This window comes from Thermosporothrix hazakensis (genome assembly GCF_003253565.1).
Lineage (GTDB): Bacteria > Chloroflexota > Ktedonobacteria > Ktedonobacterales > Ktedonobacteraceae > Thermosporothrix > Thermosporothrix hazakensis.
The window spans coordinates 173,014-230,684 of sequence record NZ_QKUF01000003.1; the positions used below are offsets into that span (position 1 = coordinate 173,014).

General features: G+C 51.4%; 47 protein-coding genes and 5 tRNA genes (2 of these 52 only partly in view). 26 read left to right on the forward strand and 26 right to left on the reverse strand.

Annotated features, from left to right (window positions below):
- A protein-coding gene (locus EI42_RS07465) for a tyrosine-type recombinase/integrase (RefSeq protein WP_111320457.1) crosses the window boundary here: on the forward strand, window positions 1-412 show its end. Its footprint begins 599 nt before the window's first position; 412 of the gene's 1,011 nt are visible here — the last part of the coding sequence; its start codon lies off the left edge, out of view; the stop codon is at window positions 410-412.
- Between the two features lie 46 nt (window positions 413-458).
- Here EI42_RS07465 and EI42_RS07470 read toward each other — a convergent pair whose 3' ends face one another.
- The 3 genes from EI42_RS07470 to EI42_RS07480 all read right to left on the reverse strand — a co-directional run bounded on the left by EI42_RS07470 (window position 459) and on the right by EI42_RS07480 (window position 4,280).
- Window positions 459-866: a hypothetical protein gene (locus EI42_RS07470; protein WP_111320459.1), complete on the reverse strand. Its 408-nt coding sequence runs from the start codon at window positions 864-866 to the stop codon at window positions 459-461.
- 174 nt (window positions 867-1,040) lie between these two features.
- Window positions 1,041-3,482, reverse strand: a complete 2,442-nt coding sequence (locus tag EI42_RS07475; protein WP_111320461.1) for a ComEC/Rec2 family competence protein — start codon at window positions 3,480-3,482, stop codon at window positions 1,041-1,043.
- Window positions 3,483-3,494: 12 nt separating this feature from the next.
- Window positions 3,495-4,280 carry a ComEA family DNA-binding protein gene (locus EI42_RS07480; RefSeq protein ID WP_111320463.1) on the reverse strand — a complete coding sequence of 262 codons (786 nt, stop codon included), beginning with the start codon at window positions 4,278-4,280 and terminating at the stop codon, window positions 3,495-3,497.
- A gap of 292 nt (window positions 4,281-4,572) precedes the next feature.
- On the opposite strand from EI42_RS07480, the gene EI42_RS07485 reads away from it, so the two are divergent.
- Window positions 4,573-4,644 (forward strand) — tRNA-Arg (locus EI42_RS07485).
- Window positions 4,645-5,140: 496 nt separating this feature from the next.
- Here the strand turns inward: EI42_RS07485 and EI42_RS07490 are convergent.
- The 3 genes from EI42_RS07490 to EI42_RS07500 form a co-directional block, all read right to left on the reverse strand.
- Window positions 5,141-5,602, reverse strand: a complete 462-nt coding sequence (locus EI42_RS07490) for a Fur family transcriptional regulator (RefSeq protein ID WP_111320465.1) — start codon at window positions 5,600-5,602, stop codon at window positions 5,141-5,143.
- A gap of 375 nt (window positions 5,603-5,977) precedes the next feature.
- Complete coding sequence (locus EI42_RS07495) at window positions 5,978-6,697, reverse strand: TRADD-N-associated membrane domain-containing protein (RefSeq protein ID WP_111320467.1); 720 nt, start codon at window positions 6,695-6,697, stop codon at window positions 5,978-5,980.
- A gap of 165 nt (window positions 6,698-6,862) precedes the next feature.
- Window positions 6,863-7,771: a metal ABC transporter solute-binding protein, Zn/Mn family gene (locus EI42_RS07500; protein WP_111320469.1), complete on the reverse strand. Its 909-nt coding sequence runs from the start codon at window positions 7,769-7,771 to the stop codon at window positions 6,863-6,865.
- Window positions 7,772-7,998: 227 nt separating this feature from the next.
- Between EI42_RS07500 and EI42_RS07505 the strand changes: the two genes are divergently transcribed.
- The 6 genes from EI42_RS07505 to EI42_RS07530 all read left to right on the forward strand — a co-directional run bounded on the left by EI42_RS07505 (window position 7,999) and on the right by EI42_RS07530 (window position 14,147).
- A complete protein-coding gene (locus EI42_RS07505) occupies window positions 7,999-8,973 on the forward strand; it encodes an ATP-binding protein (protein WP_111320471.1) in 975 nt (324 codons plus the stop codon).
- A gap of 130 nt (window positions 8,974-9,103) precedes the next feature.
- Window positions 9,104-9,493 (forward strand): SCO5389 family protein, encoded by a 390-nt coding sequence (locus EI42_RS07510; protein WP_111320473.1) that lies wholly within the window; start codon window positions 9,104-9,106, stop codon window positions 9,491-9,493.
- Between the two features lie 325 nt (window positions 9,494-9,818).
- Window positions 9,819-10,526, forward strand: a complete 708-nt coding sequence (locus EI42_RS07515; RefSeq protein ID WP_111320475.1) for a hypothetical protein — start codon at window positions 9,819-9,821, stop codon at window positions 10,524-10,526.
- 131 nt (window positions 10,527-10,657) lie between these two features.
- A complete protein-coding gene (locus EI42_RS07520) occupies window positions 10,658-12,484 on the forward strand; it encodes a copper resistance CopC/CopD family protein (protein ID WP_137686204.1) in 1,827 nt (608 codons plus the stop codon).
- A gap of 254 nt (window positions 12,485-12,738) precedes the next feature.
- Window positions 12,739-13,479, forward strand: a complete 741-nt coding sequence (locus EI42_RS07525) for a DUF2182 domain-containing protein (protein ID WP_111320479.1) — start codon at window positions 12,739-12,741, stop codon at window positions 13,477-13,479.
- A gap of 170 nt (window positions 13,480-13,649) precedes the next feature.
- Window positions 13,650-14,147: a vitamin K epoxide reductase family protein gene (locus EI42_RS07530; protein ID WP_111320481.1), complete on the forward strand. Its 498-nt coding sequence runs from the start codon at window positions 13,650-13,652 to the stop codon at window positions 14,145-14,147.
- Between the two features lie 60 nt (window positions 14,148-14,207).
- Here EI42_RS07530 and EI42_RS07535 read toward each other — a convergent pair whose 3' ends face one another.
- Both EI42_RS07535 and EI42_RS07540 read right to left on the reverse strand, forming a co-directional pair.
- On the reverse strand, window positions 14,208-14,978 hold the full coding sequence (locus EI42_RS07535; RefSeq protein WP_111320483.1) for an ABC transporter permease: 771 nt from the start codon (window positions 14,976-14,978) through the stop codon (window positions 14,208-14,210).
- Window positions 14,979-15,959 (reverse strand): ABC transporter ATP-binding protein, encoded by a 981-nt coding sequence (locus tag EI42_RS07540; protein ID WP_111320485.1) that lies wholly within the window; start codon window positions 15,957-15,959, stop codon window positions 14,979-14,981.
- Between the two features lie 664 nt (window positions 15,960-16,623).
- Between EI42_RS07540 and guaB the strand changes: the two genes are divergently transcribed.
- The gene (gene guaB / locus EI42_RS07545; RefSeq protein WP_111320487.1) at window positions 16,624-18,120 is read left to right on the forward strand and encodes an IMP dehydrogenase; all 1,497 of its coding nucleotides are present in this window, start codon (window positions 16,624-16,626) and stop codon (window positions 18,118-18,120) included.
- A 29-nt stretch (window positions 18,121-18,149) separates the two neighbouring features.
- Here the strand turns inward: guaB and EI42_RS07550 are convergent, their stop codons facing one another.
- Window positions 18,150-18,596: an N-acetylmuramoyl-L-alanine amidase gene (locus tag EI42_RS07550; RefSeq protein ID WP_170142434.1), complete on the reverse strand. Its 447-nt coding sequence runs from the start codon at window positions 18,594-18,596 to the stop codon at window positions 18,150-18,152.
- A gap of 400 nt (window positions 18,597-18,996) precedes the next feature.
- Here EI42_RS07550 and EI42_RS07555 point away from each other — a divergent pair, with 400 nt between their 5' ends.
- The 3 genes from EI42_RS07555 (at window position 18,997) to EI42_RS07565 (ending at window position 20,519) form a co-directional block, all read left to right on the forward strand.
- Window positions 18,997-19,362, forward strand: a complete 366-nt coding sequence (locus EI42_RS07555) for a roadblock/LC7 domain-containing protein (RefSeq protein WP_111320491.1) — start codon at window positions 18,997-18,999, stop codon at window positions 19,360-19,362.
- A gap of 71 nt (window positions 19,363-19,433) precedes the next feature.
- Entirely contained in the window at window positions 19,434-19,928 is a 495-nt protein-coding gene (locus EI42_RS07560) for a roadblock/LC7 domain-containing protein (RefSeq protein ID WP_111320701.1), read from the forward strand.
- A gap of 15 nt (window positions 19,929-19,943) precedes the next feature.
- Complete coding sequence (locus tag EI42_RS07565; protein ID WP_111320493.1) at window positions 19,944-20,519, forward strand: GTP-binding protein; 576 nt, start codon at window positions 19,944-19,946, stop codon at window positions 20,517-20,519.
- Window positions 20,520-20,695: 176 nt separating this feature from the next.
- Here the strand turns inward: EI42_RS07565 and EI42_RS07570 are convergent, their stop codons facing one another.
- Window positions 20,696-21,157, reverse strand: coding sequence for an HAD hydrolase family protein (locus EI42_RS07570; protein ID WP_111320495.1), 462 nt, complete (start codon window positions 21,155-21,157; stop codon window positions 20,696-20,698).
- Between the two features lie 264 nt (window positions 21,158-21,421).
- Window positions 21,422-21,889, reverse strand: a complete 468-nt coding sequence (locus EI42_RS07575) for a ribonuclease FAU-1 family protein (protein WP_170142435.1) — start codon at window positions 21,887-21,889, stop codon at window positions 21,422-21,424.
- A gap of 297 nt (window positions 21,890-22,186) precedes the next feature.
- Here EI42_RS07575 and serS point away from each other — a divergent pair, with 297 nt between their 5' ends.
- From serS to EI42_RS07595, 4 genes are all read left to right on the forward strand, one after another.
- Window positions 22,187-23,455, forward strand: a complete 1,269-nt coding sequence (serS, locus tag EI42_RS07580; RefSeq protein WP_111320499.1) for a serine--tRNA ligase — start codon at window positions 22,187-22,189, stop codon at window positions 23,453-23,455.
- Window positions 23,456-23,580: 125 nt separating this feature from the next.
- Window positions 23,581-23,664, forward strand: a tRNA-Ser gene (locus EI42_RS07585).
- A 279-nt stretch (window positions 23,665-23,943) separates the two neighbouring features.
- Entirely contained in the window at window positions 23,944-25,404 is a 1,461-nt protein-coding gene (locus EI42_RS07590) for a DUF4388 domain-containing protein (RefSeq protein WP_111320501.1), read from the forward strand.
- 88 nt (window positions 25,405-25,492) lie between these two features.
- On the forward strand, window positions 25,493-26,533 hold the full coding sequence (locus EI42_RS07595; protein ID WP_111320503.1) for a sigma-54 interaction domain-containing protein: 1,041 nt from the start codon (window positions 25,493-25,495) through the stop codon (window positions 26,531-26,533).
- A gap of 157 nt (window positions 26,534-26,690) precedes the next feature.
- Here EI42_RS07595 and EI42_RS07600 read toward each other — a convergent pair whose 3' ends face one another.
- Both EI42_RS07600 and EI42_RS07605 read right to left on the reverse strand, forming a co-directional pair.
- The gene (locus EI42_RS07600) at window positions 26,691-27,905 is read right to left on the reverse strand and encodes a molybdopterin molybdotransferase MoeA (RefSeq protein ID WP_170142437.1); all 1,215 of its coding nucleotides are present in this window, start codon (window positions 27,903-27,905) and stop codon (window positions 26,691-26,693) included.
- 138 nt (window positions 27,906-28,043) lie between these two features.
- Window positions 28,044-28,120 (reverse strand) — tRNA-Glu (locus EI42_RS07605).
- A 210-nt stretch (window positions 28,121-28,330) separates the two neighbouring features.
- Between EI42_RS07605 and EI42_RS07610 the strand changes: the two genes are divergently transcribed.
- From EI42_RS07610 to EI42_RS07630, 5 genes are all read left to right on the forward strand, one after another.
- Window positions 28,331-29,290, forward strand: coding sequence for a DUF929 family protein (locus EI42_RS07610; RefSeq protein WP_111320507.1), 960 nt, complete (start codon window positions 28,331-28,333; stop codon window positions 29,288-29,290).
- 204 nt (window positions 29,291-29,494) lie between these two features.
- A complete protein-coding gene (locus EI42_RS07615; RefSeq protein ID WP_170142438.1) occupies window positions 29,495-30,328 on the forward strand; it encodes a histidine phosphatase family protein in 834 nt (277 codons plus the stop codon).
- A 34-nt stretch (window positions 30,329-30,362) separates the two neighbouring features.
- Window positions 30,363-31,202 carry a hypothetical protein gene (locus tag EI42_RS07620; RefSeq protein ID WP_111320511.1) on the forward strand — a complete coding sequence of 280 codons (840 nt, stop codon included), beginning with the start codon at window positions 30,363-30,365 and terminating at the stop codon, window positions 31,200-31,202.
- 254 nt (window positions 31,203-31,456) lie between these two features.
- A complete protein-coding gene (locus EI42_RS07625; RefSeq protein WP_111320513.1) occupies window positions 31,457-32,683 on the forward strand; it encodes a glycosyltransferase in 1,227 nt (408 codons plus the stop codon).
- An 873-nt stretch (window positions 32,684-33,556) separates the two neighbouring features.
- Window positions 33,557-33,838, forward strand: coding sequence for a hypothetical protein (locus EI42_RS07630; protein ID WP_111320515.1), 282 nt, complete (start codon window positions 33,557-33,559; stop codon window positions 33,836-33,838).
- Window positions 33,839-34,012: 174 nt separating this feature from the next.
- Here the strand turns inward: EI42_RS07630 and EI42_RS07635 are convergent, their stop codons facing one another.
- Complete coding sequence (locus EI42_RS07635) at window positions 34,013-34,393, reverse strand: hypothetical protein (protein ID WP_111320517.1); 381 nt, start codon at window positions 34,391-34,393, stop codon at window positions 34,013-34,015.
- 560 nt (window positions 34,394-34,953) lie between these two features.
- Between EI42_RS07635 and EI42_RS07640 the strand changes: the two genes are divergently transcribed.
- The 3 genes from EI42_RS07640 (at window position 34,954) to lepA (ending at window position 39,999) form a co-directional block, all read left to right on the forward strand.
- Window positions 34,954-36,717, forward strand: coding sequence for a peptide ABC transporter substrate-binding protein (locus EI42_RS07640; protein ID WP_111320519.1), 1,764 nt, complete (start codon window positions 34,954-34,956; stop codon window positions 36,715-36,717).
- A gap of 325 nt (window positions 36,718-37,042) precedes the next feature.
- Window positions 37,043-38,182: a tRNA 2-thiouridine(34) synthase MnmA gene (mnmA, locus tag EI42_RS07650; RefSeq protein WP_111320523.1), complete on the forward strand. Its 1,140-nt coding sequence runs from the start codon at window positions 37,043-37,045 to the stop codon at window positions 38,180-38,182.
- On the forward strand, window positions 38,179-39,999 hold the full coding sequence (gene lepA, locus EI42_RS07655) for a translation elongation factor 4 (RefSeq protein WP_111320525.1): 1,821 nt from the start codon (window positions 38,179-38,181) through the stop codon (window positions 39,997-39,999). Before mnmA ends, lepA begins: the two co-directional genes overlap by 4 nt.
- A 69-nt stretch (window positions 40,000-40,068) precedes the next feature.
- On the opposite strand, the gene EI42_RS07660 is transcribed toward lepA, so the two are convergent.
- From EI42_RS07660 to EI42_RS07670, 3 genes are all read right to left on the reverse strand, one after another.
- Entirely contained in the window at window positions 40,069-40,635 is a 567-nt protein-coding gene (locus EI42_RS07660; protein WP_170142439.1) for an NADPH-dependent FMN reductase, read from the reverse strand.
- Between the two features lie 167 nt (window positions 40,636-40,802).
- Complete coding sequence (locus EI42_RS07665) at window positions 40,803-42,722, reverse strand: bifunctional homocysteine S-methyltransferase/methylenetetrahydrofolate reductase (RefSeq protein ID WP_111320529.1); 1,920 nt, start codon at window positions 42,720-42,722, stop codon at window positions 40,803-40,805.
- 717 nt (window positions 42,723-43,439) lie between these two features.
- Entirely contained in the window at window positions 43,440-44,057 is a 618-nt protein-coding gene (locus EI42_RS07670) for an SRPBCC family protein (RefSeq protein ID WP_111320531.1), read from the reverse strand.
- 623 nt (window positions 44,058-44,680) lie between these two features.
- Here EI42_RS07670 and EI42_RS07675 point away from each other — a divergent pair.
- Window positions 44,681-44,878, forward strand: a complete 198-nt coding sequence (locus tag EI42_RS07675) for a hypothetical protein (RefSeq protein WP_111320533.1) — start codon at window positions 44,681-44,683, stop codon at window positions 44,876-44,878.
- A gap of 397 nt (window positions 44,879-45,275) precedes the next feature.
- Here EI42_RS07675 and EI42_RS07680 read toward each other — a convergent pair whose 3' ends face one another.
- The 9 genes from EI42_RS07680 to EI42_RS07720 form a co-directional block, all read right to left on the reverse strand.
- Window positions 45,276-46,496 (reverse strand): tRNA dihydrouridine synthase, encoded by a 1,221-nt coding sequence (locus EI42_RS07680; RefSeq protein WP_111320535.1) that lies wholly within the window; start codon window positions 46,494-46,496, stop codon window positions 45,276-45,278.
- 197 nt (window positions 46,497-46,693) lie between these two features.
- Window positions 46,694-49,168: an ATP-dependent Clp protease ATP-binding subunit gene (locus EI42_RS07685; RefSeq protein ID WP_111320537.1), complete on the reverse strand. Its 2,475-nt coding sequence runs from the start codon at window positions 49,166-49,168 to the stop codon at window positions 46,694-46,696.
- Window positions 49,169-49,346: 178 nt separating this feature from the next.
- On the reverse strand, window positions 49,347-50,204 hold the full coding sequence (locus EI42_RS07690) for an ROK family protein (RefSeq protein ID WP_170142440.1): 858 nt from the start codon (window positions 50,202-50,204) through the stop codon (window positions 49,347-49,349).
- Between the two features lie 27 nt (window positions 50,205-50,231).
- Window positions 50,232-50,642 carry a DUF983 domain-containing protein gene (locus EI42_RS07695; RefSeq protein ID WP_111320541.1) on the reverse strand — a complete coding sequence of 137 codons (411 nt, stop codon included), beginning with the start codon at window positions 50,640-50,642 and terminating at the stop codon, window positions 50,232-50,234.
- Window positions 50,643-50,781: 139 nt separating this feature from the next.
- Window positions 50,782-50,854, reverse strand: a tRNA-Arg gene (locus EI42_RS07700).
- Between the two features lie 38 nt (window positions 50,855-50,892).
- A tRNA-Arg gene (locus EI42_RS07705) sits at window positions 50,893-50,968 on the reverse strand.
- 217 nt (window positions 50,969-51,185) lie between these two features.
- The gene (locus tag EI42_RS07710; RefSeq protein ID WP_211326070.1) at window positions 51,186-51,602 is read right to left on the reverse strand and encodes an ArsR/SmtB family transcription factor; all 417 of its coding nucleotides are present in this window, start codon (window positions 51,600-51,602) and stop codon (window positions 51,186-51,188) included.
- A gap of 501 nt (window positions 51,603-52,103) precedes the next feature.
- Entirely contained in the window at window positions 52,104-53,897 is a 1,794-nt protein-coding gene (gene aspS, locus EI42_RS07715; RefSeq protein ID WP_111320543.1) for an aspartate--tRNA ligase, read from the reverse strand.
- Between the two features lie 131 nt (window positions 53,898-54,028).
- Window positions 54,029-56,452, reverse strand: coding sequence for a Stp1/IreP family PP2C-type Ser/Thr phosphatase (locus EI42_RS07720; RefSeq protein WP_111320545.1), 2,424 nt, complete (start codon window positions 56,450-56,452; stop codon window positions 54,029-54,031).
- Between the two features lie 249 nt (window positions 56,453-56,701).
- Here EI42_RS07720 and EI42_RS07725 point away from each other — a divergent pair, with 249 nt between their 5' ends.
- On the forward strand, window positions 56,702-57,671 hold the 5' portion of the coding sequence (locus tag EI42_RS07725) for a peptidase dimerization domain-containing protein (protein ID WP_211326071.1). Its footprint extends 266 nt past the window's final position; only the first 970 of its 1,236 coding nucleotides appear in the window; its start codon is at window positions 56,702-56,704; its stop codon lies beyond the right edge, outside the window.

Here is a 57,671-nt window from a genome sequence, read left to right on the forward strand (position 1 = left end):
GAAGAAAGAAGAGGTAATGCGCTTAAAAGTCAACCACGTTGATCTGACTGACCCGCTTCACCCCTTGATCACGATCCAGTTCCCTTCATCCAGTGGTAAACAACATCGAGAACGTCGCCTGGTCCTTCCCGCCGAATTTACTCGCATTTTCCATCGTTATCGGGAAGAATACCATATTGTCGAAGATGTTTTTAAGTGCACTGATCGAAATCTCAACTATATTCTGGCGCGAGCAGTGAAGGACGCAGGTATTCAAAAACGCGTCACGCTTCAGTTGCTGCGTGATACCTTTGCGGTGGAACAATTGCGAGCCGGTGTTCCTCCCGAAGCGCTCCGTGAGAAACTGGGGTTATCAGAGGAAGCATGGCTTGAGTCTCGCGAGAAATACCGCCGTCTGGCATTCCCGAAATAGGAGGTAAGCAGAGTGCAGGGCGTTTTTTATTGTCCTGCACTCTCTGCTACATGGGAAACCGGGGATAGCGCTGATAGTAGCGCTTGCGCAGCACCCTGCTGAGGAGCAGCGCATTGAGTAGAATAGCCGCCATTGCCAGTGGTCCCAGGCAGATCAGCCCGATACCAAAGGTAAAAATAGTCCCTAAGATCATGATCGGCCAGTACAGGAAAATGCTACCAAGCAATAAAAGGATGCCGGGAAGGGGTCTTCTGGCAAGGAGCCAGCCAATACCAAAGATACCAAGAAACGATAGAACTAATTCGAGGATGAGAGGATTAACCCCTCTGGGAGCAGTGGTGGAAACTGGTGGGATATACGCTGCTGTGTGAGATGCAGTGTAATAAGTGCTCTCGTTGTAGGTTGTGTCACCCTGTGGCCCCTGATAATGTTGTTCTATTGTGTCGTTTCTCATGCTGGCTTGCTGATAGTGAGTATACCCTGTTGCGACGGCCGTTGGTTTGCCACAGGACGGACAAATAGCGGCGTGTTCTGATAGGTGCCTTCCGCAATACGTACACTGCATGGTGGGCCTTTGTCCTTTTGCTACACGTTTGATGTACTGTTTTTGTTCCTCAATGGAGAAATCTTATCCTGGATTGCAACTCCAACCCTGAGCACTGCTATGGATTTCTACTGTTCCACTCTGGATAGTTTGTAAAGTATACCACGGTCCCGCCGGTGGGTGCTGAATAAGCGGGACGTCCTTTTCTCTGGCGCTTTGGGCTGCCGGAGTGATGATCAGATAGGATGGATGGGCTATCTGTAGCACGCTCTGAAGAGCTGATGGGAAGGCTTTCGTTGCGCTTCCCACGATTTGTACGATATCCGCCCGTAATGAATCTCTGATTTCCTCAATCTGGTTCAACGCATAACTACTCATGGCAGTTGCACCTAGAAAGAGCATACTGAACTGCGGCGTGACCAGTCTGAATATCAGGCTGTTATCTCGAACCTCGTTGCTCCCCTGGTGTAATTCCTGCAAGGGCCAGAGTATGTGTAGTTCGCATAAGCTTCCCAGGGGAAGAATTGTTCCCCTGCTCACAGGTTGATAGTGCAGATTTCTCTCGTCTATAGTACGTCTCCATAAAGCGTAGGTTGCATCAGGATGAAGCATTCCTGCGTCTATTACTGTATTGATATGGTATCTCTCCACAATAGTTTGTAAACCTGCAATGTGCTCTCGTCGCGGAGTAGTGAGCAGTAACATATCGAGTGTATGTCGCCAGAAAGGAAGGCGGCTATCTAGTTCGCGGGAAAGGAGAACCGGGTCAGCTCCCCCATCAATCAGCGCAAGTTTGTTGTCTTGCGTCTGAATCAAGATTGCTTGCCCTTGATGTGTGGTCTCAGTGACGGGGAGAAACGTTACGGTGAGTTCGCCGCGGGCTGGAGGAAATGCTGCCAGCAAGCCGATACAGGGGAGCATTCCCGCGACAAGGACAAGACGCAGGAGCTTCCAGAGCGGTTGCTGCATGGGCTGCTGTGGTTGTTCTGCCGTAGTGGTAAGTGGGCGTAGCGCGATAATACCAGCCAGAAGTAGCATATAATAGGGGATCGCGAGCCCGGCGGGAAGCTCTCCGAGTGTGAGGCTGGCATAGGGGAGTTGAGCGCACCAGCGAATAACGGTGTCTGTATACCAGAGGAGAGGCCAGGCAAGCCAGGCACAGATCTGTGCGAATGGCAGGAACACAAGACCCAGACCGCTGATTAGCAGGCCGAGCAACATCAAGGTCCCCATTGGCGGCCCTGCCAGGACGTTCGCGAGAGGCGAGATCAGGGAAAATTGATGGAACGGAATCACCTGAATTGGAAGCGTTGCAAGTTGAGCGGCGAATGTGGTTGCCAGTGGTTCTTGCAACAAGGTACAGAGTGGAAGCTTGCGAAGTGGCCGCAAGAGCCAGAGCAGCACCGGGGTAAGCACGACCAGCCCCAGTGTTCCCGCAAAAGAGAGCAGAAACCCGATATCCCAGAGTAGAAAGGGATCAAAGAGAGTAAGGAGTAGCGCCGCAAAGGCCAGTGCAGTGTATACGTTGTAGATGCGACCCATGCGCGATGCCAGCACAACCAGAGCACCCATCAGTGCCGCCCGCAATACGGCAGGACCAGCCCCACAGAGTATACTATAGAGGGCTATGCAGCTCAAACTGAGGAGACCGGTAAGCCATTGTCGCCAATCACGGAGCCGCTGCGCTGGCAGTGGTGACTTTCCCTTTCTGGGCTGAAGATAGCGAAAGCCTCTAGTCAGTAATCCGGTAAGCAGGGTAATCTGAAAGCCCGAGGGGGAAATCAGGTGCGTGGTATTGGTCAGACGAAGCGCTTCTTCAAGAGGTTGAAGCTCGGGTAGGCGCACATTGAGCAGAAGAGCAACGAGAAGCGATGCCTCTGGCTGCGGGAGTGTTTGTAACAGTATATGGACAAGGTGCATTCGCCACTGATAGAGCGTTTTGAGCAGTATATTGCTTTCCTCATCCCGCACCATGATACGCGGAAATGACATACTCGCTTGAATGTCAGGTGAATGGGTGAACGGTAATTGAAGTTTGCCCCGAAGCTCAAGGCTGTCGCCATAGCTGGCTATGTAGGGATCATTCAGGGCAATTGCCCGAAGCTGAATAATGATCTTTCCCCGGGTTTCGTGCCACGTCTGTCCATCGTCTTCACTGAGCTGGTTCACAGTCACAATCAGGGTGCGACTTCGTTCATGAAGCCTCGGTTCATCTACGACGATGCCCCGAAGGCTGACCGACTGTTTCAGATAGTTGGTGAGCGCATAGGGATTATCGTGCTGTATCGCTGTTGTATAGCGCCACATACCCAGAAACAGGCAGAAACAACAGGCGAATAAGAGCCGATACAGGGGGAAGCGCCAGCAGAGGACGATGCTGGCGAACAAAACCCCCGAGGCAAGAAGAAACAGGGGAGCAGGCAAGCCAACAAAAGATGCGGCAAAAAGGCCGATATGCCATGCTCCCGCCAGAAGAACCAGTGTTAGTCCGCGCAGGTGTTCAAGAAGCCGCTGCTGATTGATCATGGTTTTCACTCGCTAGACCGTAACCTGCTTTTTGATTCGGTCATAAATGCTCTGGCTGATAACCTGCAACAGATCTTCAACGGCGGTATAAGGGCCATTACGAGTGCGGTAATCGACGATTGCCTGAGCCGTCTTGCTGCTCACATGCAAGATCTCTCGTAGCTCATCGACGGTTGCCTGATTGATGTTGACCTGCTCTGTGTTGCTGTCCGATTGGGTATCATCCTTGATGCCCGGAACGCCACCCACATATGTTGGGGGAACTTCTCCCAGTTTGGTGACGTAGACCTCCTGCCCATCCTTCAGCTTGGCAGCAAGATTCAGGGCAACAAGGTTGGCATCTGGTAGGGGACCGCCGGCGGCTTTGAGCAGGTGATAGACGCGTGAGCCAGCGTCCAGCGAATAGATGCCCGGATGTTGGACTGCACCGATAATATAAGCCTCGATTTTAGCCGTTGTTTTTGGCGGGTCGGGTTCCTCGCTCCGAGCAGGCATTGTTGCTTTGACCGATGGCGTCACTACTACCTGATGTGTTGACGACGGTAAGGGAGCAGTCCAGGCGAAATAGAGCGCTACGCCAAGCAGGCTGCTCAGCACCAATGCCACAATCAAGGTACCGTACTGAGGTTTGGGGCTTTTTGATGGTTCAGGTTCAGCCTCGATTTCATCGATGTCGTGGATTGGTTTGTCCTCATCATCGATGGATGTAGAAGCTGAGATTGCATGATGGCGAAATGTGGGTATGTCATCAATAAAGATCGGACGGATGTCGTGGTCCTGGTTTGAAGAATGATCCATACAACCAGCCTCCCCATTTATTTAATGATGGAACTCTAGCATAGAGTGCGATATATGTCAATAGATAAATGTGAAGTACTTCTATTTATTTCTCTGAAAACAATTTTCTTGTGTAAAAAGATGTTTTTATAAAAAGGAGGGAAAGAAATTCAATCCGGAAGTATGATTGTCCAAAAAAAGGAAGAGAAAGCGGCCTCCTTTCGGCAGGAAAAATGATTTCTCAGAATCTCTAAAAAAAGTCCCGAAAACGGCTTGAGAGATGTGGCAGTTTATGGTATATTGTTGGGTGTAAGTTCCCGTAGCTCAGTGGATAGAGCAGTGGTCTCCGGAACCACGTGCGCAGGTTCGATTCCTGTCGGGAACACTCAATATGGGAAGTGGCTCTAAAAGCCACTTTTCTTTTTTTGGACTTTTCCAAAATTGGACATAACCTGGGCGCATCTCCTCAAAAACCTGGTGTATAGTTTCTCCTGGAATAGTTTTCACTATGCTCTCGGATGTTTATCCTCAAAAGTTTCTTCTGTATCAATGCTCTTGTTCTTACTAAGGTGTATCTTATAGATAGAGAAAATTCGATGTGTATCCTTTGCGGGTGACTATACCCAAAAAAGTGGGATAAAAAGAACGAAGTGCTGATTACTCAAGCAAATCAGTACTTCTTTTTTTTGGGTATGCTAGAAAAAGGCAAGTCGAAAAAGGGACAGGTCGCTGTACTTATATGGTGCCTGTTTGCTTATTATGTGGCTGGTCCTAGAAGGCGGAAAAGGAGAAATCCTGTGTCAGGGAATACCTTTACAGGCAGACCAAAAAGGCCGCGTTATGGATGCAAGGCGGCCTGAGGTTGGAGGGCCGAGCGTGGTTTACTGCTTGCTGTCATTGGTTGTCTGGCAGTCTTTGCAGCGACCAAAGAGTGAGAGTGTGTGTCCTTCAATCTTAAAGTTGGTCTGATCTCTGATGGCAGCGAACTGCTCTTCAGGCAAGCAGATATCTACTTCAACAACTCGTCGGCATTGGGTGCAGGTTAGATGGTGGTGATGGGAGTCGCCACAGACGCGATAATGGTGTGTGCCATCTGCGAATTCAACTCGATCCAGCAGTCCTAGATTGACCAGTTTTTCAATTGAGCGATACACTGTTGCGCGTCCCAGTTTTGGTTCTTCCTGGCGCATTTCCTGCCAGAGATCGTCAATCGTGAAATCGGTTTCGCTGGCAGCAAGTTCTACCAGGCGTTGCTCAATAAGCCGCCGGGGACGGGTATGACGCTGACTGACTTCGTCAAATGCGGCTCGGATCTTTTCCGCAAGTGATTTGACCTCTGCCACGGTTTTACTCTCTTTCTAATGATGGTAGTCTTGCATGAATATTCTATAGAAGGACGGCAGAAACGTCCAGCGAATACAGGAGTATAGGCTTTTAGGCACCGGAAGTCGCGTGTGTCATAGACGAATACTCGTTGCAGAAAGCGGGGATAGCCTCACTTCAGCGTATGTGAAAAAAAGATGGCTTATGCATTGGTTTATCTCTGGTGTTGTTCAGTGAAACATAGATGGACCAATCTGTTCAATAATAGTTATTGAGACATTATACCATAAAGGCTGGCAAGCAGGAAAGGGTTCTACGAGAGCCGGTTCCAGGTCAATCAGAAGAATGGTGATGTCTCTGTCCATGATGGATGCAGTATTCCAGGAATACTGAAACTACGATGGAGATGTCTGCTGCTCATCGCTCTCAATACTGCGTTCAAGGAGCGCTGCAATAATTTTCGTTTTCTGCTCTTCCTGTTTCTCGGGAGTGCTCAGGCTCTGGGCAATCTCGATTGCCAGCAAGGTATCTTGCATCCGGGTCAGTTGATTGAAGTAGCGGCTCATCTCTTTGATGCTGTTGCGATAGAGCAGGAACTGTGATCCGCCAACAAATTGAAGCAGGATACCGGCAACGCTGGTCAGAATGGTGATGGTCAGGTTCTGAGCCAGATTGAAGTAGAGTATACCGATGCCCGCGATGAGTACCAGAAAGCCGACGCTAACCGAGATCACGCAGAAAGTGAAGCTGCTGGTTGCCTGTCCTCTATTGATCGTGTAATAGATCTCAATCTGATTGAGCTGGAGCTGAATGCGGGTGAGCACATTTTCTTTGTCCTTTTCCAGCACCATTACATAGATGTCATTGATGCGCTGCTTGAGCTGGTCGATGTCATTTTTGTCGTTCAGTACCTGCTCCTGTAAGGTTTCCAGAAGCTGTTCTTTCTGGCCAATTTTGTTCTGTATCTTGACGTTGAGATCACTTCTCTCCTGCGTCAGGTTGTTGAGCACTTTTTCGTGCTTTCTTGAGGTGAGTGTGGGTGGAATGATAAAGCCCACTAAAGTGATGAGAAGTGCGGAGATAGATACCAGTATTGCCAACCAGGGCTGATCCATTGTTGTAGTGCCTCCAAAGAGATGGAATGCAGGAGCGAGGTTGAAATGACAGCTCTCTAGTTGTAATGACGTGAAAGAGGACGGTTTTTCAAAAAAGAGACTTACCAGGAAAGAAAAAAGGGTAGAGACGCGCGCTCTACCCCAATCAGAAAAGAGAGGTGTGTATTACTTGCCAGTCGCTGTCTTTAAGGCACTTTCCAGCGCGTTGAGTTGGTCAAGCATCCAGTTCTGATAGTCTTTATCTTTAGGCATCGTCTCTGTGACTGAGACGAGCGGAATAGCATTGGCTTTTGCCTCGTTTTGTAGTTTTGTTGTGAGCGGGGTCACGGTTTGCTCGTTATAGACCAGTACCTTGATCTCTTTATTTGTCACCTGCTTGTTGGTGGTTGCCACAACGCTTGCAGGAGGATCATTGCCCTCTGCGACCGCTTCCTGAAACTGTTCAGGGGTGATCACCTTCAAATTCATAGGGTTGCTCTGGTAGGAGAAGATGCTTTCCGTCTGGCCTATAGGTGTTCCCGCATAGGTCGCCTTAATCGAGTTCATCTTTTGCTCGATCTGTCCAAGCGCTGTGTTGACTGCCTTGAGGTTAGTGTCATAGGCGCTGGCATTGGTGCTGTCGAGCTTTTTCAATGCCTCGGCAATAGAGTTTGCCACGGCCTTCATATTAGCGGGGCTATACCAGACATGTTCGTTCTCTTCCAATTTGGTGGGAGCGACATCATAAGCTGTCACCACAGTGCGGTTTTCGTTGGGAGAAGCCGAGAGCAACTTATCCATCCACTCGTCATAGCCGCCACCATTTTTGAGAACGAGCTGTGCTTGAGCGACCAGTTTACCGGTTGTGACATTTGACTCATATTCATGTGGGTCGACTTCAGGATCAGTAATAATACTGGTGACAGTCACATGTTTGCCGCCAATTTGTTCCGCTATATTTCCATAAAAATTGGTAGTCGCAACAACATTTATGGTATTTGAACCTGTCGTATTTTCCCCACTACATGCGCTTACTAAAAGCGCGAAAATAAATGTCAGTGTGAGTGCACCCACCACTTTTTTAAGAGAGGTCATTCCATTTCCCCTTACTTATAATTAATGATACTGCGTATCTGTTTTACTCAGTATAGTACAGGTTCAGGGGAATGTCAATGAGATAATGTATCATTAATTCTTGATATTTTGTCTCAGTAGTCTTGATTTTTGGGGTTGGACGTGTCATACTTGAAATTGCGCTTAACATTGTATATGTTAGATAGAGAGATTCGAAAAGCGAAAACGTGTGTGGAGGTGAGTTGTACGTGAGAGTTGCTTTTGTGGGAAAAGGTGGAAGTGGCAAGACAACATTTTCGTCATTATTTAGTCGCTATCTGGCATTGCAGCGGGTGCCTGTAGTGGCGATAGATGCTGATATTAACCAACATCTGGGCGTTGCCCTGGGCTTATCAGCGGGCGAAGCGGCAGCGATTCCGCCTTTAGGATTAGAGATTGAGCGTGTGAAGGAGTTTCTGCGTGGAACCAATCCGCGCATCTCTTCAGAGCATGCGATGATCAAAACAACGCCACCGGGGCATGGATCGCGCCTGTTGCGCCTCGTCGAGGAAAACCCGATATACCGTTATTTTGAGCGCGAGATCAATGGAGTGCGCCTGATGGTAACTGGACCCTTCGGTCAGGAAGATCTGGGACAGCGCTGCTATCATTCCAAAGTAGGAGCGGTTGAGCTGCTCTTGAATCATCTGCTGGATGGGAAAAATGAGTATCTTGTGGTGGATATGACCGCTGGCGCTGACTCATTCGCTTCCGGGATGTTTACAAAATTTGACCTCACATTTCTGGTTGTTGAGCCCACTATGCGCTCGCTTAGCGTGTATGAGCAGTATAAAGGGTATTGCCGTGACTACGATGTCAGGCTATGCGTGGTCGGGAACAAAGTTGAGGGTGAAGAGGATCTGGCCTTTTTACGGGAGCATGTCGGTGCTGACCTGCTGACCTGGTTCGAGCGTTCGGCCTTTGTGCGAGCGCTTGAAAAGGGACGCCCGCTCCCCCTTGAGCAGCTTGAAGTTGTGCATATGCAGGCTCTAGGGGAGATGAAGCGTATGGTTGATGGCTGTCAGAAGGATTGGGAGAAACTCTATCGTCAGGCTCTTGAGTTTCATCGTTTAAATGCTCTCTCCTGGGCGAATGCTGCGGTTGGTGAAGATTTGCTTGCCCAGATTGACCCTGAATTCTCACTGGCCGAGCATATATCCGGTGGAATGGCAACTCATGCATGATGTATTCCTGTCTCAAGATCGTCCATACGCATGTGTGGATGAGCTTGCTACAGAATACATAGATGAACCGTTTGGTGTGGCCTTCTGGCCTATTTACGGGGTATTATGCCCTGAATGAAAGGAGTACAGGATGTCTCTGAACGTACCGCCAGCATTAATCGAGCAGGCAGAGAAGGGCGAGGTTCGGCTAAGCGACTTTTTGCAGTGTATTAAAGAGTCCTTGCCGTATGCCTGGAATCTTGTTGAAGGGCTTGCTACCCGCCTTCAGACCAGCACAGATACTTTTGTTGATAATCAGGTTCCTCCCCCAAGCGAGAAGGAGCGCGGGCAATTGCTCAGAATGCTGGCAAGTGATTCTATGCGGAACGCCATTGAGCAGCATTTCGGGGTAAAATTGGCCTTCCAGAATTGCCATCGTGTTGCCCTTTTCCGCAAGGATCAACTCGGGAAGGACTACGAGGAATTTATTACACCGCGCAGTCAGATCTTAAACCAGACTCCTGAACTGCGTGATTGTTAGCCGACGCACGTTTATTCCAGCCTAAACGTGCGCTGAGAACAGGGCTCCACTCTCCCCATGTGGAAGGGTGGAGTGCCTGTTTTTTCGTCTGAGGTGACTACCTTAGTGAGTTCTGACACAGAAATTAGGTAGATGTCCTAATGGCAAGATTCAGCACTCTCGTTTATGCTACTGACAATGATATTGTCAGAGGAAAGCGTTGAGCGCTAACAGGAGACGTGCATGTTCCATTTGCATGGTGGATAAGCGCAACTTCCTCTGAGTCATTATCAGGATGATAGAAAGGCATTTTTCAGGTTGGTTGTTTGAAGGAGAACTGTAAAGAATGAAACGGAAGTTGTTTTTCGGCATTGTGGCCGCGCTTCTGGCTGTGACGCTTATGACGTTCGCTTCTCGGCCTGCTTCCGCGCACGGTGGCCGTGAAGTAGGGAAGTATTATTTTACTGTTGGCTTCCTGGATGAGCCTGCATATGCTGGACTCAAAAACGGACTCGATCTGACGATCTGCGATGGCGAGTGTAAATATACCATGAAAGAGGGTTCCCGGGTGATCTCTAATCCGGTCGAGGGGCTTGAGAAATCGCTGAAGGCTGAAGTGTCTATGGGGGGATCGGCTCCACTGGCGCTGACGCTTGAACCCAGATATATGAACCCGGGCAAATATGCCGCCTACTTTATCCCATCAAAGGCGGGCGCATATACTTTCCATATTTTCGGGGCAATCAACGGACAGAAGGTTGACGAGAAGTTTACCAGCGGTATCGATCATTTTAGCGAAGTTGAAGAAATTGCCCACTATCCTCAGACGACGACAGCAGGGCAGCCCCAACAGAGCGCTTCCACCGATGTAGACGCGCTGCGCACTCAGGTAAACGACGCGACCAACAGGGCGAACACCGCGACCACTATTGGCATTATCGGCATTGTTGCCGGTGTGGTTGGGCTTGCTGCCGCTGGCCTGGCACTTGCACGGAAATCGTCGAAGGGGGGCGCACCGACTCAAAAAGAGACTATTGATAGCCTGCGTGGCTAAGAGATTTCGACAGGATATTCTGTGGCTTCCTCCGTTTTATGAGGGTAGATCGCCCGATGATCTACCCTTACCCTCGTTTCTTCTGTATATTTTATTGAGAAGTCTATTTTTGAGTGATTGAGAAAGGCATTATGCATTACCGGAATAGTGGAGCTCTGGGACGCTTGCAGAAGGTGTTCTGGGTGGTGAGTCTGGCTGTGCTGTTGACGTTCTTTCTGCCTCAACGGGCCTCGGCTCATGCTCAGTATGTGCGTAGCAATCCGCCCAAAGATGCAACATTACAGAGTGGAAAAGCTCCGGCTTCTGTTCAGGTCTGGTTTTCCGAAGAGGTGGAACCGGATTTCAGCAAACTGGAAGTCTATAATCAGCAGCGTCAGCAGATTGACCTGAAGGATAGCCATGTGACGTATGGCGACCCGAAGTCAATGCAAATCTCTTTGCCTCCTGACCTGCCCGATGGTCCTTATACTGTCGTTTTTCGCAATGTTTCACGAGAAGACGGACACTCCAATGTTGGCAGTTTTAGTTTTCTAGTTGGGAAAGGGACGCTGCCGACCGATACCAGTGCGCTGATCAGCAAGCTTCAGCCAGTTGAGAACTTTAATGGCTGGAGTATCTCTATTCGCTGGCTCAATTATCTGGGGGTAGCTGGCCTGGTTGGCTCGTTGGCGTTCTTGTTGCTGGTCTGGCGACCGGTTGCTGCACAGTTGTTTGCAAGAGAAGCGATCAGTTCCGGGCTCAACGATATTGGCGCGGGTATTGAGAAATATGTCTATCGCGTCATCCTGGGAAGTCTTGGCGTGCTGATTCTTGGCTGGCTGATGTTCCTGTTCTATCAGACCTATGTCGTCGGTGGTGGTGATTTCTTTCAGCAGTTAAGCAGTGGATCGTGGCGCAGTCTTCTCCTCAGCAGCCGCTTTGGAAGTATCTGGCTGTTGCGGCTTGGTCTGATTGTACTGGCTCTCTTTCTGGGGCTGTCGCTGCGCTATACCGGGCGGAAGATCAGCGATTCTCTGCTTTCCTGGATCTTACTGCTTGCCGGTCTGGGTATCGTGATTACGACCTCGCTGAACTCCCATTCATCGGGGACCGCGATGCCGTGGCTATCGCTGCCCTCGGATATGCTGCACTTTGGCGCTACCAGCTTCTGGATTGGTGGCCTGCTGGTGCTGCTGCTGACGATCCTTGTTGCCTGGCGGGTGCTCAAGCCGGGTACTGGCGATCGAACGCGCTTCCTTGCCATTTTGATTCCGCGTTTCTCAGTCATTGCCGGTATCTGTGTGGCTGTGCTGGTGACCACCGGTTCGGTTCAGGCCTATTTTCTGCTTGGTTCGTTTGCTGCATTTCTGAACAACGCATACGGTGTGACACTGACAATCAAGCTGGCTGTATTTGTTGGCATTCTGGTGCTGGCAGCGTTCCATCTCTTGCGCATCAGCCCGCTGATGAAGCGCTTTGCACAGAGTAATGATGAGGAGCAGGGAGCGTCCTCCCTGGTTGCAGGGAGGACACAGCGGGCATTCCGTCGCTCTTTGCGGGGTGAACTGCTGTTTGCTGTGGCCTTGCTTGGTGTGGTTGGTGTCCTGACCAGCCTGAGTCCTCCGCCACAGGGAGGAAGTGGTAGCGGCTCAATTGAGCATACAGGGACCGCTGGCGATATCAGCTATAAGATGGTGATTACTCCTGGCATGGTTGGGAGCAATACCTTTGGTCTGTATCTGAAGGATGCCAGCGGCAAGCCTGTAGAGAAGGCAGAAAATGTTATTGCCCGCTTTACCATGCTTGATATGGATATGGGTGTACTTGATGTGAAGCTGGAACCTGTCGCGGAGACACCGGGTCTGTATCGGGCAACCGATAACGTTATCAGCATGTCTGGTGACTGGCAGGCGACGCTGATCATTATGCGTCCTGATGTTGACGACGTGCGGGCTTCGTTCAAATTTGTGGTGAAATAGCGCCGAAAATTTCTGCGCACATAGATATGCGGGAATACTGCAAGATGCAGGTTCCCGCTTTTTTTATAAGGGCAAGTAAGCGGCTTCTGTAGTGTTGATATGTAATATGGATAGGTGAATATAAATGGATTACCAGACTACTCTATGGTACTATTTGTAACAGATGTATGTGCTGACGGCGTTTTGTGTGAGTATTTTGAGGGGTATTTTTGAAATTGGCAAACTCCCATCCTTCTATAAGTGCAGGGCGAAGCATGTTTCCCCTGCGTGCCATTCTCCTACCGTGGCTTCTCCTTGTGCTTGCCTGGGGGCTGCTACTTGGCGCCTCTCTGACGGGGCAGCTTGTCTGGCTGGATCATGACTATCTGCTCAAAGAGAGCGGGCTGTCCTGGTACCTTGTACTGCCTGTTTTTCTGGTCGCCTGGCTGATAATGCTTGGCGCTATGATGTTTCCTGTTATTTTGCCGATTCTGGGTAATAGCTTCCCAGATACATTATGTTTGCGTATGCTCTGGAAGAGGCAGACAGGCTTTCTTGTTGGTTATAGCGCGAGCTGGACGCTCTTTGCCTGTATTGCTCTGGTGGGTGATTTTGGGGTGCATCAACTGGTTGAGCGCTGGTGGTGGTTGTATACTCATTCCTGGCTGATACTGGTCTGTTTGCTGTTGCTTGCGGGGCTCTATCAGCTCAGTACATGGAAAAGGCGTTTCCTCTCTGGCTGTTGTCGCTTTCAAGAAGTACAGGGCCACTCACTACGTGCTGGTCTGAGCTATGGCTATGTCTGTGTTGCGTCCTGCTGGCCGCTGATGCTGCTGCTTTTTGCCACAGGAATGCAACAGTTGCTTGTGATGGGACTTTTTACCGTACTGATGTTATGCGAGCGTGAACTGCAACAGCGTCATCTTGTCTGTCTGGTGAGTGGTGGGGTGTTGTTGGCGCTTGCTGTAGGCCTGGGGATCTATCTGGGGATCTATAATGCTCTGGCCTCCGTGTAGGAGAGCGAGAAGCGATGCAGGTCAGAAAGGGGCAAGCAGCGATCACTATCCTTTCGTGTGCTTGCTTTTCCTTAGTAAGTTAGCTATACTTTACACAGTTGAGCAGTGATGAAACAGACTGCTTTTCTTGTAAGATACAGAGATTCTTTGTGATAAGGGAACCGATACACATGAAGCGTTCAATCGGACAATTATTACTTTTCGTGCTTTCGATTGCGGGGCTCGCCATTTCAGCTTATCTGGTGTATGTGCACTTTGATAGCAAGGCGCTGGTCTGTTCAAACTCAGGATATGTGAATTGTGAAAGCGTACTGACGAGCTCACGAGCCTTTGTTCCCGGTACACGAATTCCTATAGCATATATGGGCGTGGTCTGGTTTGTGGTCAGTGGGGTGATCGCTTTTCTGGCCTGGAAGATCTGGCCGCAGAAGCGCGGGCTGCTTATCACACAGTTAGCATGGGCTATTTGCGGTATTTTGTCCGTCCTCTATCTGGTCTATCTGGAAATTGTGGTGTTGAACGCCATCTGCGCCTGGTGTACAGCTGTCCATGTGATTATTCTGGCAATGCTGCTCCTGAACGTGATCCTCTTTACGCGAACCGATGCAGATGAGGAGTATGAGCTTGAGGAGGAAGATACACCTTCCCTTTCTTCAGCACATAAATAGAAGCAGAAACAAGACAAGGGGAGCGGTCATCAGCGTTTGGCGATGCCGCTTCCCTTTTTTCTATTCCCATTTGAATGTCTTGATTGCGACAAAGAGGATCACCAGAACCCAGACGATCAGTACCAGCAACTGACTGAGCGGAAAGGTAGCGCTCGGGCTCATCGCTGCCTGAAGCGCTTGCGTCAGTGCGGTTGAAGGGAGAATGCCTGAAATGGCTGCCAGCGGCGCCGGAAGTCGATCAAGCGGGACAATACCGCCGCCGATCAGCAGGAAGACCAGGAAGAGCGCATTTGCACCTGCCAGTGTGAATTCGGCGCGGAGCGCTCCCGCCATCGCAAGGCCAAGCGCGGCGAATGCAGTTGTCCCCAACGCAACAAAAAGCAGTGTCAGGAGCAGCGATCCCTGAGGTTGCCAGTGATAGAACAGGACTGCAATACCGACCAGAAGCGCGACCTGAACAAGCTCCAGGACCAGAATAGAGATAATTTTTGCCAGAATTAAGCCGCCACGGGAGATGGGCGAACTACCCAGACGCTTGAGGACGCCATAGTAGCGCTCGTAGGCGGTCGCAATGCCAAGATTCACCATTCCAGCCGCAATAATAGCAATAGCGATGATGCCCGGCAGGAGGAAATCAACGGGATTCCCTTTCAGGCCGGGAACAATATTCAACGAGGCGGCGAAGATCAGGAGAAGCGCGGGGATAATGAGCGTTACAAGAATGTTCTCGCCCCGTCTTGCGGTCAGCAGAAGCTCATATTTTGTCTGGGTGAGCACTTGCTGTACGAAAGAAGCTGCCCTGTTGTCAGTTGTTGTGAGTGTGCTTGCCATTTATTCTCGTACCTCCGAGCCAGTCAAACGGAGGAATAAATCTTCCAGTGAGCCATGACCGACGCGTAATTCAGAGAGGGTGATCTGCTGGTCACGGAGCCAGCTTGCCAGTTCTGCGATCAGCGCCGGGATGTTTTCGGGGGCGTCCGTCTCCACAATATAGCTGCCTGCGCGGAGCTCGCGGGCGGCTGTGGCGGAAGGCAGAGCCGCTGCCAGGCGGCTGCAATCCAGGCCAGAAGCTGCCACAAAACGAAGGCTACGGGCGTTGCGCGTTCCCATCATATTTTCAGGTGTGTCCAGCGCGATCAGGCGACCATGATCGATAATAGCGACTCGGTCGGCCAGGCGTTCGGCTTCATCCATCAGGTGGGTGGTTAGCAGGACCGTGACCCCTTTTTGTTTGAGCTCCTGAACGATCTCCCAGGTTGCCAGGCGGGCTTGCGGGTCCATTCCGGCTGTGGGCTCGTCGAGAAAGACCAGTTGTGGATTGCCAACAAGTGCAACTGCCAGTGCCAGACGGCGTTTCTGGCCACCTGAGAGTCTGCGACACCGTGTTTTTGCCGCCGAGGTCAGCCCGACTCGCTCAAGCAGCTCATCCGGGTTCTGGGGATGCGCAAAATAGCCAGCGAAGAGATGCAGTACCTCACGAGCGGTTAAGGCTGGATAGAGCCCATCCTGTTGCAGAACGACACCGATCAGGGGCTTTAAGGTCTGCGCGTCTCGAATCGGATCGAGACCGAGGACGCGAATAGTTCCGGCATCCGCTTTGCGATATCCCTCAAGTGTCTCCACTGTTGTGGTTTTTCCCGCGCCATTAGGGCCGAGAAGCGCAAAGACCTCGCCCCGATGGACACGGAAGCTGAGGCCATCAACGACCGTATGCGGACCGTAGCTTTTTTTGAACTGTTCAACGGTAATGGCATCCTGATAGCTCTCTCTCGAAGAGGTGTCCATTACCGTTGTCTGCGGATAAGCAGACATACGATATCACTCCTTGCACGATACCTGCGTACATATCCAAATGCTATGCCATACCAGATACGCTGTTACGCTCGCTTGAAATACCGTGAGCAGGCTGAAACTGGTATCGTGACTGATAAGATTCTCTGTTTTGTACAGAGAGAGTAGCGGGTTTATCTGTTCTTTGTATACCTTACAGCAGTTCGTCCTGACTGACAAGGTTTCTTTCTATTGAAAGAAATAGGCCAAAGGGAGCGCCTCGACGCCCTCTATTTTTCTCCACCTGTGCCGACAGTAATAAGTACAATACCGAAGAGAACCACCAGAGCTATAAGCTTGAGGTAATATGCCGAAATTATGGTGAGAAAAATTTGACGTCTGATAGTGTCTGGTGCTACACTATCTGGAAATATACGTGCAGGGAAAATACCGGAGGAATGATAGAACGGTGGTAGTGTTTTCTTTTGCACGATTTGCCTTCTGGGAAGGGTACACCAAAAACGTACCGGCATTCAATCAAGAGTAATTCATTTGTTGTGTATCGACTCCCTGAGATCTTTGTTATGGAAATGTCATACATGCAGTGGAGCGTGTATGTGAAGAAAGATGAACCTGTATCCCGTGGGGGAGTCCAGCATGCGTGTGCACGTGTGCTGGCATTTTTTATAGGAGGAAGCTGTTAACTATGTCTTCGCACTACGTGGGCGGATTCGAGGAGAAATTTGCGAAAGAGGGGCTGACTTTTGACGATGTTCTGCTGATCCCGGCTGCCTCTGATGTTCTGCCTCGTGATGTCTCTACCCGGACGCTGTTTTCGCGCAATATCGAGATCAACATTCCTATTGTCAGCGCCGCTATGGATACGGTAACTGAGGCCCGTTTGGCTATTGCTCTGGCCCGAGAGGGCGGCATTGGTGTGATTCATCGCAACCTCTCTATTGAGCATCAGGCGCAAGAAGTTGATAAGGTCAAGCGCTCGGAATTCGGTATGATTACCGATCCGATTACACTGGGACCGGATGCTGCTTTGAGTGAAGCCCTGGCTGTGATGGCACGTTTCCATATCTCCGGTATTCCCATTACCGAGAATGGAAAGCTGGTCGGTATCCTGACGAACCGTGACATCCGCTTTGAAACCAACCTGGAGCGGCGCGTTTCTGAATTGATGACCAGTGAGAACCTCGTAACCGTCCCTGTAGGAACCACACTGGAACAGGCTCGCGAGAGCCTGCATCGCTACAAGGTTGAGAAGCTGCCCGTTGTGGATGAGCATGGCATGTTAAAGGGTCTGATCACCATGAAAGATATTCAGAAGAAGACCCGCTTCCCCAACGCAGCAAAGGATGAGTATGGGCGCCTGCGCGTTGCCGCTGCTGTAGGTGTCGCTGATGCGGATGCACGCTGCGAAGCGCTGGTTGAAGAGGGCGTTGATGCGCTTGTCGTCGATACCTCGCACGCGCATTCGCGGATGGTTATCGATACTGTTGCGCGAATTAAAGAGCGCTTTGGCAAGCAAGTTGATGTGATTGCCGGTAATCTGGTTACGGCGGAAGCAACCGAGGCACTGATTCAGGCCGGAGCTGATGCAATCAAGGTCGGTGTTGGCCCGGGTTCAATCTGCACGACGCGTGTGATTGCCGGTGTTGGTATGCCTCAGATTACAGCGGTGTACGATTGTGCAAAGGTCGCGCATCAATATGGTGTTCCTGTTATTGCTGACGGCGGTATTCAGTATTCTGGTGACATTGCGAAAGCGATCGCTGCCGGCGCTGATACTGTGATGCTTGGTAGCTTACTTGCTGGCGTAGATGAGAGCCCCGGTGAACTGATTATCTCACATGGTGAGCGCTTCAAAGATTATCGTGGTATGGGTTCGATTGCCGCGATGAAGCAGCGCAGTTACAGTAAGGATCGCTACTTCCAGGAAGGCCAGAGCGAAGGCCAGTTGATCGCGGAAGGTATTGAGGCGCGTGTCCCTTATAAAGGGATGCTCGGGCCGTTGGTCTATCAGCTCGTTGGTGGTCTGCGGCAAGCAATGGGATATACAGGCTCGGCGACTATCAAAGATATGCAGGAGCGCACACGCTTCACCCGGATCACCGGCGCTGGACTGCGTGAGAGCCACCCGCATGATGTGATGATTACCAAAGAAGCGCCAAACTACGGCACCAAGCGCCACTAAAAGACACATGTTTGAGCAGGAAGCAGGTTTTAACGGCCTGCTTCCTTTTTTTGTTGTAGAAAGGCAATCAGCTCATCCCAGGGATAGGGACCGGGGCAGAAGTGGCGATGAACCGGGTCCATCGAGAAGTGGCCGGTAATGCCTCCCGCGGCTGTTGCCAGTTGCATCGGGATGTCGTGTCGCGCGCAGATGCTGCGAATCAGGCGAAAGCTGACCTGCTTTTGGATCTCGGTCAATTCGTCTGAGTTGTCGCGGCTGGGTTTGACATGCTCTATCGAGATAGTCACATAGTTCGGGTTGAGGGCCCTGTTCCACCAGGGAGCATGGCCTTCAGTCACACCACCATTGCCCCAGGCGGCGTGGCACTCACGTACCGATTGCACAATCACGCCATCGCGCCCGATGGTATAATGTGTAGCGACATCGGCGGTCTGGAAGAAGTGACCGACGGCTTCGGCGCTTTCAAAGCCAGCCATGCACGATAATCCAGCGCGGGCGATGTCCGTTTCGTCCGGAAAAGTAGTTCGGAGAGGGCATCCAGAGGACGCCTGGCTCATCAGTAGCATCTATCGACATAGCAAAACTCTCTGTAACCTGCTTCTTTGCTTTCAAAAGGGCTGTAAAGACGATCAAGGTGTGCTAGAATAGAAAGCCGGGCCGGGTTGAAGCCTTTTGACGATAACCGTATAGAAAGTGCATGAGCGTAAAACCTATCGGGAGTAAAGAAGTACGTAAATTACGGATATCCTATTAGCCAAGAGGTCCCATGCCATTGCGCCCTTATTGAACTATACGCTAGAATGAGCGAAGGGTCACTCTATTCGGACTTATATCTTATAAACGAAGTCTACCAGTGCCGGTGCGCGGAGGACAGCAATGGTTGATCTAAAACAGACACTGAGCCGCTTTCTCTCTGTACCTGGAGTGCGTCAGGCGATCCTGGTGGGGCGTGATGGGCTCTTGATCGAGGGGCTGACGCGGGAGGGAAAAGAGGATATGGAAGCTGTAGGTGCCATTACAACCTCAGGGTTGAGCGCGGCTGAAGCTTTAGGAAGGGAGATTGCCAGGGGGAGCGTTGTTGGTGTACTGATGGAGTATGAACATGGCATTGTCAGCATTGATCCATTGGGGGATTTCGCCCTGCTCGTCACCTTGCTGGATAATGCCTCGGTGATTGGTCGCGTACGTCATATGGTGAAAGCAAGTCGAAGCGAGATATTAGAAGCTCTTGATATAGTATAGTTTAAGGTTTAGTTAATGATGTTGAAGGAACTACAGAAATGTCTGGCGTGTATACGGAGGGCGGCGCGTCCATGGAACAGTTAACAAATCTGGTTATCTCTGACCGCGAGTTGATGACTATTTCAGCATTATTGGCTAAATTAATGAATGATACCAATGCCACTTCAACAATGCTGCTCGACAAAAGTGGTCAGGTGGTAGCTGTTCAGGGTGCGGAATCCCGTAGCAAAGCAACCAATCTCGGCGCGTTGCTGGCGGGTGTTTTCTCCTCTTCTCGTGAGGTTGCTCGTCTCCTCAATGAGAAGGACTTCCGCAGTATCTTCCAGCAAGGTGTTCAGGAGAACATCTACACTGCTATGGTGGAAGAACAGTGGTTGCTGGTGATTATCTTTGATAAACTCACTCATATTGGCCTGGTGAAAGTGCTCTCGAAAAAGGCGTCTGATGAACTGGGACGTATTCTAGAGCGTGTGCGAAACGATACATCGCGTACCAAGTCTTCCGTGATTAACCTTCAGTTTCGCTCGTCCGTTGAGGATACCATTGATCTGCTCTTCCGGGATTAGAGGAACCTGGCACCTATGGCACTTATCAATGTTGCAACTCACGAGATTCATTGCAAGATCGTGTATTACGGCATAGGCTATTGTGGCAAGACAACAAACTTGCAGCATGTCTATAGAAGCATCAATCCCAATGCCCGGGGAGAGATGCTCTCTATTGCGACTGAGACCGAGCGTACTCTGTTCTTTGATTTCCTTCCCCTGGATCTCGGAACAGTACACGGGTTTCGCACGCGTTTCCATCTTTATACTGTACCGGGCCAGGTGCTGTATGAACGCACGCGCCTGGCTGTTTTAAATGGTGCAGATGGAATCGTGTTTGTTGTTGACTCACAGGCCGAGAAGTTTGAGGAAAATGTCCAGAGCATTGCCGAGCTGGAAATGAATATGCGCCGTCTCGGTAAGGATCTGGGCCATTTCCCTTTTATCTTGCAATGGAATAAGCGCGACTTACCGAATGCTCTTCCTGTGCCTGTGCTGGATCGCTATTTAAATCGGCGTCGCGTTCCCTCATTCGAGGCTGTTGCCTCCGCAGGGAAAGGCGTTTTTGCAACTCTACGCGCTATCAGTAAAAGCATTATTTCGCAGCTCTAAGCTGTTCTCTGTGGAAGCAATCCAGTTATTTTTTGAACCATTCTGGCGTGTAGATATCCAGCAGTCGGTAGAAAGAAGAAGATATGTCGCCCGGGAGCTGTTCCCGTGGCGTGTTTTGTTTGCGCTTTTTGAGCCGAAGTGAAAGAGGCATCTCTTTCCTTCGGCACTTTTTGCTGCTATCCGCGCAGAGTTGCGATCAGGCGTTTGGGCTTTAAGAGCAGGTCAATCGCATGAATAGGGCTGGCTACCACGACATCAGCCGCGACCAGGGCCTTGATTGATCCTCCTTCCAGATTGACAACGGCAATGCCAAGTGCTGCCAGGCGCAACATCCCGCTATCGTTTGCCCCATTGCCAATGGTGACCACTTTCGAGGGGCCCAGTTCGCGGACATAACGGAGCTTCTCTTCTCCTCGGTGGGTGATATGGATCTTATAGCCAAGCGTTTGTTCCAGTCCCGAAATATTGTCGTGTGTGCCGGCGGAAAGCAGGTGAATGGTTAGATGCTCGGAGAGCTTTTGTAGCCGCTCGGCCACTCCACTGATGGCTACTCCATCGACGGCCAATGTCCCGTTAATATCAAAAACGGCGTGATGCAGTTCAAGGCTATTTCTTTCTGGAATTTCGAGCTTAATCATAGTTCCTCACCAAATTCATACTAATGTTTGTTCGTCTGTTGTGATCCTTAGCAGGTTTCGCAAACTGCTGTAAGCCTGTGGAGGTGAGATAATGCGCCGCGGGCTTCATGCTCTTTCATGGATGGTTGCTAGAAGAGCTGCCGGTTCCACGGAAATGAGTGAAGGCGCCTCTACAGCCTCCATTTACTCGGGCGGGTTTCTGTATCTATGAAGGTGGGAAAACCCTCTTCTGAACGAACATACGAGACAATGCGATATGGAGCCTTAGCGCGAGATAGCAGTAAATATATCCTGCTTGTTGGTGATCAGGTGCAGAAGTTCCTGTAATCCCTGCCGGGCTCCCTTGCGTTGCGTTGCACTGAGTGTGGTATCAGCGGTGAACTCGTCTTCATCAAGCACGAGATACTCGCCATCGGGTGTGACCCAGACATCCAGATAGAGATCTGCCTGCCTCACACAATTTCCCTTGATCATAGCTGGTTCAACAATATTGCAGTACCATCCCTTCCGCTCTCCCTCTGCACCTGCAATATCAAAAATATTAAACCAGCGATCAGTATAGTAGTATTCAAGGAAAGAGTCACCAGGCTCGAAACGAGTGTAACCCAGTTCTTTGGTCGGAAAGGTCCAGTAAGCCTGAATGACGATACCATTGGAAAGCTGCGCATGTAGCTCTCCCTGATACCGGATCTTCTCCTCCCCTTTGGGATCACATTTTATGACGGTATACATAGAATATCCTCTTGAAATAACAGAGCAGCCCTTCATAGATAGTCTAACCTATGGGGACCGAGAATTGCAATGACAATTCCTCCCTTCATAGAGCAGTGGGGCGAGCCGTGCTGCTCAAAAGGGCACGCCACCCGGAGTGGACCCCTTTTTACTTCGATAGCGAGTTTGCGTTTCTTTTTATTGTACGTTACAGAATGGCTTCTTGTTTTACACGGTGTGCTTCATATGATAGCGTTTGGTGAAGCCGTTGGATATATTCGGTTTCTGTATGTGGAGATATGTTATACTATAGCAGCCATGATGAATCTTGATTTTGTTTGCCAGCATCCCGATGTCGTGCGTGAGGCTCTACGCAAACGGCATAATGCGCAGAATATAGATGAAATTTTGCGGCATGCAGAGCAGCGACGCGGCCTGATTACGCGGCGTGATGGGCTCTATAGCACGCTGAAAGAGGTCAAAGAGAGCCTGCGAACCGCTCTTCCAGAGCAGCGGCCGCCGCTGAACAAGCAGATGAAGGCTATTATGCATGATATCCAGCTTCTTGAGCTACGTATCTCGGATATTGAGACCCGCTTGCAGAGGCTGCTACTGTATTTGCCCAATATTCCGCATGCTGGCGTTCCTGAGGGAAAACATTCAATCAACAATCGTGAAGTACACCTCTGGGGTGAGCCTCTGTCGTTCCATTTTGAGCCTTTGCCCCACTGGGAACTGGGAACGCGCCTGGGAATTATTGATGCGGAAAGCGGGGTGCGTGTCGCTGGTAGTCGCTTCGTCACTTTAAAGGGTCTGGGAGCGCGGCTTGAGCGTGCTTTGATTTCGTTTATGCTGGATGTCCATACCCGGGAACATGGCTATACCGAGGTGATGCCGCCTTTTATGGTTAAGCGCTCGGTCATGCAGGGTGCGGGACAACTACCCAAATTTGAAGAGCAGGCATATGCCTGTACAGCTGATGAGCTCTTTTTGAATCCTACCGCTGAAGTGCCGCTGGTCGGGCTGCACGCGGACTCTATCCTCTCCGGTGATGAGTTGCCGATTCGCTATGCAGCGTGGACGACCGCGTTTCGGCGTGAAGCTGGCTCAGCAGCTCGGGCAACACGAGGGTTGTTGCGTCAGCATCAGTTTAACAAGGTTGAGTTATTTCAGATCACGGAGCCGGGCAGATCGTATACAGTGCTGGGCGAGATGCTGACTCATGCGGAGCATATCCTTCAGTTGTTGGAGCTTCCTTATCGTGTGGCCGAGTTATGTGGTGGAAAGCTTCCATTTAACGCGGCAAAAGCCTACGATGTTGAGGTCTGGATGCCCAGCCTGGAACAGTACGTTGAGGTTTCATCGATTAGCAATTGCGAGTCGTTTCAGGCACAGCGAGCGAATATCAAGTATCGCCCGGAAAAAGGAGCGCGAGCCGAGTATGTCCATACGCTCAATGGCTCTGGCTTGGCAGTCGGGCGGACAATGGCGGCAATTCTGGAAATCTACCAGCAGGCGGACGGAACAGTGATTGTTCCAAAAGTACTACGCCCTTATGTCGGGACTGCTGTGCTGACAGCTCGCTAAGGGTGGGCTATAGAGGCGCGTTGACCCTCAAGGGGGAAGAGAAAATCCACCAATTTCAACCTTTTTGGCAAAAATTCCGTGGAACCCTCTTCCATATTTAAGAAAGATGTGGTATAGTAAATCCCGGAAGGATGGCAGAGTGGTCTATTGCGGCTGTCTTGAAAACAGCTGGGTGATGAGCCCCGGGGGTTCGAATCCCTCTCCTTCCGCTTCAGGGTTAGAGGTCTTCTTTCTTGTTGTCGATTTCCCAGACGCGCTATGAAAGAAGGCCTTTTATTACAGTCAGTCCGGCACACATGCCCAGGCTGCGCCTTGAAAGCATGCAAGCATGCGTGCTTTGTCAGGTCAGGGATGCAATCCTTTCTACAGGAATACATCTCCACCTTGCAACTATTGGTGATAGTCTCTCCTGGCGTGATGTGTATAGAGTAAGGGGGATGTGCTATACACACGACGCTTAGTGTATTTTGGACGGACGGTGAAGTAGAGTGTCTTTTATTGGTACATTAGAACAGTTTCCTTTGTCTCAGATTTTGCAACGTTTAGAGGCATATGCTAAGACCGGCTTGTTGGTCGTGAAACGTGGCGGACAGTGGATTGAGTTCTATTGTCGCGATGGCCGCTTGATCTGTATAGGTCCGTTGCGCACCAACGCCACACTTGGCGAGCGCCTTGTGCAAGAAGGTGTGATCTCGATGCAGGCCGCGCAAGATGTTCAGTTCGCGCTAGGGGCGGATGCCCAGAGTGAGACGCGGACGGCACTGGCTCTGATTGATCGGGGACATGTGCGGCAGGATGATCTGCGTACATGGGCGTATCAGAATGCCCTGAAAGTACTTCAGGTACTTGTGCGCTGGAATAGCGGAGAGCTCTATTTTGAAGAAAATGCTGCTCCTCCACCTGAACGCCTGCTGGTTGCTTTAACGATTTCAACACTTTTATCCGCTGCGTTCTCCGCGCAGTCTGCTCCTCTGCCGTCTTCTCAGTCGTACCCTGCGTCCCCCGCTTCACAACAGGGTATTCCTCCAACACAGATGTCACCGTTGCAGCCTCAACAGATGTCGCCTATGGCTGCGATGCAGACGCAGATGTCGCCTGTGCAGCCGCCGCAGATGTCACCTGTACAACAGTATCCTCAGATGTCGCCTGTGCAGCAACAGAAGCCAGTTCAGGCACCCGCTGCCCCGGCAGAAGTGCCAGTACAGCCCGGAACGGTCAGTGCCTCGCAGCTCTTATTTGATGCCATTCCAGCGAGCAACTCGCTTCCGGCAACCGAGTCCATCTCGCCGGTATTTAATAATAACTATAACAACTCGATGCACTCGGTTGATACGCCGTCGCTTGCGGGAATCAATGCGCCCAAGAGCTCGCCCTACTTTGAGCCTGTGCACAATCCTGTAGTTCCTCAGCGTATTGATACGTCGTTTATGCGTCCTGATATGGTATTGATTCCGGCTGATCTTTCGGCACTGCGTGACCAGAATCCGCAGTATCAGTTGACGCCGGAGCAATGGCGTGTCCTGACGCGCGTTGATGGCAACACAACTTTACAGACTGCCTGTCAGGAGCTGGCAATGCTTCCCGATCAGCTCTGTCTGGTCGCCGGTGAGCTGGTTGCGATGGGTTTGATCCATGTCGCGCCTGCTTCTGCTGCGAACACCAATGAGTTGTCACCGGCTGCGGACTTGCGTAACCCATTGTTGAATAGTGGTTACGTTGCGCCTGGATCTGCTGCAACCACGGTCTCTCCCTGGACACCTGCGCCGGTTTCAGAGCCGGCCACAACTCCGTTTTCCTCTGCGTTTCCTTTTGAGACTGAGTCACAATGGGGAAATGGTGGCAATGGCGCGACCTTTGTTCCCGGGCGTGGTTGGGTGACTCGACCTCAGTCGGCACAGCCGAGCGGTCCGATTGCCTTGCAGTCAGGGTTGTATGCTAACCATCAATAGTCGCAATCTTTGTGCGGTGGGTCGGTAGTGTTATAGCGTTTGTGGTTTGTAAGGTGGTTTTGTCGTCTTTCTGTTGAAGGGGGTACGTGTGAAGGGTCGTGTGATGCCGTTTTGCCGTACATCGACTGACAATATAGCGCAGGATGCGAAGCTTGCCGAGATGCTTGTGGCGCATAGCCCGGCCATGCAAAATGTGGTCAAGCTGATCTGGCAGGTTGCTCAGTATCCTTCGACAACGGTACTATTGCAGGGCGAGAGCGGCACCGGCAAAGATGTGGTCGCACGCGCTATTCATGAGTTAAGCAGCCGGGCAACCTACCAGTTTGTTGACATTAACTGCGCCGCAATTCCTGATACCTTGCTGGAAACCGAGCTCTTTGGTGTTGAAGCGGGCGCTTTCACCGATGCAAAGGTTTCACGCGAGGGGTACCTGCTACGGGCTGATGGTGGAACGCTTTTCCTCGATGAGATCGGCTCGATGCCTCTTGTTCTTCAAGCCAAGTTACTCCGTTTCCTCGAAACCCGGAGCTTTCGTCGTGTAGGCAGTACGAAAGAGATCCATGTTGATTTGCGGGTGATCTCTGCTACTAATGTTGATCTTCAATCTGCTGTTGCGCATAGGACTTTTCGCGACGACCTGTTTTATCGTCTGAAGGTAATAACAATCTATCTTCCGCCTTTGCGGGAGCGGCCCGAAGATATTGTGCCTCTGGTTGAGCACTTCTTACAGCTTCACAGTAACGGAAGTGAAGAGCCATTACAGATCAGTGATGATGCTCTGGAACTGCTGCAACAGTATCACTGGCCCGGCAATGTGCGTGAGCTGCGGAGCGTGATTCAGCGCGGCCAGATTCTCTGTGATGAAAATATCATTCGTCCAAAGGACTTACCAGAGAGTGTGCGCCTTGCAGGCCGAAACGTCGGTCAGCGTCTGGATGAGCTCAAAGAACAGTTGCATCTGCCGCCAGAGGGACTGGACTTGCGGGCTTTTCTGAGCTCGATAGAGCAAAAGTTTATCCATGAAGCTCTGGAAGCGTGTAACGGCAATCAGGTGCGGGCGGCTGCTTTGCTCGGGATCTCGCGGGATCAATTGCGGTATCGGCTGCCTCCGCGGAAGCGGGATCAATAGTTTTCAAGATCCGACCTTGCAACTGCGCGAACAGCAGCCAGAGCTGTCACCTTGCAGTCAGAAGTAATAGGTATCAAGTGCAGGTGTGTTGTTGTGTCTGTGTGAAAGGAGGAGGAAAAAGTATGCGGATCTCTTCTCTCCTCCTTTGTTTGCAGAATTATTCAAGCGTTTCGACCTCAGGCCAGTCGAGCATCAGGGCTCTGGCTGGCTGGCCGGGAAGAATTTGTGTCCCACCCTCAGGGACGATGACCAGCGCGTTCGCGTTGAGAAGCGAGGTCAGCAGGTTTGAGCCCTGTTTCCCTGTGGTGTGAGCGACAAAGCGTCCCTGTTCCAGGCTGACGTGTGCTCGCACATAATGACGGCGCTGTGCCTTTTCCTGCACGCCATCAGCAACGATGACTTCGATCTGTGGCCTGTAGAGCCGGGTATGTCCCTGTAGTTTCCGCACTACGGGGCGGCCAAAAAGCTCGAAGGTGACAGCGCTGGAAACCGGGTTTCCGGGTAGTCCGAGCAGCGGTACCCCGTGAATATGGCCGAAGGCAACCGGCTTTCCGGGGCGCATGTTGATGCGCCAGAAGTTCATCTCACCCTGTTCCTGCATGATGTCCTTGACGAGATCGAAATCACCAACTGATACCCCACCCGAGGTCAGAATCAGATCATAGGTGATTGCCTCGTTGAGCTTCTCGCGCAGGCTCTCAACGGTATCGCGAGCGATGCCGAGGCGCGTCGGGATGCCTCCAGCTTTACGGACAGCGGCTTCAAGCAGATAACTATTACTGTTGCGAATCTGTCCGGGTTGCAGTTCTGCTGAAATCTCGACCACCTCGTCACCGGTCCCCAGAATTGCGACTCGGGGCTTGCGGATTACCTCTACATGATCATAACCAAGTGTTGCCAGTATCCCTGTTTCCCAGGGGCCAATCAGATCGCCGGGAGAGAGAAGCTTCTGTCCCTTCTGAATATCCTCCCCTGCGGGACGAATGTTATTCCCTCGCAGAACTGGCTGAAGCACCTCAACCCACTCATCCGAGGGATTTGTCAGCTCAATCTGGATCACGGCATCAGCGCCCGGAGGAACGGGAGCGCCGGTCATGATACGCATAGCGGTTCCAGGAGTGACGGTCTGTCCGCTCACATGGCCGGCGGCGATATCACCAATGACTTTCAGGCGGACCGGTGTGTGCTGGGTGTCCTGACTTTGCAGGGCAAAGCCATCCATTGCGGAGTTCGCGAAGGGCGGATTGTCGTCGTGGGCGATGATCTCCTGAGCAAGGATATGATCGAATGCATCTTGTAGGGGAAGGCGGACGCTCTCCAAAGGGGTGATAGCGGCCAGAATTCGCTTGAGTGCCTCTTCTACGCTGAGCATGATGGATTCCCTTTCATAGGTCAGTAATGGGGAATGGGAAGGCATTGCATTCCACTGAAGAAAATCTCTCTCTTATTGTACCGCAAGAAGCCAGCTTGAGGGGAAAAGAAAAAAGCCCGGCGGAACGCGCGGGCTTTGTGGTACCTCGTACGGGATTCGAACCCGTGATCTCCACCTTGAAAGGGTGGCGTCCTAGGCCGCTAGACTAACGAGGCTTAACATCATCACTGACATGGGGATTGTACCTTACGCTGCCTGATTTGTCAAGCATTTCTACATGTCTGTTTAGGGGCGGGAGCGTGTTTGCAGTGCTGGTTGTATTCAGCTTGTTTACTTGATACGGGTATCGATATACAGAGGGAGCGCGATATGCTACAATACACAACGATCTACGGTTAACCAGTTTGTGAGAGGTTTGTTTTCTTATGGGAAAGAATACGAAATCGGCTGCTCAGCGCCGTCAGGAGGCGAAAAGACAACGAGAGCAGCGTGGCAATATGGGCCAGGGACCTCGTTCAAAGAAGCGTAGAGCGACAGCGAAGAAAGATCGAAGTTCCCTCTACTGGATTATCGGTATCGTTGCGCTCATTGTCGTGATTGTTGGTTTATTTGTGTTCCTGCGGCTCAATGCGACATCGAATCAGCAGGTATCTGGTGATGCTCAGGAAGCCGAGAAGATGATTACATCACTGAAGCCTGAAGTCTATGAAGGTGTGAGCATCGATCAGAACAATAAGCGCATGGAACCTCTGAAAGCAGATGCGCCCAAATTGACCGGAGCAGATGGCAAACCCCAGGTGCTTTATGTTGGCGCCGACTATTGTCCGTTCTGCGCCGCTCAGCGCTGGTCATTGCTTGCATCGTTGAGCCGCTTTGGCACGTTTGAGCATGTTGATCCAATTATCTCGCAGGAAGGGAACCACTCGACGTTCTCGTTCTATAATAGCACCTACACCAGCAAATATATTGATTTTGTGGCTATCGATAACGAGAACGGAAAGTCGAACAGACAGCCAACCGCCGAGCAGACCCAGCTTGTCAACACCTATGGGCATGGCAGTATTCCATTCATGGTGATAGGCAATGTCGCTGCTGCCTCCGGTTCATTCTATTCTCCTGATTTGTTGGGTACGCAGAGTCATATAGATATTGCCCGAACAATTGTCAACGACCGAAACTCCGAGCTGAGCAAGAGCGTGATCGGAGCAGCAAACTACATCACCGCTGCTATTTGTAAGGCAACCAATAATCAACCTGAGAACGTGTGTAAGCAGGACCCGATGCCGCAGCTTCAGCAGTCGCTCTATGCAAGCACCTCGAACGCTGCTAACCAGTCTCAACTGGCGCTGGCTCCTGTGAATATCCCGACCCGGCGCGAGGAATAGATCCGCCTGAACCGCAGAAGAAGCGCTCATAGCCTGGACGCTTCTTCTGCGCGCCTTCTTGCCTGTTTCCCTCCCCTTTTGAGCCGCCTTGCTGCGATCCCGTTTGCAACTGGCTCTTCTTCGCTGGTACAATGGAAATAATCAAAAGCAAACGTGTAGCGTTAGACGTCCTGGTCACGTCATTTTCTTCAAATGGATGGGAGTATGCTGCCGTTCGCACTCTCTTGCTGGTGGCGGAAATCATGGCTGTATATTGGATGGACGTATCTTGTGGTCCGGATACGCTTCCTTCAATGGAGGTTGCGCATCTGGCGGCATAAACAGTTAATGCTGGAAAGTATACAGGGAAGCATGAAACGAACCTTGCTACTTGTTCGCCACGGACAGACAGGCTGGAATGTGGAACATAGACTTCCCGGGCAGTTGCCAGGTGTCGCCTTGACCGATACAGGACGGCAACAGGCGGCCCGCCTGGGTGAATCGCTGTCCGTTCTCCCTCTAAGCACTATTATCTCAAGCCCGTTAGAGCGAGCCCGCGATACTGCGGCCTTTCTGGCTGAAGGGCGTACCATTCCCGTGCATATTGAGCCCGATCTTGCTGATACCGATGTCGGACCGTGGGCCGGACAGAAGATCAGTGAGCTGACGAAATCGGACCCCGCATGGCGTGCGTATGTCCAGAATCCGACCGTTGCTCCTGAAGGGGTTGAGACGTTTCCGCAAGTGCAGCAGCGTGCGGTAGCGGCGGTGGAGCGCTGGCTTCAGCGGGAAGATATTGGAGCATATCCCGTTTTTGTGGCTCACGCGGATGTGGTGAAACTGCTGCTTGCCTATTATATGGGAATCCCGGTCGAAAGGGCCCCATCTCTCTTTATCGATAATGCTTCAGTGAGTTTGATTGAGCTGGAAAAGGAGAAGCGGCCTCAGGTTGTGGCGATAAGTTGGAGCCCGAACCCTGGCTGGCTGACCTCCCCTGCGCCGCGTCCGGCGGAAGGGGTACAGGGGGAGGCGGAAGAAGTGGGAGAGCAAAAGTCGTAAGGTATTCCTTGCCCAGACTGGAAGGGAAGCTATAATGTTTGATCCACGTGATCCCTACGAGCGGTACTACTGGCATTATGAGTCCAGACGACCACTTTCAATTGCTCAGATTATTGCTCTGGGCAGTGTTGATGCATGGACTGCGGCTCTGGCCTGGGTCTTACTGGAACATGGTTCGTCTCTGACTGTTGCTGGACCAACGGATCCACAGCCAGGAGTTGGCAAAACAACGACCCTGAATGCATTGCTTCAGTTCTTACCTGAAGGAACCGCACTCGCCTATATGGCCGGTATGTACGAGACGTTCGCTTTTACCCGCTTACCTGAAGTTGATCCTGCAACCACCTATGCGCTGTGTAATGAGGTGAGCGATCATCTGCCTATCTATATGTGGGGACGCGCAGCCCGGCGGTATTTGACGCTTCCCGCGAAGGGCTTCCATATTGCAACAAGTGTCCATGCTGATACAATTCATGACGTGATACAGATGTACCATCGGACTTTGCGCCTGACGCCTGAAGATGTGCGTCGATTGGGTCTGGTGATTAATATTGGTCTGGTTGGCCGGGGATATCCGCCGCGTCGCCGCTGGCTGACCATGCATTTCTTACAACCGATCACTGATGTCAGTGATCCGGAGGCGATTGTACCCGTATCATTGTCGAGCTGGAATATGGTTGATGATACCTTTATTCATGCTGAACCGGCGGTGCTGGAACGGGTAGCGGAATGGATTGAGGTACCTGCGAAACAGTTTCAGACCATGCTGGAACGGCGTACTGCATGGTTGGAAAAGCTCGCGCAGGATTTGAATGTTGGCCCGCAGGATATGTTCGAGGCGGTAGAAGAATTCCGCTTATTGCAAGAGCAGTGAAAACGAATGAATCCTCAGACCCATGTTCTTCCCCATGATCTGAAACAGGCATGGGGACGATTTTTGTACGGTTAATCATCATGAATTGAAATAAGGGAATCAGCCGATATTGTTCTAATGAATAGAAGAATCTGCGAAAGGAGGAATGCAAGGTGTTTGCTCTGGAGCGTCTGTTCATTGGCGAAGGACGTTGGCCTCGCATCTGCAATGTATAACCGACAAATGAAGAAAGAAAGAAGAGGAGCTTTTTTGCAATGTCTGCTGTATCAATAGCCATGCTCAGTGTTCATACGTCCCCTCTGGATAAGCCTGGCAGTAGCAAAGATGCCGGGGGCATGAATGTCTACATTCGCGCTTTGGCCCAGGCACTGTCGCAACGAGATCTGAACATCGATATCTTTACACGCCGAACCAGTACAGAACTCCCCTCTGTTGTCCAGCTCAGCCCGAATGTACGGGTGATTCATATTGAGGCTGGCCCTGTGGCTCCCGTGCAGAAAAACGAGCTTTTCCGCTATCTTCCTGAATTCGCGCAGCATATTGAAAGTTACCGAAAGCAGGAACAGAAAAAGTACGATATCGTGCACAGCCACTACTGGCTGTCCGGTGTAGCTGCAATGCCCCTGGCGGAACTCTGGGATGTGCCCCACCTGATCATGTTTCATACACTTGCCCGGTTGAAGATGATGGCAAATCCGGCGGCAGAGGAGCCTGCTCTGCGACTGGACATGGAACAGCGCTTAGTGCATAAGGTCAGTCATATTATCGCAGCAACTCCTGAGGAGCGCTCGCTGTTGATCCGGTACTGTGGTGCCGCACCACAACAGGTTTCGGTGATCCCCTGTGGTGTTGATCTTGAGCTGTTTACGCCGATCGAGCAACCCAATGCCAGAAAACAGCTTCATTTGCCTGTCGATCAACCGGTAGTGCTTTTTGCCGGTCGTCTGGATTCTTTTAAGGGACCCGACGTGGTGGTACGGGCGGCAGCGTTGATGGAAGAGGAGCCTCTAGTCCTGATTGTGGGGGGGAAGGCGCAGCATGATCGTGAGGTACAGGAATTGCAGGAGCTGGCACAGCAACTCGGGGTGCAGAAGCGCGTCCGTTTTCTGGAAGCGCAGCCGCAACAGCGGTTACCGCTTCTCTATAGTGCCGCTGATGTCACGGTTGTTCCCTCCTATCATGAGACGTTTGGGTTGGTCGCGGTTGAGTCGCTGGCCTGTGGCACACCTGTTGTTGCTACGCGTGCAGGTGGCTTAATGACGGTGGTACAGCACGGCGAGACGGGCTTTCTGGTGCCGCGTTGTCCTGGCTTCTTTGCGGAACGGCTGGATGCTACCCTGCGTGATCCGGCGCTCCTTGCTCGGCTGAAAGCCGCAACCCGTCCTTCGGTTATGCAGTTTAGCTGGTACAGGGTCGCGCAGCGGGTGCAAATGCTCTATGAGGACCTGCTTGCCCGCACGGAATATCTGGTTGCGCAATAGCGACTGGCATGGTGAGAGGTCGCGCCCGGAGTCGGGAAGGCCTCTCGGAGTGTATCCGTTATTTGTGATCCAGTTGTTAGGTTTATACTGGATTTGTACTCGCTTCGTGTTGTTATAATAGTGGAAGGGAGATGTGGAATTCATTCTGTCTGCCAGGTCAGGAGAGGATTCAGAGCTTTGCAGATGCTGTTTGGTAACAAGGCATAAAATCGTTTTATGCATGAGATGCGATGCGTGGACAGATCGCATCGGCGGATGCAAACACGACTGTTTCTCTAACATTTGTATTGGTAATTGTCAATATTTGTAATATTACAGAATGCAAGGCTGGACTTTCTCCTATCTCTATGGTATAATCAATTCAAACAGAAAGCGATGCATTCTTCAACCGATGTCCATGCTGTGAAGCAAGGCCGATATTCCAAGCGGTCGGGTTTCGACAGCGTTCTTGCTTATGAAGGGTCGTTCGATGAGCATGGCTTTAGCTGAAACCGCGTCAACAGAGAAAGTGCAGTTTGTAGCTCTGCATGATCGCGTCTCGTCGAGCGTCGCTGTCGCCAAGAAGAGATAAAAACACACTGGGGTAAAGCGTGCCCTGGTGTTTTTTATTTATACCGAGAATTTGTTCCTGGTTCGCTGATGAACGATACAAGTTTCAGCTCTGCAAACCGTATGAGAGGTCGTTTGTTTGAGTGAAAGCCTTTTGACGGCGAAAGGAGGATCTTGGCGAGAGTTTGTAGATCGTCAGGCGTTATTGCTGGCATGCTTACACATCCGTAACTGCGTACAACATGTACCAGTGCGGAGTAGGCTTCGAGATAAAACGGCATGTGGAAACGGAGTGGCTATTAGACTTTTAAGGAGAGTGCAACCATGAACTCTAGCATGATTAATAAGATTGCGAAAGCGAAACGCTACGCGGAAGAGCCGGAGCGCATTCAGTTTACTCGTTTTGAAGCCACCTTCCGGGGTGAAAATGATGTTCACACGACTTCCTTTGATAATGGAGAGTGGCATTGCACCTGCCGTTTCTTCCATGACTGGGGCGATTGCTGCCATACGATGGCAATGCAACGAGTTCTTGGAGTGACCATTCCCGCTGCGTACAGACATGGCATTACTTCTGGTCTGGGCACACAGCCGCTTGTACACTAATTTTGCATACTTTCAGTTTATAACGAAGCAATTCGAGGCACTGATGATATCTTCTTCAGAAATCAGTGCCTCTTTTCTTGACCTTTGAGCATAAAAAAAGAGCGAGGATGTTCCACCTCGCTCTTCTCCTTGTTGTAGAGCTTGTACATTAAGATGTTAGCAAAATCTCGGGGTTTAGAGCTGTGAGCCAATGGTAAAGTAGAGCGCCAGCATAACAGCCAGCATCACGACAGTCAGGATGCCGATTGTAAGTAAATCTTTTTTGACGTATGCAAAGTGCTCTGGCGTGACGATAGACGACGCAACGCGCTGATTTTTCTGTGTCGCTGCACGACGATTAGCCAGCTTGGCGCGAGCGCCGCTCTTCGGCAGGGTAGCCTCTTGCGCCGGAGCCTCTCCATGAGTAGACTCCTCAGTAACTGTTGCTGTGCTGGATTTAGGCTTTTTTACAGGCTGTTCTGGTTGTAGCACCTCAGGAGCGCTCACCTCAACGTTGCGTTGCGCGCGCGCTTTTCGTTGTGCTCCAATGCGTGCCGTCGTCGACCGTTTTGGCATAGTGATTCACTGCCTTTCTGTGTACCTATTGTGGTTGCGGATGAATGAGCGAAAACTGATAATGACAGGCTTTGAAAAGCAAGCAGGGTTGCTCTTCTCTGTTGTATATCGACTGTTTCGGATGCAACTACACTACTGCTACACCCCGTTCCAGCCGCTAAAAAATATGGCCCTGGTACGTTGCCGCTATTATACTACAAACTATCAGGTTTGGCACGTTTCTTACTCGAAAAGAGGAGAAGTCGGCTTGTTGAGGCTGTTTTACAGGGAAGAAGGGAGCTCTCCTGAAGAAAGGGAACCAGATGAGCAAAGCGTTGTCGGTTTCCATCCTCTGACCTGTGGAAAGGTGAATTGTGACGCCAGCATGCGATAATGCGTTGAGAATGTGGGATATGCCCTTCCGATTTGGCATATTGATTGATATATGTGAAAATAGAATCTGCAAGTGGGAAAGCTGATCCATTCTGATGGTTGCGTGTGATTGGCTGACCTATGTAGAGGTGCTCAGGGTGTGTAAACGCTCTGGGGGCGAGTTCCATGATTGAGGAGAAGAAAAAAAGATGGAATCTGGCAAACGGCATAGGCAGAGGGTCTTGATACCACTGCTGTGCTTCTTTGCTGTGCTGCTTTCTGCCTGTGGCGGAGGGGGTAGTAATACGGCTACTCCGGTAGCGCAGGGGAAGGCACCGGACGAAAAGCAGGTATTTATAACTCCTGTCAGTGGGGTCTCGGACATGGCGACCTTTGACCCGGCAATTATGGGCGATGCTGCGGCTGCAAAGGCAATTACAATGACTTTTACAGGCCTCGTTGGGCTCAACGATAACGCGCAGGTATATGGGCAAATGGCGCGTTCCTGGGAGGTTTCTGACGATGGTCTGACCTGGACGTTCTCTTTGAAACCCGATCTGAAATTCAGTGATGGTTCTCCTCTGACCGCTGCCGACGTGGTCTATAGCATTGATCGTGCTTTTGATCCTTCGTTAAAGAATGCGTCGGCTCCCTTCTATTTAGGCATCATCAAAGGAACGGAAAAGCGTGCTGATGGCTCGCTCAAGAGCTTGATAAACTATAGCCTTTTCGCTCCCGATGATCACACCGTCAAAATTGTGACTCGTGAACGGGCTCCCTATTTCTTGCAGGCGTTGACGTTTGCTTGTTCCTGGGTTGTCAATAAGAAACTGGTCGAGAAATATGGAAATCAGCGCTGGACCGATCATATCAATGAGGGCGGTGGTGCCGGTCCTTTTACGGTTGAGCGCTATGTGCATGGCAAAGAAATTGTTCTGGTCCCGAACGCGAACTACTATGGCACGAAGCCGCTGCTGAAAAAGGTCGTTATTCCTTTCTATCCTGATAGCAAGTCTGTCTTCAAGGCTTACGAGGCGGGACAGGTCAGCGAGGCCGAAGTGCAGACAGCCGATCTGGCGCGGGCTCGCTCTCTGAAGAATCAGTTGCATCGGGCGGAGCAACTAACAACCTTTTACTACCAGATGAATTATCTTGCGGTTCCTTTTAACAATATCAAGGTCAGGCAGGCGTTCGCGCTGGCAATTGATAAGGATAAGATTGCTCATAACGTGTATAAGGATAAGATTGTTCCTACCAATCATTTTGTGCCGAAGGGACAGCTTGGCTACAACGAGAAGTTGGTTGGACCAGCTGGCGTGGCCAGTACAAAGGGTGATCCTGCAAAGGCGCGTCAACTCTTTGAAGAGGGTCTCAAGGAGCTCAATCTGACACGGAAAAGCCTGCCGCGCATTGTGTTTACCGTATCAACAGGTGGCTCTCCTGATATGAAGAATGAGGCGCAGGCGGTCCAGGCAATGTGGAAGGATGTGTTAGGCGTTGAAGTCACAATCAACGATATGGACGGGAACCAGCTTCGCGACTACATACAGACAGCCAGAAAGAACCCGAAGGGGCCCATGATCTGGGCGACAAGTTGGGTGGTTGACTATCCTGATCCGCAGGACTGGCTTGACCTCTTCCTTGACGATTCTGGTGACTCGAATGTGATCAACTATGCCCACAACGCCTCGGCAACCAATGAGCTGCAAAAGAAGACGCAGGAACTGATTCGCAAGGCCGATACGACTATGAAAGAGTCTGAGCGCCTGCCGATGTATTATCAGGCCGAGCAACAGGTTATCGATGACGTAGCTGCGTTGCCGATCTATCAGGGAGTGACCAATATGGTACGCAAGCCCTGTGTTGTCGGCGTGGTGGATAACGCCCTCACCATGATTATGCCTGAGGACTGGGGCAAAATCTACATTTCAAACGATACGCCCTGCGCGAACACCTCGGCCTACAGTAAGTAGTGAACTGACAGAACGGGTGAGCGGATCGGCTTGCCCGTTCTTTTTGCGCCCTGTTGCCCGAGAGCTCGGTGTTTGACAAGTCGGCATTCCTATGCTAACCTAAGTGTGGCAAATCAGGTCAAATTAGCATCAAGAATATGCAGAAAGAGCAGTAAAGAGGCTAGCTCCTGGCTAGTCCTTTTTTCTACGTCTCTTCCGAAAATAGATCTGTAAAAAGCTCTCTCCTGTATAGCTTGCCGGGACCTCCATTTCAGCAAGTATTCATTCTGGTATATTGTCTCTGCGTCTTTGCAGGCGCTCATTGCAAAAGATAGGTAATTTCTGTATGGCTCGCATTGTCGTCGCAATGAGCGGCGGCGTGGACAGCTCGGTTGCCGCCGCGCTTCTCAAAGAACAAGGGCATGAAGTCATTGGAATTATGCTGCGCCTCTGGTCTGAGCCGGGGGTGATAGAGGAAGAAGATGACGGAGTTGAGCGCGTCGTCCAGAACAAGTGTTGTTCGCTTGAGTCGGTTGATGATGCTCGTCGTGTTGCCCGCATGCTGGACATTCCCTTTTATCTTGTCAATGTTGAGCAGGAATTTAAAGATAAAATCGTTGACTCATTTTATGATGAATATGTCGCAGGGCGCACACCAAACCCGTGTCTGACCTGTAACCGGCACATTCGTTTTACGGTGATGCTCAATAAGGCGCTGGCTCTGGATGCCGATTATCTGGCGACCGGCCATTATGTGCGTGTGGATAATCACCCTGTCACAGGGAAGCGGCGCTTGCGGCGCGGCCTTGATCCAGAGAAGGACCAGTCCTACGTTCTGCATGTCTTAAATCAGTATCAGCTTGAACATGCTTGCTTCCCTCTGGGTGGCTATACCAAGCCTCAGGTGCGCGCGATGGCGGCGGAGCGAGGAATGCGCGTCGCCTCAAAGGCCGAGAGTCAGGAAATTTGTTTCGTCGCGAAAAATGATTACAGGGGCTTTATTGATCGGTATGCTGCCGCCCGAGTGGAAGAAGGGAACTCCACTAGCCTGATCACCATACCGCGTCCCGGCCCGATTTATGATGTGCAGGGCAATGTCATGGGGCGTCATCGAGGGCTGGCATATTACACTGTGGGCCAGCGTAAAGGCCTGGGTATTACCGCGAAAGAGCCTTTGCATGTTCTGCGCATTGATGCCGAACGCAATGCGCTGATTGTTGGACCGGCGGCGGCTCTGGAAAAGACAGAGTTTACTGTCAAGAATATGCACTATGTCAGCGGCGATATCCCGGGAGCCCCCTTTGAAGCGCTGGTACGCGTGCGCTACAAAGCCCCTGAGCAACCCGCTTTGATTACGCCGCTCCCCGAACAGCGGGCACTGGTACAACTCAGGCACCCACAACGCGCTATCACTCCGGGGCAGGCCGCTGTGCTCTATGGCGGTGAGGATGGCGAAGAGGTATTGGGTGGAGGTATCATCGAATGACAGATCAAGCTCATATTCGTAATTTTTGTATTATTGCTCATATTGACCACGGCAAGTCTACCCTTGCAGATCGCCTGCTGGAATTTACTGGCACCGTCTCTAAACGCGAGTTGCTGGAACAGACGCTTGACCAGATGGAGCTAGAGCGAGAAAAGGGCATCACCATTAAAGCGCAGGCCGTGCGTATGAAATATACCGCGCAGGATGGGCAGGAATACGAGCTCAACCTGATCGACACGCCCGGACATGTGGACTTCGCTTATGAGGTCTCGCGAAGTCTGGCCGCCTGCGAAGGGGCGCTGCTGGTGATCGATGCGACCCAGGGGGTGGAGGCGCAAACGCTGGCAAACCTGTATCTTGCTCTGGAAGCTGATCTGACGATCATCCCTGTGATTAACAAGATTGATCTGCCGAGCGCCGATCCTGAGAAGGTGAAACAAGAGGTTGAAGACGTCATTGGCTTGCCAAAAGAGGAATGTATCCTTGCCTCTGCGAAAGAGGGAATCGGGACGGTTGATATTCTGGAGGCCGTTGTCAAGCAGATTCCCCCTCCTGCCGGAGATCCAGCAGGACCGTTGCGCGCGCTGGTCTTTGATTCGCACTATGACGCGTATAAGGGCGTGATTGCCTATGTGCGCGTTGTCGACGGTGTGCTTCATGCTGAAGAGAAGGTTGTCATGATGGCGACCGGAAGCGCAACTGAGGTGCTGGAAGCTGGCTTCTTCCATCCTCGGCTGGTCTCTTCTGGCGAGTTGACAACCGGAGAAGTGGGCTATATCGCGACCGGCTTTAAAAATGTGAAAGATTGCCGTGTGGGTGATACAGTCACGGTTCCTGGAGCGCTCGGCAAGGCGCAACCATTGCCGGGTTATCAGCCTGCCAAGTCGATGGTGTTTGCTGGTCTCTATCCGGTCGCAAGTGAGGATTACCCGGAACTTCGTGATGCGCTGGAACGCTTGAAACTCAATGATGCCGCGCTCTATTATGAGCCTGAAACGTCGCAGGCGCTCGGCTTCGGCTTTCGCTGTGGCTTCCTGGGTCTGCTGCATATGGAGATCATTCAGGAGCGTCTGGAACGCGAGTATAATCTGGATATCCTTGCTACGGCACCTAGCGTGGCCTATCTGGTTACCAAGACCGATGGCGAGGTAATTGAGGTCGATAACCCCTCGGAAATGCCCTCTGCGGGCGAGGTCGAGAAGATTGAAGAGCCCTTTATGGATATCTCCATCTTTACTCCTTCGCGCTATATTGGAACGATTATGGATCTGGTGACGACGCGCAGAGGAATCTATGTCGATCTCAAATACATCGAGTCCGAGCGTGTGCTGCTGACCTATAAGATGCCGCTGGCTGAACTGATTGTTGATTTCTACGACCAGTTGAAGTCACGCACACAGGGTTATGCTTCGTTGGACTATAACTTCGCTGGCTACGAGGCGTCCGATCTGATCAAGCTGGATATTCTGGTCAATGGCGTGGCGGTCGATGCGTTATCCCTGATTGTTCACCGTGATAAGGCCTACTATCAGGGGCGGGCACTGGTTGAGAAGCTACGCGGGCTGATCCCACGTCAGTTGTTTGAGGTGCCTATTCAGGCGGCGATTGGCTCACGCGTGATTGCCCGTGAGACCGTGAAGGCCATGCGAAAAGACGTGCTTGCCAAGTGTTATGGTGGTGATATCACGCGTAAACGCAAGCTGCTGGAAAAGCAGAAAGAGGGTAAGAAGCGCATGAAGATGGTGGGAAGTGTGGAGATCCCACAAGAAGCGTTTATGGCAGTTCTATCGCTCGGCGATGGGAGCAGCAGTAAGTAGACCCCCAAAGAGAATCCCTCGTGCCCCAATCTGGACACGAGGGTTTTTTTGTCCCGGGAAAGGTTCCCTTTAGTGGGCCAGCGCTAGATCAGCCTTTGTCTGGCGGATCAGGGCGACCAGATTCTGAAGCATGGTATTCATGAACTGTAGGGTGGTTGGATCGGTAATCTTGCCTTCTTCGTTGACAAGATTCCAGATATTGAAGAACAGCACCTCTGGCTTATTAACCAGATTGACTTCAAGATGCAGGAGAACCTGACGCACATGCTCCATAGCACGAACGGCTCCGGTATTGGCGCCACCGGCCATAACGGCTGTGGGTTTGCCGCGCATGATAGGATTATTAACCGGGCGCGAGGACCAGTCAAGCGCGTTCTTCAGAGCGGCGGGCATCGAGTGGTTGTGTTCCGGCGAGGAAATGAGAAGGCCGTCTGCATTGCGGATCTTTTCGCGGAACTGAACAACCGGTTCGGGAAGATTTGTCTCAAGATCCTGGTTGAAAAGGGGCAGGTCACCTATAGAGATAATCTCAAGTTCGACATCGGAGGGCAACAGCTCTCTTGCTGTCTCAAGAGTGGCGCGATTGAATGAACCTTTGCGAATACTACCTGTAAAACCTACGATGTGAATGGTCAATGTGTTCCTCCAAATGAGTTCTCTTGTTTGGGATATGTACAATGAAAGCACAAAAATAAGAAGCACATAATCAAAGGCTAGGTGCTTTCAAAAGATAAGTACAAAATAGCACTATCGAGGAGACGAGTCAAGAGCGAGGGCAGGGGAACGCCCTGCCCTGATCGTGTTCAAGAGTGCTGGCTATCCGAGGTTGGCTCGGTGAGGGAGCGAATGTATGGCAGGAGCTCTCTGACAAGGTCATAGCGATCAAGGGGCATGATATATACGCCGTGAATATGAGGATAGATCGCGCTCAGAAGCTCTTTTATGATCTCTAATCCTGCTTCAATGCCGCGTTCGCCTGCCTCTTTCAGGCGTTTGCGTACCGTATCAGGGATCACGATACCGGGAACCTCATTATGAAATTTCTCGGCCTGTTGATACGAATGGAGTGGCTGAAGCCCGACCAAAATCGGGATCTGCAACGCCCCGTAGCGCTGTTTGTAGAGGTCGAAGAAGTGCAGTAAAGTTTCAGGATCATAGACCGGCTGGGTCATGATAAAGTTTGCTCCAGCCTCGACCTTGCGTTGCAGGCGTTCAATTTCCAGATCCAGATCTGTGGCTGAAGGAGTCGCGGCACAGCCAATGAAGAAGGATGCTGCCGAGGCGAGTTTGCGCCCGGTTCCATCGATCGCACGATTGAGATTATTGAGGATTGTGATCAGGCCGATACTATCCACGTCCCAGATGCCAGTAGCTCCGGGAAAATCGCCATGTGTCGGGGGATCGCCTGTCACTGCCAGAACATTGCGAATGCCGGTTGCATGTGCTCCGATCAGGTCGCTTTGCATAGCCATCAGGTTGCGGTCACGAGGTGTAAAGTGAATGATTGTCTCGGTGCCAACAAACTGCTGAATCAGGCGTGCGGCTGCGACATTGCTCATGCGTACTCGGGCCATCGCATTATCAGGGATATTGATCACATCGACTCCGGCATCGCGGAGATATTCAGCATTTTGCAGGAAGCGGGTAAACTTGATGCTGCGTGGCGGTCGCATTTCAGCACTCACGGCGAAGCGGCCCGCGGCAAGCAACTGGGCAAGACGGGTTGAGGGAGCCTTTGTGCCTCGGGGGGGCTGTTGCTGCACCCGTTTATCATAGACCAGCTCGATTTTTGCTTGTTCTTTGACAGGTTTGGGACGCTGCTGTAGCTCAGGAGCAAACTCACGCAGAACTTTGCTCATCGCGGCGATATGCTGGGGGGTAGTGCCACAACACCCGCCGACAAGTTGCACACCTGCTTGCAGAAAATGGCGGGTATACTCGGCAAAATAATCGGGGGAAGAGATATAGATGAAGCGATTCCCCACGCGGCGCGGCAGGCCCGCATTAGGCTGTGCGGCCAGATGAAACGCATGCTGTTCGTCTTGCATGCGCTCAATAACGCTCAGTGTGCCGGCAGGACCCAGAGCACAGTTCACGCCAACAAGATCAGCGCCGAGCTCGCTCATTACGCGGGCAACGGTATGCGGATCTTCTCCGCTGGTGACAGTGTTATCTTCGCCAAAAGTCATCAGGGCAGCGATGGGAACGTCAGTGATGGGACGAATGGCCTGTAAGGCTTCACGCATTTCGCCGAGATCCGAAATCGTTTCAAGGATAAGCAGATCAACTCCTGATTCAAGCAGCGCTTCAGCCTGTTCACGGAAGGCGTCGCGGGCTTCCTGCTGCTTGACGGTTCCCAGTGGAGTCAGGCGAACTCCCAGAGGACCGATGTTCCCCGCCAGAAAGATTGGCTGCTCGCTCATGTCGCGGACCTCGCGGGCTAATTTCGCGCCCGCTCGATTGATATCGTGTACCTTGTGTTCCAGGCCATGTTCTTGCAGACGATAGCGGTTTGCGCCGAAGGTATTGGTCTCGATAATCTCGGCACCGGCGGCGACATAATCAAGATGAATGGCTTTAATCAGTTCTGGATCGGTCAGATTGAGTTGATCGAAACAACGCTCAAAGGAGATGCCGCGAGCATAGATTTGTGTGCCCATGCCGCCATCACATAAAATTGGGCCTCGCTGCAATCGTTCCAGAAAGGGGTGTTGTGTTCGCATACGTTTTCCTCGTCTCCAGTACCCTGCTTATGGCGAATAATATTCTCTGGGAGTATACCATCTGTGTGGTAGGGAGTCCAGCGAGGGAAAAAGAAGAAGGGGAAAGACAAAGAAAGAGCCGGGGAGAACAGAAATCTCAACCCGACTCTTTTTTCTTCTGCGAAACTGTTTAACCCAGTTTTTCTTTCTTTCTTTCAACCCAGTCCTAATCCGCGTAGGCCAATTACTTACACTACCCAACAACCGGGTTATTGCAGATCCTGAATATCTCTTACCGTCTTCTCGACGAAAGTCGTCGATCAAGGCTTAGCATACTCATTTCTCTATGAGATGCTGGAACATCAGACGGTTTAGAGACTCAGGATGGTTGGAAGCCCGCCTCTACGGGCACTCCTAGTCAATTTGATACACCATCCCCAGTATCCGAATTGGTTTCTTCATGATTCTCATAAGCCCTCCTTCGGATCTAGGCCATTGGCCCGAATGCCAGAGTCTCTGTGATTTCTCTGGTAGGTCCCCTGGGGGGAACAATTTGAATATAACATATTCAGTATGGAATGTCAAGACTCATAGTATGTGTTTCCGTTTGTTTTTATAAAATGACATACATATATAGAAAGTTCAACCGTAAACATTATAGTTGAGTATTTATGGTTCTGCTATACTTGAGCTTCATTGCATTGTTCAAGAAATGCGTATGAGCGCTGATGAGGAGCGCTAGAACGATGTATCCTCGCGTTGATAAGGCCATACCGCCTTCTCCTGCTGCTGATGGAGATGTTCCGCGATGCGATTCGAGCTGCCCTCATGCTCATCGCGCCGATAACTGGTTTGCCCGGTGCTCTTGTTTGGGAAAAGAAAGTGTGGAGAAGCGGGATCAAGTGCACCTGGTGGAGCCTGATCGACCATACGGGCGAAATCTGTGAGATCTTTGTGCAGTACGTGTTCCAGGCGTGAGCCGGCACCCAGTTTCTCGCCCAGGTCGCCCAGGGCTCCGGCGGGCGGCTTGTAGTGGATGGTAATCTCGATCAGCGTCTGACGCATACTTGTGGGCTTAAATGTGATTTTCCCGAAGTTTTCCAGGCCTTTCGTGGAGCGCCAACCGATTTGCTGACCTTCGACCCAATTTTCTCGAATGGCATCCCATTCATGACGTCCGAATAGTTCTGCAACCCAGTGACTTCTTTGATCGTCGTAATAGGTGACTTCTTTGATGAAGCTCATCACTTTCAAAAAACCCGGGTATTCACGAAAGTGGGCGAACAGGGAATAAACCTCATGCACAGGAGCGTTTACTACAACTGAGACGTGATGCTGCGTAAATGGTGTAGCCATCTGTCTTCCTCCTTTCGAGGATAAGTCACTCTCAGGATCTCACGTGTGCTTGTTAAATGATCGTTTCATGGTTCTTCTGTCTATCCAGTGATTCTATCACGATAGAGAGAAGAGGATCAATAAATAGAGCACAACTATTGTATTCTTGAGTAGATTTTTATTCGGTTCTCTACTGGAATGGATTGTAGTATTACTCCGAGAAGCGATAAATAGCGGTGCTGACGCAGCGAATGCGGAAAACAGCGGGGATGGCCCGAGAAAATCAGGTGTTTTCCCGGGAAAATATCAAGAGAAATCCCTATATGTTTTTGTGGTACCCGGTGGTATGCTTGAAGCAAAACGGTAGAGATAAAGCGTGCAGACGGCGGCTAATAGGCCTCTGCAATAGGAATGTTGGCTATTTTATTTTGGGGTTTATTGCGTCTAGTGTAATATAGACATAGATACAAGGGGTTTTGCTTTCAAAGCTGAAACTTAGTCTACTACGACTACGTACTAGACTCGTAGTAGAGTATAAAACTATCGCTTGTGAGCCTGCTAGTTCATGGTGATGAACCATTGTTTTATAGATGGTCTTTTTATTCGTACCATTGCATATTTTACGATGAGGTGAGGTAATAGCTATGTCAACGGCAACACTGGACGACAAGCTTAGCCGCGCTTTAGAACTGGTCGGTTCTATTGATCCGGAAATTGCTGAGTCGTACCCCTCGCTAGAGGCTCGTATTCTTGCTCAGGCGCTCGAAAACGTGGAAATCGCGGAACGGCGGCTGCGCGAGATCCAGGAATTGATGGGTGATTTAGCCGAAGTGCTGGTGTAGGCGCACACTCTATTTCCGCATACTCTGTCTCTCCTTGTAGTGTCTATTCAGGCCAAAGGGAGGCGCTGAGATGCCCTGAAGGGATAGTTTGTCTCTCTTTCAAGTGGTATTGAAAGGGCTGTCCTCTGGTACTCTACTATATGGGGAGTCGGGAAACGGGCGGAGTGTGCTCCACCGCCACTCTTTCTCCTGGTTCTTTTGTTCCCGCAAGGGAATTTTTCTTTGTCTGTCTGACTTCAGTATTTAGGTTGTGTTTATAAGTATAAAAATAACGTTTGATCGTTTCTTTTGTCTTTTTTCTGCAATCCAGCCTTTTTACAGGGATGGATTATAGCTGAAAACACATAAAAAAAAGAGGATCAGGACCGTAAAGGCCTGATCCTCTTCGCTTTATCCTTTAGAGGCTACAGCTCATATCCAGTTCGGGATCATGCACCTCTTCCTCAAGGGTGGGGGCAACAAAGGACTCCTCCTCGGCTGCGTCGGGCTGCTCAAGAGCCTGGAGAATAATGCGCTCCACGTCGGCCAGACAGTTGATACAGACCAGCTCGTTGCGTACCTTCTTGGCTCCAGGAAAGTGACCGAGATACCAGCCCATATGCTTACGGAGCTCAACGAAGTGGGATTCGCCCTTGATTTTGGCATGCACGCGTGCATGCTCCAATGCCATCAACAGGCGCTCCTCACGTGTAGGCATGACCTCCGGGATATTTTCTGGTGTTGGCTCAAGTCCTGAGTTGAGCACGGCTTTCATCTGCTCTTTTGTCTGAAAAAGCCAGGGATTGCCAAAGGTGGCGCGACCAATCAGGACGCCATCGACTCCGGTTTCGCGGATGCGCCGCGCTGCCTCATAGAGGTTGTGGATATCGCCATTGCCCATAATGAGCGTGCCTGTCTTGCTGGCATGCACGATCTCTGCTGCTTCGGCAATAGCGTCCCAGTTGGCAAAGCCCTTGTAGTGCTGAACGAGCGTACGGCCATGCAGCGAGATATTTGCCAGATCCATTTCAAGCAGCTCTTTGATCCAGTCTTTGATGACAATGGAGTCATAACCAAGGCGCGTCTTCACTGAAACCGGGATCAGGCGACGTTCAATACGCGCGGTATCGCCCCAGATGTGCACGCGTTCCTCGTTCATCTGACGAATGCGCTTGATACGTTCCGGGTCCATCTCCAGATCTTCGAGCGTCTGACCATTGGCCCAATCGCGAACCCCTTCCTGTGTTGCCCGAATGATTGCCTTTGCCGTGTCTGGCATGCGAATCAGAGCGGCGCCACCGCCTTTATTGGCGACAGATTTGGCCGGGCAGCCCATATTGATGTCAACACCATCGAAGCCCAGTTCACAGACGACGTGGGCCGCTTTGTAGAAGTATTCGGGCCGACAGCCAAAAATCTGAGCCACGACAGGGCGTTCTGCTGGCGTGTACAGGAAGTCACGGAAAATCCGGTCACTGCCGCGCCAGAGTCCCTCGACGTTCGTAAATTCGGTCAGAACAATATCGGGCTTGCCATACAGACCATGCATGGTGCGGCATGGGGCATCGGTGACGCCATCCATTGGGGCAAGCGCCACAATTGGACGTTGAAGTGTGTTCCAGAAAGATTGCAGTTTCATAGGCTTCTTCGGCTTCTTCTCGGTAAAGGGTTTTCTATAGTACAGACCGCCAGCAAGATTTATATTGTGGAAGTCAGATGTTTCAGCGTCTTCTCATGATAGCATGTCATCTCTGGATCGGTCAAATAGACAAGAAAGAGCCAGAGGGAGCACATCCGTCTCTCTCTGGCTCTGAAGAATGGGGGGTAGATTGCTCATCAAGCGGCGGCGTGTTGATTCTTTGAGCTGCCGACAGGAACGGGCTGACGCAGTGTCAGTGCTTTCTCTCCTGCCTCAACCACCACTTCTTGACCTGCCGCGATCTTGCCCTGAAGCAGAGCCTCAGCCAGCATATCGGTTAGCTGGTTCTCGACGACACGGCGCAACTGGCGTGCGCCATATTCGGCGGAGTAGCCCTGTTTAGCGAGCCGCTCTCGTACCTCGTCGGTAACTTGCAGCTTGATGCCCTGTTCCGCGATTCGGGTGGCAATCTTCTGAATCTGGTTGTTTACGATCTCGCGGATCTGCCCCTGTGTCAGCGGATGGAAGACGATAATGTCGTCCAGGCGGTTAAGGAATTCAGGGCGGAAGGTCTCTTTTAAGGCCTCATTGACCTGAGCGCTCATGTCTCGCTGCTGTGCACCTTCCTGTTTGCGTCCAAAGAAAGCCGCACTGCTCTTCTTCAGTCTATCTGTTCCGGTATTGGAGGTCAGAATGATAATTGTATTGGCGAAGTTGACCGTCTGACCATCGCCGCTGGTCAGGCGGCCGTCTTCCAGAACCTGTAAGAGCAGGTCGAAGACTTTCGGGTGTGCCTTCTCAATCTCGTCAAAGAGCACAACGCTGTATGGCTTGCGGCGCACTGCTTCGATTAACTGTCCCGCCTCGGTGTAACCGACATAGCCCGGAGGTGCCCCAACCAGGCGTGAGACGTTATGATGTTCCATAAATTCAGACATATCAAATTGGAGCAGAGCACTTTCATCGCCAAAGAGCGTCTCGGCGATCGCACGTGCCAGTTCTGTTTTACCGACGCCAGTTGGCCCAACGAACAGGAACGTCCCGATAGGGCGGCGGCGATTGCGGATATCGGTACGGGCGCGGCGAATCGCACGTGCCACTGTCTCAACCGCCTCATGCTGTCCAATCACGCGCTGATGCAGCTTCTCTTCGAGCTGTAACAGGCGCTCACCTTCTTCAGACGAGATGTGAGAGAGAGGGATACCGGTCATGGCCGAAACAACCTGTGCAATATCCTGTTTGCCGATAACCGGGGCCTGCTGATTATTCTCATGCCAGGCAGCTTCAGCGTGTTGCAGTTGTTCGCGTGCCTGACGCTCCTGTTTTAGCAGCGAGAGCGCTTGCGGGAAATTCTTATGCACGATCGCATATTCTTTCTCGCGGCGCAGGCTCTCAGCTTTATCACGCAACTGAAGAATCTGGTTTGGTGCTGAGGTCCGCTGTACGCTGAGACGCGCAGCCGCTTCATCCAGCAGGTCGATTGCCTTATCTGGCAGGAAGCGTTCATGAATATAGCGAGCGGAAAGGCGCGAAGCCGCGTCGATCGCTTCATCCGTAATGGTCACCTGATGGAAGGTCTCATAATGCGGGCGCAGACCTCGCAGGATCTCCACTGTATCCTCGTGGCTGGTTTCACCAACCATGACGGGCTGGAAGCGGCGCTCAAGGGCTGGATCGGTTTCAATACTGGTGCGATATTCGTCCAGCGTTGTGGAGCCAATACAGCGGAATGTGCCACGAGCGAGCATGGGCTTGAAGAGATTCGCGGCATCCGTTGAGCCCTGACTTGAACCTGAGCGCATCAACGTGTGCAGCTCATCGAGAACAAAGATAATATTCCCTGCCTCGCTTGATTCTTGTAGAATGGTTTTCAGGCGCTCTTCGTACTCACCGCGTAGATGCGTATTAATGGTGAGTGCTGGAATATCCAGGGCAACGACACGCAGGCCGCGAAGGTTCTCAGGAACGCGATTCTCAATAATGCGCATTGCCAGCCCTTCAGCTATCGCAGTCTTGCCAACGCCAGCAGGTCCGATCAAGACCGGATTGTTTTTCGAGCGACGAGACAGGATCTGCATGCTACGCTCTAGCTCGGCTTCACGGCCAATTAAGGGGTCGAGCTCGTTTGAGAGAGCGGCCAGCGTGAGATCACGGCTAAATTGATTGATGGTTGGCGTCTGATCGTAAAGTCCTTGATAATGAATGGCTGTTTGCAAGTTATCGTATCCTTTTGCTGTCAGAGAAGAAAGCATCTGTCGTATTACGTCTGCTTTAATATCCAGGCTTTCCAGAACGCCCTGAGTTGCACTATCCGTCTCTGTCAGAATAGCAAGCAGTATATGCTGGACGGATACGAGTTCCGCCTGATCTGCGGCGGCCTCTTCTTCGGCGCGTTGAAGCGTCGCTCGCGCAGAAGGATTGATGGCAGGGGTGCTCAGAAGCGGTTTATTCCCAACGCCCAGAACATATTCGAGGGTTTGTGCCACCCGGTATGAGCTGGTATGAATGGAGGCAAAAAGAGCCTCTATCAAGGGATCTTGCTTCTTCAGCAGGCCCAGAAGCAGGTGTGCCGTACCAACTGAGCGATGACGCAAGCGGATGGCTTCCTGACGGGCATTCGCTATGACCTTTTGAGCTTCTTCAGTGAAATTCTTATATCTATTGCGTGCCATATTTTCATCAATCCTTCAGAGAACGTTACTAGATGTCGTGCTAAGAGTAATTATCGGTTATGGTTCTTATTTCTAGAGAGAGAAAAAGAGCTCTGTAGAAAATAGAGAAGATCACTCAAGGGATGGTGTGGGAAAGCTCTTTTCTCTCTCTGAAAGAGAAAGAACCGGGTGAAGTGGTTCAGTGAAGTATGCTATTTTCCGGTGTTGTGAGGAGTAAGGCTGCCCCGATAAGTGGTGCATCTTCTCCAAAGGTGGCCCGATGCAGGGTCAAATAGGACCAGGTTAGACGTTTCTCCAATAATTGTTGCAGGCGCGGCAGAAGAAAAGAATGATTAAGCGCGATTGCGCCGCTTATTGCTACCGCATCAACTTTTGTCAGCAAAGCCAGATTAACCAGCCCAAGCGAGAGCTTATCACAGAATGTCTCCCAGAAAGCGGGATCGTGCGTTTGAGCCAGCGAGACTCCTGTTCGTGATTCTATCTGGCGTCCGCCGGTGAAGGTTTCCAGACAACCAATTTGCCCACACAGGCAGGGAAGTGTGTTTCCGTCAAGTAGCTGGTGCCCTATTTCAATTGATATCGTCATGGTTGTACCATCTTTACACAGTTGAAACGCGGCCCCGGTTCCGGTCGAGAGCGTCAGATAAGCACTGCGATCGTTGTTTTGTAGTGTACCAAATTGTTTCTCAGCAAGCAAGCCGCAAACCGGATCATGGGCCAGACGGACCGGACAGCGAAAATGCGCCTCCAACTCATCAACCAGGGGCTGATTGACGTAGCCGGGCAGGTTCGGCGCGTTGATCACAGAGCGGCCATCCAGTGCGATTCGTCCCGCAAAAGAGATACCGATTCCAGCAAGGGGGGCGCTCTTCTGTAGCGCCGCAAAGATCTCTTTTTTCTGAGTACTATAGTCCTGCTGAGTTGGAAAGCGAGCGAGTGGCGTAAAAGCGGGAACATCCAGGCTGCGAAAGCTGCCTATACGGGTATTTGTCCCGCCGATATCAATGCCAATAAAATGTGGTGCTTGCTCGGTCACAGGGCTCAACTCCTGAATACCATGACGCTAGAAGAGTCGTGTATGCTTCTCAAGGGCATCGCGTGTGACTGGATGGAAGAAATGGTCCATTGCTATCCAGAGACTGCGACTATGATGGAAAAAGATGAATGGAAGCAATATCGCGGTTGGCACAAACCAGATCAGCATATGCAACAGAGCTGCTATCATATCTTCTCCCGCAGCGGATGAGGCGACGGCTACCGGAATGGTCATTGCGGTCACAATGAATTCGCTGATGATCAGATTAATCGCCATCGAGCTACTGAAGTACCCTTCTTCGCCACGATCATAGCGAAAGTCACAGTGTGGGCAGCGTTCGTACATCACAAAAGGACGTCGAAAGAGTGCCCCCTTTCCGCAAATCGGGCAGCGTAGAAGCAGACCTCGGGTCAGGAGGGCTGTCAGTGCAATTTTCATGGTTCCCCTTCTCCTGTGGTTGGCGCTGAAAAGCGTAGTAGAGCGACCAGGCTCATTGCTGTAATTGTAGCAAATGCGTACAGGAAAAACCAGAGGAGAAAGAAAAAGAGAAGACCGGCTAAGTAACCGGCCTTCTAAGCGATCCCGAGAGGGGTCGAACCTCCGACCTTCAGATCCGCAATCTGACGCTCTATCCACTGAGCTACGGGATCATGATATGCAATTGTACTGTAGAAACAACAAGGGAAACTGGCGATCCCGAGAGGGGTCGAACCTCCGACCTTCAGATCCGCAATCTGACGCTCTATCCACTGAGCTACGGGATCGTATTTTGCTTCGCTCCTGCGTTGCTACGGACAGTATAATACAGCGTTTCGCTGAACTTGTCAAGGGGTGGTGCCCACGAATTTTTTCGCCGCGCTACGGGCTCTCTGTCGGAGCCGCGGCCTGAGCGAACTGCCCGCCTTGAGCCGGTTCTACTCTGGCCGCTGTAGAGATCCCGGCACAGGGAATGCTCGGTCTCCCTGTACCGGGACGGTTGGGCTAAGCGAGTGCCTCAATAACGTCGCGTGCACGTGCCAGTGCTTCGCGGCGAACATAGTAATAGGCCCACAGACCCTTCTTTCGGCAGTCGACCAATCCAGCATCTCGCAGTATACGCAGGTGGTGCGAAATTGTAGGCTGCTCAAGGGTGAAGCTTTCAACAATTTCAAACACACACACTTCGCCTTCATGGCGACTGAGTAGGCTCAGGATACGCAAGCGCGTTGGATCTGCCAACGCTTTGAGCAAGCGCGCCTGGACAACCGCATCATCCTCACTCAATGTCGGAACGAACTTCGGCGCAATACCAACAGTCGTGCTGCTTAACGGTGAAGTATTACGATGTAATACATTGGATGCATTATTCGGGCTGGTAGCTGTAGAACGATTGGTATTACCCTGATTCATAGATGTCATAAACTTCTCTCCTTCCATCCTCCCAACCGGATGTCAAACCTACGTTTCAGTCTGGGGTTTTTTTATACGGTACCTATACCTATAATAACTAGATACCTATAATAATTATAGAACTCTATCCAAATTGCTGCTAAAGGTACCGCTATATATCTTTTCTCAGCGGCTTACCCTCGTTCTCTTTCTCGTTTTACATGAAATATAATTGAGTGTTTGTATATGCATGTCTATCTATGTGTATTTTAGCAAAAGAGGAGGAAAAAGATTTGCAGAACAAGCATCCTGGCAATGAAGAAAATTTCATGATGGTGAGCAGGCCCTTTTCGCCCTCCCAAAAGATGTGTCTTGCTTGTGATGGCTGGTCAAGCCATTTTATCTCGCAAGCATGACTGGTTCGATCGCAGAACAGGCTTCATCGAATTGTAATAGTTATTCATATAAATGTAATGAGCGTAGCAGGTTGCCCTCCCTGGACTGCCTGCTACGCTCATCATGGGAGACGAATTATTTTGTTTCCGTTGGGCGAACTGTAAGATGGAGATCTTCCAGTTGCTTTTCTTCAACTGGTGCTGGTGCTCCCATCAGCAGATCTTGTGCGCTCTGCGTCTTGGGGAAGGCGATCACTTCGCGGATGCTGTCTTCGTCCGCGAAGATCATGACCAGGCGATCGATACCCAGAGCGATACCGCCGTGAGGGGGGGCGCCGTATTCAAACGCTTCCAGCATATGGCCGAACTGTTCCTGGATCTGCTCGTTGTTCATGTTCATCAGCGAGAAGACCTTGCGCTGAAGTTCGGCAACATTGATACGCACGCTTCCCCCACCGATCTCATAGCCGTTACAGATGATATCGTACTGTTTGGCGCGAACGTTCAGCGGGTCGCTGTCCAGCCGCTCAATGTGGCTTTCTTCCATGCCAGAGAAGGGGTTATGCTCGGCTTCGTAGCGCTGCTCTTCCTCGTTGTAGTGGAGCAGTGGGAAGTCGACAACCCAACAGAACGCCAGTTCCTCGGGGTCAATAAGCTTGAGGCGTTCGGCCATCAGTACGCGCAGACGCCAGAGCACATCGTTGCTGATTTTTTCGCTGTCGGCAACAAAGAGCAGTAGATCCCCTGGTTTGCCCTCAAGACGCTCGATAATGGCCTGTATGTCTGCGGGCTCCATAAACTTAGTCAGGGGGGACTTCAGGTCGCCATTTGGCTGAATTGCCAGTGAAACAAGCCCTTTTGCGCCATAGGTGCGGGCAAATTCCATCAGCTCATCAACCTCTTTGCGGCTGTAGCCTGCCGCCCCGGGAACACGGATGCCTTTCACTATGCCTTTTTTCGCCAGCGCGTTATTGAAGACACCGAACGTCCCTTTTCCGGCCAGATCAGAGATCTCGACCAGCGGCAGGTCAAAACGGATATCAGGGTGATCGGTACCGTAGCGATCCATGACCTCTTTAAAGCTGAGGCGCGGGAACGGGCGCTGTTTGATGCGCTTGCCGGTGGTTTTCTCGACCAGGAAGATCAGCAGGCCTTCGATAAGCTGCATCACATCGTCCTCAGAGACGAAGGACATTTCCAGATCAAGCTGTGTAAACTCGGGCTGGCGGTCGGCGCGCTGGTCCTCGTCGCGGAAACAGCGCGCAACCTGGAAGTAGCGATCAAGTCCGGCAACCATCAACAACTGCTTGAGCTGCTGCGGTGACTGCGGTAGAGCGTAGAACTCGCCGGGATAGAGGCGGCTCGGGACGAGATAGTCGCGAGCCCCTTCCGGGGTGCTCTTCATCAAGATAGGTGTCTCGATTTCCAGGAAGCCGCGCTCATCCAGATAGTCGCGCATGGCTTTAACGATGCGATGGCGCAGAATCATGTTATCGCGCATGCGGGGACGACGCAGGTCAAGATAGCGATATTTCAGGCGGAGTGACTCATCAACCTGGCTTGCCTCGTTGCTGATAGGAAAAGGCGGTGTGCGGGAGATATTGAGAACTGTGATTTGATCAGCCAGCACCTCAATCGCGCCAGTTGAGAGATTTGGATTTTCCGTCCCGGGAAGACGTTTTTTGACCGTGCCCTGAATCTGAATGACATACTCTGAACGTACTTCGGAGGCGGCTTTATGGGCAGCAGCGGAATGCTCAGGGTCACAGACGACCTGAGTGATACCATAGCGGTCGCGCACATCTAGAAAGATCAGTCCGCCATGATCGCGGCGGCGGTTGACCCAGCCTGCAAGGGTAACCGGGCGGTCAACATTGTTGCTTGTTAGTTCACCACACGTAGCTGTGCGGTAATGCACCTCAAATGCCACGTTAACATGCTCCTTAACTCATGATGAAGATAGAAATGACTGAAAAATAGGCAGAAAAGAGCCCTCACAAACTCCTCGCATAGTGAAAATGTATCATATTTTCATAGTCGCTGTGCGAGGAGGAGAGGGCCTTAGGCCGGACATGTATTCGGTTTCTGGGTGTCGACAGAGAAGAGCGTTGTCGCATTATTGCTGGCGTTCTGCCCCAGAAGATGGAAGCCTTTTCCGCCGGGATCGGCGGTAATTCCGAGCACATTGCTAAGCTGGTTCCCGGCAGCGAACTGACGCTCCAGTTGCACCTTTACCTGATTGGTTGCGGCTCCCCCATTTGCGTTGGTTGGTGGTGTTCCATTGGACTGGCTGACTGCGGTCAGGTCAAGGACACGATGGAAATGGTTATCCGCGATATAGAGATGCGGCGTGTTGTTGACCGTTCCCGTTGCCAGTGCGGTTGCATCAGGGATAGAGAGCGTCGCCGGCGTTTGGGTCATGCTGCTTTCCGGTGGTGTCGGAACTGTTGCTGAGGTGGTAAATTCCGTTGCGCTCAGCGACAGTGGCGCGTAAATAGGCTTCTGTGTGATGACGCTTGTCGGTGATACCTTATCCTGAGTAAAGTTGACACTCTGGATCTCGCCGTTGTTTAGCAAGAAGAAGATCTGGTCGCTTTTGGGAAATGCTACAATATCCTTAACGCCGGAAGAGATCGTAAACTCTGTGCTATCAGGCGCTTGCAGAGTATTGTTTTTCATTTCGTAGCGCAGCAACCGATTGGTGTTTGCATTGGTTGTCGATGTCAGCAGCACATAATAGGTATCATCTGCTGCTGCCAGTTGCGTCGGCTTGAAATCCTTGACCTGTAGTGTTTTCAGAATATCTTCGTCAATCTGAGGTGGCTCAAGCGAACCAGACGCAGTGATTAAGCCAACCGCAATAGAATATGTCGCGGGAGCATTGTTCTGACCTGCCTTGCTGTAGAGCGCAGCGAGTGAGCCGTTGTTCCCCTCGATTGCCAGTACATCGCCATCAAATGCGGTAATCTTGGTTGCGGGACTCATCTTATCATTTAAGAGATAGACGGCTTTATCACTTCCAAGTGCATAGAAGAAACGGGTGTTGCCCTGCTGTGCCGCGGTAATCGCGGTGATTTGCGGGTTCCCGGTAATAGCTTTATTGGGTGTTGTCGAGCAGAGCGGGAGAATAGAGCTATTCTTATTGTAGTTCTGGATAGCTGTTTTTACATTGGTCGTCAGATCAGTATCCAGACCGCTCAGTTTTGAGCGCTGCTCGTCGTTCAGAGAGGCCGAATGCAACGGCTTCAGCGTCTTCTGGACGTTGGCAAGATCCTGAAGCGCTTTCCCTGGATTGCTTTGTACAAGAGCCTTTGTCTGGTCAATCGTGCTCCTGGCTTGTGTAAGTTGCTTATCGACATCAGGGTTTGCCCGATTCATAAAAAATAGATAGTAGGCACCACTGCCAGCAAGCGTTACAACAAGTAAAATAATGAGCGCAAGCGCAGGGAAAAGGAGGCGCCGGTTCTTTTTGGGCGCTTGTGGTGTCCCTGAAGGGAATGTGGGCTGTGGGATCGTTGCAAGATCGGGAGATGCAAGAGGGCCGCTTGGTGGTGCGCCGGGCATAGGCAGGGGAGCGCTCACACTGGTTGCAGGCGTTCCCTCGTTAGGATGGGGCATCACCAGAGTAGACCCGGAATAAGGGCCAAAAGGAACGGTATTCTCGTCTGCCAGATTGCGTGTTCCATTTGGACTCAGCGTTGCAACCTGAGATCCTGTGGGTTCCCAACCGACTTCCTGTATTCGAATGACAATGGCCGTGATATTGTCGGTTCCGCCATTGGCATTCGCCCGCTCAACGAGCCGATAAACGCCTTCGCGTGGCATAAACTGGCTGATGATGGCGCTGATTTCCTCGTCCTCGACCATGTTCGAGAGGCCGTCGGAACAGAGGATAAACGAGTCACCGGGTTCAAGATGTTCTGTAAAAACATCTACCTCGACGTCGGGGCTGGTACCAAGCGAACGGGTGATGACGTTGCGTTGTGCATGGGAACGCGCTTGATCCTGTGTCAGCAGCCCCGCTCGTACCTGCTCTTCTACCCAGGAGTGGTCTTGAGAAACCTGCTTTCCCTGCCCGTTACGGAACATGTAAGCGCGGCTATCGCCCACATTCGCAATGTAGGCGGTACTCCCGCGAAGCACTGCGGCTACACAGGTCGTACCCATGCCGCTGCGTAGCATGTTTTCAGCAGCACGCTGATGGATTAACGTGTTGGCCCTTTTAATTGCGTGAATCAGTGATTCAACAACGTCATCCCTATCATCTTGATAGTACACTTTGCTTACTGTGTCGACAGCAATTTCGCTGGCAACTTCGCCAGCTGCATGACCGCCCATGCCATCGGCCACAATGAAGAGTGCCCCTTTCTTCGCCATCATCTGGGGATCGCGGGGAATGACGTAGGCCATATTGTCTTCGTTATGGGGACGCTTGCGGCCAACATCTGTTAGCTGCGCGACATCAAGCCGGAGTTGTTTGGACAACGTGTATCTCTCCCGTGTAATCAGATGCTTAGAAGCGTATACATTCCTTGCCCTCTAGGCAGTTCTCAGAACTTTAGGCTATAATACACCGATGGAGAGAAAAACGCAACTTATAAGGTATAGCGCACATTGCGCTTCTCTCTTCTGCCTACTAATCTGTACCGCTCACTGCACCTGAGTATACTCTTTCGTTACGTCCCATGCAAGATATTGAGCTTGCGGTACTAGCAGAAACGTTTTATGGAGCGGATGGAACTTATGGTATCTTCCTTTACTGCAAGGCTCATACAACAGATCAGCGCTCATTTTGAGGACGACCTGCAAGCTTGGTCGCGTTTTTCTGCATGCACACAGGACTCCTGGCTCCCTCTGCTGACGACCGAGCTGAAACGTTGTGGGTTCACCTTCCCTCTAGTCCCTGAAGCATCCTCTATAGTGTATGCAGAGCTTCAGGCCAACGCTCCCTGTACCCTGCTGTTCTATAACCATGTTCCAGCATTTGCCCCTGCTCGCTGGCAACTGCTCTCGCTCTTTCTCTGGCTGCGCGTGTTTTCTCTCTATACAAAGCTTGGACGCATGTCTCCTGTTAATGTCAAATGGCTGCTTGATAGCAGTACTATCGCTGATGATACTCATCTGCTTCAGGCGCTTGAGAAGCTGCCACAGCTTATAAAGGCCGATATTTGTCTGACCGACGATACCGCTGGCATTGGCAGGCTGGCGGGCGAGGCGCCGCTGCTGGCAACGGGCCTCAAAGGGCTGCTCTGTGTTGAACTGCACGTGCAAACAGGTGTGCGTTCGTTGCCAAGTATGCATGGGGCGATTGCGCCAAATGCTGCCTGGCGTCTGCTCTGGGCACTGAACAGGCTCAAAGACGAAAGAGAGGATATTCAGCTTGATGGCTTCTATGAAACGCTGGAAGACCTCTTTGTTGATGATGTAGCGCGCTTGCCGGATCGCGCGGTATGGTTTTCGCGTCATTGGGGTGTAGAAAGCCTGCTTGGAGGGCTCCAGGGCTTTCAAGCAAACTACGCGCATGTGTTGACCCCAACCTGTACCATTAATCGCATTTCCAGCGGCGATGGGCAGGCGCTGACGATTCCCGCGCAGGCAGAGGCAACGCTTGACTTCCATCTTGTGCCCGGACAGAAGCCAGCGGTGGTCCTTGAGGCGCTTCAGCAACACTTTAAGACTGAGGGCTTTGCCGAGGTCGAAGTTT

What these genes read in the sequence shown, in the direction of transcription:
- EI42_RS07520 (WP_137686204.1), top strand. Translation starts at nt 10,658, where the DNA reads ATGCATTACCGGAATAGTGGAGCTCTGGGACGCTTGCAGAAGGTGTTC.
- EI42_RS07680 (WP_111320535.1), bottom strand. Translation starts at nt 46,496, where the DNA reads ATGAAACTGCAATCTTTCTGGAACACACTTCAACGTCCAATTGTGGCG.
- EI42_RS07630 (WP_111320515.1), top strand. Translation starts at nt 33,557, where the DNA reads ATGAACTCTAGCATGATTAATAAGATTGCGAAAGCGAAACGCTACGCG.
- EI42_RS07535 (WP_111320483.1), bottom strand. Translation starts at nt 14,978, where the DNA reads ATGGCAAGCACACTCACAACAACTGACAACAGGGCAGCTTCTTTCGTA.
- EI42_RS07625 (WP_111320513.1), top strand. Translation starts at nt 31,457, where the DNA reads ATGTCTGCTGTATCAATAGCCATGCTCAGTGTTCATACGTCCCCTCTG.
- EI42_RS07550 (WP_170142434.1), bottom strand. Translation starts at nt 18,596, where the DNA reads ATGGCTGGCTTTGAAAGCGCCGAAGCCGTCGGTCACTTCTTCCAGACC.
- serS (WP_111320499.1), top strand. Translation starts at nt 22,187, where the DNA reads ATGATGAATCTTGATTTTGTTTGCCAGCATCCCGATGTCGTGCGTGAG.
- EI42_RS07635 (WP_111320517.1), bottom strand. Translation starts at nt 34,393, where the DNA reads ATGCCAAAACGGTCGACGACGGCACGCATTGGAGCACAACGAAAAGCG.
- guaB (WP_111320487.1), top strand. Translation starts at nt 16,624, where the DNA reads ATGTCTTCGCACTACGTGGGCGGATTCGAGGAGAAATTTGCGAAAGAG.
- EI42_RS07575 (WP_170142435.1), bottom strand. Translation starts at nt 21,889, where the DNA reads ATGTATACCGTCATAAAATGTGATCCCAAAGGGGAGGAGAAGATCCGG.
- EI42_RS07560 (WP_111320701.1), top strand. Translation starts at nt 19,434, where the DNA reads ATGGAACAGTTAACAAATCTGGTTATCTCTGACCGCGAGTTGATGACT.
- EI42_RS07530 (WP_111320481.1), top strand. Translation starts at nt 13,650, where the DNA reads ATGAAGCGTTCAATCGGACAATTATTACTTTTCGTGCTTTCGATTGCG.
- EI42_RS07540 (WP_111320485.1), bottom strand. Translation starts at nt 15,959, where the DNA reads ATGTCTGCTTATCCGCAGACAACGGTAATGGACACCTCTTCGAGAGAG.
- EI42_RS07510 (WP_111320473.1), top strand. Translation starts at nt 9,104, where the DNA reads ATGTCTCTGAACGTACCGCCAGCATTAATCGAGCAGGCAGAGAAGGGC.
- EI42_RS07665 (WP_111320529.1), bottom strand. Translation starts at nt 42,722, where the DNA reads ATGCGAACACAACACCCCTTTCTGGAACGATTGCAGCGAGGCCCAATT.
- EI42_RS07640 (WP_111320519.1), top strand. Translation starts at nt 34,954, where the DNA reads ATGGAATCTGGCAAACGGCATAGGCAGAGGGTCTTGATACCACTGCTG.
- EI42_RS07480 (WP_111320463.1), bottom strand. Translation starts at nt 4,280, where the DNA reads ATGGATCATTCTTCAAACCAGGACCACGACATCCGTCCGATCTTTATT.
- EI42_RS07525 (WP_111320479.1), top strand. Translation starts at nt 12,739, where the DNA reads ATGTTTCCCCTGCGTGCCATTCTCCTACCGTGGCTTCTCCTTGTGCTT.
- EI42_RS07495 (WP_111320467.1), bottom strand. Translation starts at nt 6,697, where the DNA reads ATGGATCAGCCCTGGTTGGCAATACTGGTATCTATCTCCGCACTTCTC.
- EI42_RS07675 (WP_111320533.1), top strand. Translation starts at nt 44,681, where the DNA reads ATGTCAACGGCAACACTGGACGACAAGCTTAGCCGCGCTTTAGAACTG.
- EI42_RS07685 (WP_111320537.1), bottom strand. Translation starts at nt 49,168, where the DNA reads ATGGCACGCAATAGATATAAGAATTTCACTGAAGAAGCTCAAAAGGTC.
- EI42_RS07565 (WP_111320493.1), top strand. Translation starts at nt 19,944, where the DNA reads ATGGCACTTATCAATGTTGCAACTCACGAGATTCATTGCAAGATCGTG.
- lepA (WP_111320525.1), top strand. Translation starts at nt 38,179, where the DNA reads ATGACAGATCAAGCTCATATTCGTAATTTTTGTATTATTGCTCATATT.
- EI42_RS07470 (WP_111320459.1), bottom strand. Translation starts at nt 866, where the DNA reads ATGAGAAACGACACAATAGAACAACATTATCAGGGGCCACAGGGTGAC.
- EI42_RS07710 (WP_211326070.1), bottom strand. Translation starts at nt 51,602, where the DNA reads ATGACATCTATGAATCAGGGTAATACCAATCGTTCTACAGCTACCAGC.
- mnmA (WP_111320523.1), top strand. Translation starts at nt 37,043, where the DNA reads ATGGCTCGCATTGTCGTCGCAATGAGCGGCGGCGTGGACAGCTCGGTT.
- EI42_RS07570 (WP_111320495.1), bottom strand. Translation starts at nt 21,157, where the DNA reads ATGATTAAGCTCGAAATTCCAGAAAGAAATAGCCTTGAACTGCATCAC.
- EI42_RS07670 (WP_111320531.1), bottom strand. Translation starts at nt 44,057, where the DNA reads ATGGCTACACCATTTACGCAGCATCACGTCTCAGTTGTAGTAAACGCT.
- EI42_RS07600 (WP_170142437.1), bottom strand. Translation starts at nt 27,905, where the DNA reads ATGCTCAGCGTAGAAGAGGCACTCAAGCGAATTCTGGCCGCTATCACC.
- EI42_RS07515 (WP_111320475.1), top strand. Translation starts at nt 9,819, where the DNA reads ATGAAACGGAAGTTGTTTTTCGGCATTGTGGCCGCGCTTCTGGCTGTG.
- EI42_RS07475 (WP_111320461.1), bottom strand. Translation starts at nt 3,482, where the DNA reads ATGATCAATCAGCAGCGGCTTCTTGAACACCTGCGCGGACTAACACTG.
- EI42_RS07695 (WP_111320541.1), bottom strand. Translation starts at nt 50,642, where the DNA reads ATGAAAATTGCACTGACAGCCCTCCTGACCCGAGGTCTGCTTCTACGC.
- EI42_RS07610 (WP_111320507.1), top strand. Translation starts at nt 28,331, where the DNA reads ATGGGAAAGAATACGAAATCGGCTGCTCAGCGCCGTCAGGAGGCGAAA.
- EI42_RS07620 (WP_111320511.1), top strand. Translation starts at nt 30,363, where the DNA reads ATGTTTGATCCACGTGATCCCTACGAGCGGTACTACTGGCATTATGAG.
- EI42_RS07500 (WP_111320469.1), bottom strand. Translation starts at nt 7,771, where the DNA reads ATGACCTCTCTTAAAAAAGTGGTGGGTGCACTCACACTGACATTTATT.
- EI42_RS07555 (WP_111320491.1), top strand. Translation starts at nt 18,997, where the DNA reads ATGGTTGATCTAAAACAGACACTGAGCCGCTTTCTCTCTGTACCTGGA.
- EI42_RS07615 (WP_170142438.1), top strand. Translation starts at nt 29,495, where the DNA reads ATGCTGCCGTTCGCACTCTCTTGCTGGTGGCGGAAATCATGGCTGTAT.